General features: G+C 61.4%; 49 protein-coding genes, 1 tRNA gene and 2 pseudogenes (1 of these 52 running past the window's edge). 28 read left to right on the top strand and 24 right to left on the bottom strand.

Translation table 11 applies throughout. From position 1 onward, the window contains the following. On the top strand, positions 1 to 960 hold the 3' portion of the coding sequence (locus tag IE095_RS14040; RefSeq protein WP_189412305.1) for an L-serine ammonia-lyase. Its footprint begins 414 nt before the window's first position; only the last 960 of its 1,374 coding nucleotides appear in the window; its start codon lies off the left edge, out of view; it ends in the stop codon at positions 958 to 960. On the opposite strand, the gene IE095_RS14035 is transcribed toward IE095_RS14040, so the two are convergent. The 4 genes from IE095_RS14035 to IE095_RS18625 form a co-directional block, all read right to left on the bottom strand. Further along, the gene (locus IE095_RS14035; RefSeq protein WP_189412304.1) at positions 961 to 2,208 is read right to left on the bottom strand and encodes a calcium-binding protein; all 1,248 of its coding nucleotides are present in this window, start codon (positions 2,206 to 2,208) and stop codon (positions 961 to 963) included. It abuts the gene before it with no gap. Between the two features lie 273 nt (positions 2,209 to 2,481). Then, positions 2,482 to 3,606: a calcium-binding protein gene (locus IE095_RS14030; protein ID WP_189412303.1), complete on the bottom strand. Its 1,125-nt coding sequence runs from the start codon at positions 3,604 to 3,606 to the stop codon at positions 2,482 to 2,484. Positions 3,607 to 3,729: 123 nt separating this feature from the next. Continuing rightward, the gene (locus IE095_RS14025; RefSeq protein WP_189412302.1) at positions 3,730 to 4,848 is read right to left on the bottom strand and encodes a calcium-binding protein; all 1,119 of its coding nucleotides are present in this window, start codon (positions 4,846 to 4,848) and stop codon (positions 3,730 to 3,732) included. A gap of 132 nt (positions 4,849 to 4,980) precedes the next feature. Further along, entirely contained in the window at positions 4,981 to 6,267 is a 1,287-nt protein-coding gene (locus IE095_RS18625; protein ID WP_189412301.1) for a calcium-binding protein, read from the bottom strand. Positions 6,268 to 6,484: 217 nt separating this feature from the next. Here IE095_RS18625 and IE095_RS14015 point away from each other — a divergent pair, with 217 nt between their 5' ends. After that, positions 6,485 to 7,417 (top strand): DMT family transporter, encoded by a 933-nt coding sequence (locus IE095_RS14015; protein ID WP_229804801.1) that lies wholly within the window; start codon positions 6,485 to 6,487, stop codon positions 7,415 to 7,417. Here the strand turns inward: IE095_RS14015 and IE095_RS14010 are convergent. After that, positions 7,398 to 8,066: a thiamine diphosphokinase gene (locus IE095_RS14010; RefSeq protein ID WP_189412300.1), complete on the bottom strand. Its 669-nt coding sequence runs from the start codon at positions 8,064 to 8,066 to the stop codon at positions 7,398 to 7,400. The genes IE095_RS14015 and IE095_RS14010 overlap by 20 nt on opposite strands. A 136-nt stretch (positions 8,067 to 8,202) precedes the next feature. Here IE095_RS14010 and IE095_RS14005 point away from each other — a divergent pair, with 136 nt between their 5' ends. Continuing rightward, positions 8,203 to 10,059 carry a hypothetical protein gene (locus IE095_RS14005; protein WP_229804800.1) on the top strand — a complete coding sequence of 619 codons (1,857 nt, stop codon included), beginning with the start codon at positions 8,203 to 8,205 and terminating at the stop codon, positions 10,057 to 10,059. A 36-nt stretch (positions 10,060 to 10,095) separates the two neighbouring features. On the opposite strand, the gene IE095_RS14000 is transcribed toward IE095_RS14005, so the two are convergent. Then, on the bottom strand, positions 10,096 to 10,326 hold the full coding sequence (locus tag IE095_RS14000; protein WP_189412298.1) for a DUF2842 domain-containing protein: 231 nt from the start codon (positions 10,324 to 10,326) through the stop codon (positions 10,096 to 10,098). Positions 10,327 to 10,329: 3 nt separating this feature from the next. Next, positions 10,330 to 11,619: an adenylosuccinate synthase gene (locus tag IE095_RS13995; protein WP_189412297.1), complete on the bottom strand. Its 1,290-nt coding sequence runs from the start codon at positions 11,617 to 11,619 to the stop codon at positions 10,330 to 10,332. A gap of 118 nt (positions 11,620 to 11,737) precedes the next feature. On the opposite strand from IE095_RS13995, the pseudogene IE095_RS13990 reads away from it, so the two are divergent. From IE095_RS13990 to IE095_RS13970, 5 genes and pseudogenes are all read left to right on the top strand, one after another. Then, a pseudogene (locus IE095_RS13990) lies at positions 11,738 to 12,157 on the top strand (DUF6524 family protein). Between the two features lie 70 nt (positions 12,158 to 12,227). Continuing rightward, the gene (gene secG, locus IE095_RS13985; protein WP_189412296.1) at positions 12,228 to 12,623 is read left to right on the top strand and encodes a preprotein translocase subunit SecG; all 396 of its coding nucleotides are present in this window, start codon (positions 12,228 to 12,230) and stop codon (positions 12,621 to 12,623) included. 164 nt (positions 12,624 to 12,787) lie between these two features. Continuing rightward, the gene (gene pyrG / locus IE095_RS13980) at positions 12,788 to 14,431 is read left to right on the top strand and encodes a CTP synthase (protein WP_189412295.1); all 1,644 of its coding nucleotides are present in this window, start codon (positions 12,788 to 12,790) and stop codon (positions 14,429 to 14,431) included. A gap of 263 nt (positions 14,432 to 14,694) precedes the next feature. Further along, the gene (locus tag IE095_RS13975) at positions 14,695 to 15,165 is read left to right on the top strand and encodes an REP-associated tyrosine transposase (protein ID WP_189412294.1); all 471 of its coding nucleotides are present in this window, start codon (positions 14,695 to 14,697) and stop codon (positions 15,163 to 15,165) included. A 564-nt stretch (positions 15,166 to 15,729) separates the two neighbouring features. Continuing rightward, positions 15,730 to 16,005, top strand: coding sequence for a hypothetical protein (locus IE095_RS13970; protein WP_189412293.1), 276 nt, complete (start codon positions 15,730 to 15,732; stop codon positions 16,003 to 16,005). 87 nt (positions 16,006 to 16,092) lie between these two features. Here the strand turns inward: IE095_RS13970 and IE095_RS13965 are convergent, their stop codons facing one another. From IE095_RS13965 to IE095_RS13925, 9 genes are all read right to left on the bottom strand, one after another. After that, the gene (locus IE095_RS13965; RefSeq protein ID WP_189412292.1) at positions 16,093 to 17,364 is read right to left on the bottom strand and encodes an amidohydrolase family protein; all 1,272 of its coding nucleotides are present in this window, start codon (positions 17,362 to 17,364) and stop codon (positions 16,093 to 16,095) included. Then, a complete protein-coding gene (locus IE095_RS13960) occupies positions 17,364 to 18,287 on the bottom strand; it encodes an ABC transporter permease (protein ID WP_189412291.1) in 924 nt (307 codons plus the stop codon). Before IE095_RS13960 ends, IE095_RS13965 begins: the two co-directional genes overlap by 1 nt. After that, the gene (locus IE095_RS13955; protein ID WP_189412290.1) at positions 18,284 to 19,327 is read right to left on the bottom strand and encodes an ABC transporter permease; all 1,044 of its coding nucleotides are present in this window, start codon (positions 19,325 to 19,327) and stop codon (positions 18,284 to 18,286) included. Before IE095_RS13955 ends, IE095_RS13960 begins: the two co-directional genes overlap by 4 nt. Beyond that, positions 19,317 to 20,819, bottom strand: a complete 1,503-nt coding sequence (locus tag IE095_RS13950) for an ABC transporter ATP-binding protein (protein WP_189412404.1) — start codon at positions 20,817 to 20,819, stop codon at positions 19,317 to 19,319. Before IE095_RS13950 ends, IE095_RS13955 begins: the two co-directional genes overlap by 11 nt. A gap of 11 nt (positions 20,820 to 20,830) precedes the next feature. Further along, positions 20,831 to 21,844: a BMP family protein gene (locus tag IE095_RS13945; protein WP_189412289.1), complete on the bottom strand. Its 1,014-nt coding sequence runs from the start codon at positions 21,842 to 21,844 to the stop codon at positions 20,831 to 20,833. A 153-nt stretch (positions 21,845 to 21,997) separates the two neighbouring features. Further along, the gene (malG, locus tag IE095_RS13940) at positions 21,998 to 22,888 is read right to left on the bottom strand and encodes a maltose ABC transporter permease MalG (RefSeq protein ID WP_189412288.1); all 891 of its coding nucleotides are present in this window, start codon (positions 22,886 to 22,888) and stop codon (positions 21,998 to 22,000) included. Then, a complete protein-coding gene (gene malF, locus IE095_RS13935; protein ID WP_229804798.1) occupies positions 22,885 to 24,405 on the bottom strand; it encodes a maltose ABC transporter permease MalF in 1,521 nt (506 codons plus the stop codon). Before malF ends, malG begins: the two co-directional genes overlap by 4 nt. A gap of 51 nt (positions 24,406 to 24,456) precedes the next feature. Then, positions 24,457 to 25,629, bottom strand: coding sequence for a maltose/maltodextrin ABC transporter substrate-binding protein MalE (gene malE, locus IE095_RS13930; protein ID WP_189412286.1), 1,173 nt, complete (start codon positions 25,627 to 25,629; stop codon positions 24,457 to 24,459). Positions 25,630 to 25,683: 54 nt separating this feature from the next. Continuing rightward, positions 25,684 to 27,288: an alpha-glucosidase gene (locus IE095_RS13925; RefSeq protein WP_189412285.1), complete on the bottom strand. Its 1,605-nt coding sequence runs from the start codon at positions 27,286 to 27,288 to the stop codon at positions 25,684 to 25,686. Positions 27,289 to 27,458: 170 nt separating this feature from the next. Here IE095_RS13925 and IE095_RS13920 point away from each other — a divergent pair, with 170 nt between their 5' ends. Both IE095_RS13920 and IE095_RS13915 read left to right on the top strand, forming a co-directional pair. Beyond that, positions 27,459 to 28,526, top strand: coding sequence for a substrate-binding domain-containing protein (locus tag IE095_RS13920; RefSeq protein WP_189412284.1), 1,068 nt, complete (start codon positions 27,459 to 27,461; stop codon positions 28,524 to 28,526). Further along, positions 28,501 to 29,562 (top strand): ABC transporter ATP-binding protein, encoded by a 1,062-nt coding sequence (locus IE095_RS13915; RefSeq protein WP_189412283.1) that lies wholly within the window; start codon positions 28,501 to 28,503, stop codon positions 29,560 to 29,562. The genes IE095_RS13920 and IE095_RS13915 overlap by 26 nt, the downstream gene beginning before the upstream one ends. Before the next feature lie 53 nt (positions 29,563 to 29,615). Here the strand turns inward: IE095_RS13915 and IE095_RS13910 are convergent, their stop codons facing one another. Continuing rightward, positions 29,616 to 30,662, bottom strand: a complete 1,047-nt coding sequence (locus tag IE095_RS13910; RefSeq protein WP_189412282.1) for an ABC transporter substrate-binding protein — start codon at positions 30,660 to 30,662, stop codon at positions 29,616 to 29,618. Between the two features lie 253 nt (positions 30,663 to 30,915). On the opposite strand from IE095_RS13910, the gene IE095_RS13905 reads away from it, so the two are divergent. Genes IE095_RS13905 through IE095_RS13870 form a run of 8 tightly spaced genes read left to right on the top strand, consistent with a single transcriptional unit; the run spans position 30,916 to position 40,816 of the window. Beyond that, positions 30,916 to 32,151, top strand: coding sequence for an aminotransferase class V-fold PLP-dependent enzyme (locus IE095_RS13905; RefSeq protein WP_189412281.1), 1,236 nt, complete (start codon positions 30,916 to 30,918; stop codon positions 32,149 to 32,151). Between the two features lie 53 nt (positions 32,152 to 32,204). Next, complete coding sequence (locus IE095_RS13900; RefSeq protein WP_189412280.1) at positions 32,205 to 33,617, top strand: cryptochrome/photolyase family protein; 1,413 nt, start codon at positions 32,205 to 32,207, stop codon at positions 33,615 to 33,617. Between the two features lie 46 nt (positions 33,618 to 33,663). Then, a complete protein-coding gene (locus tag IE095_RS13895) occupies positions 33,664 to 34,890 on the top strand; it encodes an SAM-dependent methyltransferase (protein WP_189412403.1) in 1,227 nt (408 codons plus the stop codon). 29 nt (positions 34,891 to 34,919) lie between these two features. Next, a complete protein-coding gene (locus IE095_RS13890; RefSeq protein WP_189412279.1) occupies positions 34,920 to 35,363 on the top strand; it encodes a TrgA family protein in 444 nt (147 codons plus the stop codon). 4 nt (positions 35,364 to 35,367) lie between these two features. After that, entirely contained in the window at positions 35,368 to 36,468 is a 1,101-nt protein-coding gene (locus IE095_RS18700; RefSeq protein ID WP_189412278.1) for an NUDIX domain-containing protein, read from the top strand. Between the two features lie 54 nt (positions 36,469 to 36,522). Then, positions 36,523 to 37,557, top strand: a complete 1,035-nt coding sequence (locus IE095_RS13880) for a cysteine synthase A (protein ID WP_189412277.1) — start codon at positions 36,523 to 36,525, stop codon at positions 37,555 to 37,557. A 26-nt stretch (positions 37,558 to 37,583) separates the two neighbouring features. Continuing rightward, the gene (locus IE095_RS13875) at positions 37,584 to 40,097 is read left to right on the top strand and encodes a DUF3772 domain-containing protein (RefSeq protein ID WP_189412276.1); all 2,514 of its coding nucleotides are present in this window, start codon (positions 37,584 to 37,586) and stop codon (positions 40,095 to 40,097) included. Continuing rightward, the gene (locus IE095_RS13870; RefSeq protein ID WP_189412275.1) at positions 40,091 to 40,816 is read left to right on the top strand and encodes an alanyl-tRNA editing protein; all 726 of its coding nucleotides are present in this window, start codon (positions 40,091 to 40,093) and stop codon (positions 40,814 to 40,816) included. Before IE095_RS13875 ends, IE095_RS13870 begins: the two co-directional genes overlap by 7 nt. On the opposite strand, the gene IE095_RS13865 is transcribed toward IE095_RS13870, so the two are convergent. Beyond that, a complete protein-coding gene (locus IE095_RS13865) occupies positions 40,817 to 41,449 on the bottom strand; it encodes a hypothetical protein (RefSeq protein WP_189412274.1) in 633 nt (210 codons plus the stop codon). Between the two features lie 394 nt (positions 41,450 to 41,843). Here IE095_RS13865 and IE095_RS13860 point away from each other — a divergent pair, with 394 nt between their 5' ends. From IE095_RS13860 to IE095_RS13830, 7 genes are all read left to right on the top strand, one after another. After that, positions 41,844 to 42,179, top strand: a complete 336-nt coding sequence (locus IE095_RS13860; RefSeq protein ID WP_189412273.1) for a hypothetical protein — start codon at positions 41,844 to 41,846, stop codon at positions 42,177 to 42,179. Between the two features lie 67 nt (positions 42,180 to 42,246). Continuing rightward, a tRNA-Ser gene (locus tag IE095_RS13855) sits at positions 42,247 to 42,336 on the top strand. Between the two features lie 784 nt (positions 42,337 to 43,120). Beyond that, positions 43,121 to 44,284, top strand: a complete 1,164-nt coding sequence (locus IE095_RS13850) for a phosphoribosyltransferase-like protein (protein WP_189412272.1) — start codon at positions 43,121 to 43,123, stop codon at positions 44,282 to 44,284. A gap of 2 nt (positions 44,285 to 44,286) precedes the next feature. Continuing rightward, positions 44,287 to 46,200 carry a hypothetical protein gene (locus tag IE095_RS13845; protein ID WP_189412271.1) on the top strand — a complete coding sequence of 638 codons (1,914 nt, stop codon included), beginning with the start codon at positions 44,287 to 44,289 and terminating at the stop codon, positions 46,198 to 46,200. Beyond that, positions 46,193 to 47,293 carry a hypothetical protein gene (locus IE095_RS13840; protein ID WP_189412270.1) on the top strand — a complete coding sequence of 367 codons (1,101 nt, stop codon included), beginning with the start codon at positions 46,193 to 46,195 and terminating at the stop codon, positions 47,291 to 47,293. The genes IE095_RS13845 and IE095_RS13840 overlap by 8 nt, the downstream gene beginning before the upstream one ends. Beyond that, positions 47,290 to 49,230, top strand: coding sequence for an HAD hydrolase family protein (locus IE095_RS13835; RefSeq protein WP_189412269.1), 1,941 nt, complete (start codon positions 47,290 to 47,292; stop codon positions 49,228 to 49,230). Before IE095_RS13840 ends, IE095_RS13835 begins: the two co-directional genes overlap by 4 nt. Positions 49,231 to 49,251: 21 nt before the next feature. Beyond that, positions 49,252 to 50,214 carry a PfkB family carbohydrate kinase gene (locus IE095_RS13830; RefSeq protein WP_189412268.1) on the top strand — a complete coding sequence of 321 codons (963 nt, stop codon included), beginning with the start codon at positions 49,252 to 49,254 and terminating at the stop codon, positions 50,212 to 50,214. Here the strand turns inward: IE095_RS13830 and ybiA are convergent. Continuing rightward, the gene (gene ybiA, locus IE095_RS13825) at positions 50,198 to 50,689 is read right to left on the bottom strand and encodes a riboflavin biosynthesis intermediates N-glycosidase (protein ID WP_189412267.1); all 492 of its coding nucleotides are present in this window, start codon (positions 50,687 to 50,689) and stop codon (positions 50,198 to 50,200) included. The genes IE095_RS13830 and ybiA overlap by 17 nt on opposite strands. Positions 50,690 to 50,735: 46 nt before the next feature. Here ybiA and IE095_RS13820 point away from each other — a divergent pair, with 46 nt between their 5' ends. After that, the gene (locus IE095_RS13820) at positions 50,736 to 51,104 is read left to right on the top strand and encodes a helix-turn-helix domain-containing protein (RefSeq protein WP_189412266.1); all 369 of its coding nucleotides are present in this window, start codon (positions 50,736 to 50,738) and stop codon (positions 51,102 to 51,104) included. Between the two features lie 387 nt (positions 51,105 to 51,491). On the opposite strand, the gene IE095_RS13815 is transcribed toward IE095_RS13820, so the two are convergent. The 5 genes from IE095_RS13815 to IE095_RS13795 form a co-directional block, all read right to left on the bottom strand. Further along, the gene (locus IE095_RS13815) at positions 51,492 to 51,872 is read right to left on the bottom strand and encodes a hypothetical protein (protein ID WP_189412265.1); all 381 of its coding nucleotides are present in this window, start codon (positions 51,870 to 51,872) and stop codon (positions 51,492 to 51,494) included. Then, the gene (locus IE095_RS13810; RefSeq protein WP_189412264.1) at positions 51,869 to 53,179 is read right to left on the bottom strand and encodes a recombinase family protein; all 1,311 of its coding nucleotides are present in this window, start codon (positions 53,177 to 53,179) and stop codon (positions 51,869 to 51,871) included. Before IE095_RS13810 ends, IE095_RS13815 begins: the two co-directional genes overlap by 4 nt. Further along, complete coding sequence (locus tag IE095_RS13805) at positions 53,176 to 53,628, bottom strand: DUF2924 domain-containing protein (protein WP_189412263.1); 453 nt, start codon at positions 53,626 to 53,628, stop codon at positions 53,176 to 53,178. Before IE095_RS13805 ends, IE095_RS13810 begins: the two co-directional genes overlap by 4 nt. Before the next feature lie 196 nt (positions 53,629 to 53,824). Beyond that, positions 53,825 to 54,082, bottom strand: a complete 258-nt coding sequence (locus IE095_RS13800) for a helix-turn-helix transcriptional regulator (RefSeq protein ID WP_189412262.1) — start codon at positions 54,080 to 54,082, stop codon at positions 53,825 to 53,827. A gap of 144 nt (positions 54,083 to 54,226) precedes the next feature. Beyond that, a complete protein-coding gene (locus IE095_RS13795; protein ID WP_189412261.1) occupies positions 54,227 to 55,129 on the bottom strand; it encodes a hypothetical protein in 903 nt (300 codons plus the stop codon). A 990-nt stretch (positions 55,130 to 56,119) separates the two neighbouring features. Between IE095_RS13795 and IE095_RS13790 the strand changes: the two genes are divergently transcribed. Together IE095_RS13790 and IE095_RS13785 are read left to right on the top strand one after the other, a co-directional pair. Next, positions 56,120 to 57,421, top strand: coding sequence for a site-specific DNA-methyltransferase (locus tag IE095_RS13790; RefSeq protein ID WP_189412260.1), 1,302 nt, complete (start codon positions 56,120 to 56,122; stop codon positions 57,419 to 57,421). Continuing rightward, positions 57,421 to 57,671, top strand: a pseudogene (locus IE095_RS13785) (hypothetical protein); the annotation flags it as partial. The gene IE095_RS13790 and the pseudogene IE095_RS13785, both read left to right, overlap by 1 nt.

Below are 57,671 nucleotides of genomic sequence, written 5' to 3'. Positions count from 1 at the left end.
CTGCAAGAAACCTATTACTCTATCGGCGGCGGCTTTGTTGTCACCGCTGCCGAACAGGAAAACGGCGGTGCGACCAAATCCACCACCCCCGTCCCCTATCCGTTTGAGACTGCGGAACAGATGCTCGCCATGGCCAAAGCTTCGGGCCTGTCCATCGCGGCCATGAAACGCGCCAATGAACTGGTGTTCCGCAAACCGCATGAGCTGGACCAAGGCCTCACCCGTCTTTGGCAAGTCATGAAAGATTGCATGGATCGCGGCATGGCGGGCACCGGCATCCTGCCCGGCGGCCTCAAGGTTCGCCGCCGCGCGCAGGGCATCCATCAGGCGCTCATCGCCGAACGCGGCCTGAACATGACCGCCCCGCATGTCATCAATGACTGGATCAGCCTCTATGGCATGGCGGTGAACGAAGAAAACGCCGCAGGCGGTCAGGTCGTCACCGCCCCCACCAATGGCGCGGCAGGCGTCGTCCCCGCCGTCATCCGCTATTGGCTGGATCATGTGCCGGGGGCAAACCCTGCGCGTGTCGGGGAATTCCTGCTGACCGCCAGCGCTGTCGGCGGCCTATGCAAGCACAATGCCAGCATTTCCGGCGCCGAATGCGGCTGTCAGGCCGAGGTGGGCAGCGCCTCGGCCATGGCCGCCGCCGGGCTTTGCGCCGTTCTGGGTGGCACCCCCGAACAGGTGGAAAACGCCGCCGAGATTGCCTTGGAACATCACCTCGGCATGACCTGTGACCCGGTGAAGGGGCTTGTTCAAGTGCCCTGTATCGAAAGGAACGGCCTTGGGGCGATCAAAGCCGTCTCCGCCGCCAGCCTGTCCATGCGCGGCGATGGGCAGCATCTGGTTTCCTTGGATGCCTGCATCGAAACCATGCGCCAGACGGGCCGCGACATGCATGAGAAATACAAGGAAACCAGCCTCGGCGGGCTGGCCGTTAATGTGCCTAACTGCTGATCAGATCAGCAGAAACGCCCCTGCCGATAGGCTTGCCCCCGCTTGCAAATCCGCGATCAACACCGGGCCGGCCCCGCCCTGGCCATCCCTGTCGAACCAAAGCGTGGCGTCCGTCGTGCGAAAGATGAATCGGTCATTCGCATCCCCCGCTTGGTTGTTACCCCCGATCTTGAGCCGTCCCGTAGGCAGGACGCCCGCCGAAAGCCCGCCGCCAAAACCCGAAGCGTCAATGACGATCACGTCAAAGTTTCCGCCGACACTGGAAAAATCGGTGATCTTGTCGCCACCCTCGGACGGCTTCAGAAAGATAAAACTCTCATCCCCATCGCCCCCGGTCAGCGTGTCACGCCCCGCCCCGCCGATCAGGCTGTCATTGCCCAGCGCACCGATCAGCCGATCATTCCCGCCATTGCCCCGCAGTTCATTGCCCAGCCCATTGGCCCGCAACACGTCAGCGCCCCTGTCCGACCCCAGAACACGGTTCATGTCGATATAGGTATCGCCCTTGGCAAAACCCGTGTTGGCGAATGTATTGGTCAGATCGACCTTGATCCCCGGCCCGGCCCTGAAATCCAGCGTGTCGAGGCCTTGGTCGCCGTTCATAATCTCGCCCGAAACGCCCGGCCGAAAGGTATCATTCCCTGGCCCGCCAAAGATGGATGCCCCCACCACTTTCCCACCCCGGCCATCATAAATATCATGGCCGAAACTCAGGGCAATATTATTGCCCTTGATGATGCCCCGGTTGATCAGCACATCCTTTCCCACACCGCCCTGAAAGACCGTGCCTTCCGACTCGATCACACCAAAATTGCGGACCACGGCCCCGGCCCCATAGGCAAAGCCAAGGCCGCTCATCACGCCTTCAATCAGGCCATAATTTGTTACCCTTGCGATGCTGTTGGGCAATGCGCTCTCTGGTGCGGTCCTGATGGCGGTATCCTCGCCCGCAATCACACCGCGATTGACGATTGCCAAGTTTGAATTTGCCAAAGACAGCGCAACACCGCCCATCACGCTGGCGTTTTCATGGACGTTGATCTTGACGTTGTTGCCCGTCAGCTGGATGCCGGTCGCCTCGCCCAAAACTGTGCCCGACACGACCACGCTTTGCCCATTGCCGCTGCCGATGATCGCGGCCGTATCCAGCGACCAGACAAGAATATTCCGGCCCACCGAAAGGTCATTCGCCGTGCCCAATGTATATTGATAACCCGTTCCAATCGAATTCTTTGCCTTGATCAACATGATGTATCCTTTGCCCAATATATCCTGAAAATCGGATGCGGCGGATCAGATCAGCCGCAGTGCCCAGCTTACATTTGCGCGCCCAACCGCTCCACGGCATCACCGTGACTTTTGCCACGGAAGAATTCCTTTCTGAAAATGTGGGCTCACGGCCAAATTCCCGCTGACCCGATCCTCGCACGAAATGCGCTCGCCACCAAGCCAAGGCTTGCGGATCAAACGAAAACGGCGGCCGGGTTTCCCCGACCGCCGCCCAAGATCCGCAAATCCGGATCAGATAATCACGATATCCGCCGCCGTCAGTGCCACCATCGGCACATAGGCCAGCAGCACGGCCTTGGCGCTGCCGCTGCCATCCTTGTCGAACCAAAGCCCGCCATCGTTGAGGTTCAAGATGAACCGATCGTTGCCATCCTGCGCCACATTGTCCGTCCGCGCCTGGAACCGCGATGCCGCCAAAGTGCCCTTCGCCAGCCCCGCACCAAACCCGTCCTGTGAAATCAGGATACGGTCGTCATTGCCCACTTCGGCGCCAAACCCGCTGATCGTATCGCCGCGTTCCGACAATCTGTTGAAGACAAAGCTGTCATTGCCCCCGCCACCATACAGTTCGTCCCGGCCACCACCGCCCTGAATGCGGTCATTCCCCTCGTCGCCATACAGCGCTTCGGCCATGTTGCCACCCAGCAGGCGATCATTCCCGTCGCCACCATAGATGTCGCCGACGATCCGGCCCAGACGCCCGTCATACAGATCGTTGCCATTGTCCAAAGACACATTGCCAACCAGCTTGCCCTTGTTCACCACGCTGTCATTCGCGGTGCTGGCGCTGACGGAATTGTCATCCAACGACACGATGGTCCCCGAATTCACCAGTTTCAGACCAATCGTGCTGATGTCGACGGCATCTTCGTCATAGGCATAGATGCGGCCGGTGTTGTTGATGGTGACCAAACCTTCGTCATCACCCGAAACATAGATTGCCGACGAGTAGGTCGCTGTAATGCTGCCGCTGTTGTTGATCTTGACCGCCGAATTTTCGCTGTTCGAGCCATAGATCGGATAAAGCCCTGTGATTGTGCCCTTATTGATCACGGTGAAATTCTTGCTGGTGAACGACAAGGCGTCGTCATAGTCGCCGACCACAAAGCCGCTCTTTTCGATGATCACCACATGGTTTCTGTCGCTATCCTGATCACCGAACTTGATCGTGTCATCGCCGCTGGACCGCACCATCCCGCTGATGGTCAGCGTCTGATTGCTGCCCGTCATAGAGATGGCGTAGCTGTCATCCGAATCGATCAGGCCGTTGGGCCCGACCACAACATCTGTCGTCCCCCCCACCGTCAACTGGACCCCTGAGCCGACCAGACTACCCAGAACTTTCTTTGTCGCCATAATGTCCTCCTCACATTTTACAAATCACACCGAACAACGGGAATCCTGTCCCGCACGACGGCCCCACCACAGGCCGCGACAGATTAACCATTCAAAGCTGGCTTTTCCTTGGCGCGGCCCCAATCAAACGACAAAAATATCCCCTGCCACGACCTTCGCCCCGGCCTGCAAATCGGCAATCAACACGGCCGCGGCCCCGCCCTTCCCGTCCTTGTCAAACCACAGCGTCGCATCCGTCGTCCGAAACACAAACCGGTCATTCGCATCCTGCGCCTTGTTCGTCGCCCCCGCATGAAACCGCCCCGCGGCCAATGCCCCCAAAGCCAACCCGCCACCAAAGCCCGAAGCATCTACCTCAAACCGATCGATGCCCTGCCAATCGCTGATCTTGTCGCGGCCATGGCTCGCCCGCGCATAGACAAACACATCCGCCCCGCCACCGCCTGACAAGGCATCAAGGCCCGCGCCTCCTTCTACGCTTTCTGCCCGCGCCCCGCCCTGAAAACGGTCCGCCCCGCCGCCCAGACGCACGTCCCCTTCGATTTGCCCTTGTCGGTTGTCCACACGGTCCCGACTGTTCCCCAGCAGAATAGCCCCTTCGATCCTGCCACTGTTCGTCAGGCTGATGGTCTTCGCCGGGCTGTCGGTCGTGATGGCGTCCCCAGCGGCCGTGATCAGCCCGGCATTCACAATCGTCACATCACAACTGTTGCTGCAATCCACCAGCACACCGATGGCCCCGCCGTTGATCACGCCCCCCGCCATGTTTTCCAGCGTGTAATCCGCGCCGTTGAACAGATACAGTCGAATGGCCGCCGTATTCCCAACCACCTCCCCGCGATTGACCAGCCGCGAATGGCTTTCCGCCCCGCTTTCCTCGATTGTGATCGCCGAATAATCGCCGCCAATTGTCCCATTGTTCAGAATCGAACTGTTCCCCGACACGGAATAGACTCCCGCCGCGCCCTTCCCCCAAACCGAGCCTTCCGCGCCAACCACCAGCCGATGCCCCGCCAAGGGGCTGGCCGCATCACTCAACCGGATCGCCCCATCCAGCCCGTAAACTTGCCCCAGAACATGAATGAAATTGCCAACCCCCACCGCTTCCAACGCAGGCCCGCTGTTCCAGCCAAAACTGAAACCAGACAGAACCACCACGCCATCCGCGTTTTGAATTGAAAGACCGACACTCCCCGGAAGACCGGAACCGAGTATGTTGGAATTGATCCAGGTGATCGCCATCTGTGCCTCCGCAATGCATATGAAAACGCCCGCAACCTAGGCGTGAAGGTGCGATCTGCCAACAAATTTTACCCTGCGACAGCGAAAGGGGCGGGGAAAGCCCCGCCCCGTGCCACCGCGCCGCAAAGATCGTCAAACGATGAAAATATCCAAGGCCGAGATCACCACCCCATCCTTCAGATCGGCGATCAGAATCGCCGGTTGTCGCCCTGTGCCATCGGCGTCAAACCACAGCGTGCTGTCCGTGGTGCGAAAGATGAAACGGTCGCCGGTATCGCCCGCCCGGTTCGTCGCCCCGGCGATAAAAGCGCTTTCCTCGATCAGGCCACGATCCATCCCCGCGCCGAACACCGCCTTGCGAAACGCAAAGGAATCGTCCTGCCCGTCGTTCGAGAAATCCCGAACCCGGTCCCCCGCATCGGCACGGGCGTCAAAGCGAAAGACATCATCCCCCGCCCCGCCGATCAGCACATCGCGCCCTTGCCCGCCAATCAGCGTGTCATTCCCACCGCGCCCGTCCAAAGTATCGGCCCCGGCATGGCCCACCAGCCGATTTTCATAAAGATCCCCGACAAAGCGGTCACGCCCCGACCCGCCCAGCAAAATCTCGAAATCCGAATAGCTGCGCTGCGGCCCGGCGGCAGACGGCACCAGATCCACCTGATTCAGCAGGACAATATCCACCCCCTTGGCCGTGTGCCGAAAATCCAGCGTGTCATCGCCCGCACCGCCCCAGACCCGATCATTCAAACCATCCAGCACGAAATGATCATTCCCGCCGCCACCCGAGACATAGGAGTCGCCCCCCAGAACCTTGCCGCCCCGACCGTCAAAACGATCATCGCCCTCATTCAGCCAGACCCCGCCCCGGATCGTGCCCCGGTTCACCAGCACATCATCGCTCGAGGCCAGATTGATCGCGCTTTCAAACTCGCTGAATATCAACCCGTTGTTCACAATCACCGCCCGCGCCTTCGCACTGTCCACGGCATAATCCTGCACCCGGATCGTGCCGTGGTTCACCAGACGCAAAGTCGCCCCACCCTCGATATCGGGGGCCACGATCCCATCATCCGCCCCGATGTAACCCCGGTTGATGATCTCTGCCGAACGGGTCATGCGGACCGCATCCCCATCCGCCATCACCTTGCCCTCAGCCCCAATGCTGATCTGCGTGATGCCCGTCCCGGCCATCGCCGCATTCTCCGGCCCCGCCACATGATCCGTCAGATAGATCGCCAAAGCCGCCGACAGGGTGCCATTCACCGTGATCTGGTTGCCCGGCGCCGTATCCACCACGCCATAGTTACCGCCCACAGCAAAAACATCGACCCCTGCCCCAATCAGCAGGTCTTGTCCCGCCTTCAGAACAAAGGCGGTGTCGGTCGTGACCTTGTCACGTGCTTTGATCAAAGCCATCTTTTGTGATCCTTTGGATGAATATGTCGCACGGCCCAAACCGGGCCTCTCCCCGACCTAGCGGCAACCTGCGCCACAGGGCCAGCCGCGCAAAACCCAAAGCGGGCCGCTCTATACCCCCGGTTTAAGCGCCTTTTTCCGGGGTTTAGGCCAATCGCGACATCATCGCGGCGCAACGCGGCTGGACAGGCCCCGACCGCGCCGTTAGCCCTTCCTCATGACCCAACCTGACCGCACCCTGCCCGGCGTCATTCTGATGCTGATCTTCTGCCTGTTTGGCCCGCTCTTGGATTTCGCCTCCAAGCTGGCCACCGAAACCATTCCCGTCGGTCAAATCACCGCCGCCCGCTTTGTGGTCCAAGGCGCGCTGATGGTCCCCGTCGCCCTGATCATGGGCCTTTCCTGGCGCGTCGATGCGAAAATGGCGGGCTGGCTCACGCTCCGCGCGGCATTCCTCATCCTGTCCACCTTCTGCTTTGTCTCGGGCGTCTCGGTCATGCCGGTGGCCGATGCCTTGGCCATCGTCTTTGTCGAGCCCTTCATCGTCCTGTTCTTGGGCTTCTGGCTTTTTGGCGACAGCATAGGCCCCCGCCGCATCCTCGCCTCGCTGGTGGCCTTTGCCGGGGCCATGCTCGTCATCCAGCCCTCCCTCGCCGCCTTCGGCCTTGTCGCCCTCTTTCCCTTGGGCACCGCCTTCCTTTTCGGCGGCTACATGCTCATCACCCGCGCCATGGCCGCCAACATCCATCCCGTCACGATGCAGCTTCACACCTCCATCGCCGGAACCCTGTTGTGCCTCCCTGTCCTTTTCATCGCCAACGGCACAGGCTGGACCCAGCTTGATCCCGTCATGCCCCAAGGCGCTGCCTGGCTTTGGCTTTTCGGCGTCGGCTTCTGGGCCTGTGTTGCCCATATCTGCATCACCTACGCCCTCAAATTCGCCCCCGCCGCCACCGTCGCCCCCCTTCAGTATTTTGAAATCGTCGTCGCCGTCATCCTCGGCTATCTCATCTATGGCGACTGGCCCACGCCCCTTACATGGGTCGGCATCGTCATCATCATTGTCGCAGGCCTCTACCTCGTTCACCGCGAACAGGTCGCCGCCAAGGGCCGCCGCAGCGCCCAGCTTCTTATGGACGAAGCGCCCTAAGCACCGCATCCAGCCGCCGCCGCGGCAGGATCACGATCATCCCCTCTCCCTCGAACCGCAGCCGCACCGGCCCCTTCGTCACCCGGTTCGACGTCCCGATCTTGCGCGCCGGGTCGAACGCCAACCCCTTGATCGGCCATTCCAGCCCCTCGCTTTCCCCCATCACTGCCGCCAGCGGAAACAGCGACAACCGATCCCCCGCCCCCAGCGCCAGATCCAGCCACCGCCCCGGTGCCGCCGCAAAGACCACATCCGGCCCCCCCAGCAGCACCACATGATGGGCCGCCCGATGCACCAGCGTATGCAAAACCGCCAGCGCATGATCCACCCGCCCCCCCAGCGCCCCCAGACCGATGATGAACGGCGCCGACACCGCCCCCAGCGCCTTGTCGAAATCCGTGCTTTCCTGTTCCCCAATATGCAAAAGCCGCCCCGGCCCCAGCGCCTCCCGCGCCCCTGCACGGATGCTGTCGAAATCGCCAATCGCTGCTTCGGGCATCAAACCCAGGGCCAAAGCCCGGTTTGCCCCCCCATCCGCCGCCACCAAAACCGGGGCCCGCGCCAAGGCCAAAGACAGGTCACGTCTGGTCGCTGGCCCCCCCGCCAACAGCGTGATCCCCTCTGTCGTCTCAACAATCTTGGCTGACATATTGAAATTGTCCCGAATTATGGCGCAGGATAGGGCCAATAGCCATAATCCATCCTTTAAATTACCCCTATCTCTGAATGAGATACCAGTGAAAGCAGGCAATCGGCCTGCGCAGACGATTCTGGGTGACCGACCAATGACCGGAGCCAGCAAAATCCTGACCGTCTCTTACGGCACGTTTTCGTGCACGCTAGAGGGTTTCGAAGATCCGCTGACCACGATGAAGATCATCGCGGAATATTTCCGCGATCTTGCATCCAGCGACCGTTTCTTCGGCTCGGAACCGCCCACCCCCGATGCCGCCATGCTGCACCGCATCGCCGAACGCGAACTGCGCCGCCGTGTCGATGCCAAGGTGCGTGAGGATGGCTCCGTCTTCCTGACTGCCTCCGACCCGGCCGAGGGTGCCCCGCCCAGCCTCCCCCCGCTGCGGCAATCGCTCAACGTGCCGGTTCAGCGCACTGCGCCGGGTCAGGGCCCCATCGAAGGCGTCGCGGCCAAACTTATGCGCATCCGTCAGGCGGCCCAAGCCCAGGCGCAGGCCGCTGTCGATGTCACAACCGAGGCTTTGCCCGTCGAACAGGCCGCCGCCATGCTTGATCGTGTCGGCAACGCCTTGTCCGTTGAACAGGACGACGACAATGGCAACCCCTGGCAAGACACGGTTGAGGTCGCCGGCATGGCCGGTGCCTTGGTTCTGCACGACGATGTTCGGGACCAACTGACCGACGCCCGCCCCGTTGTCGAGGATGAGGTCGACGACGAAGAAGACGACATCCCCCTCCCCCGTCCTGTGGCCAAAGCCGGGGCCGATGATCTGACCGACGACGATGCTATGGAAGGCATTGATGATTGGCAGTTGCACGATCAGGCCGCCTTCCTTGGAATCGACGCCCCGCCCCCTGCGGCTCGTGCCGCCGGGCACGAGGATGAGGCCGACGTCGTCGAGGCCACTTTGGAAGAGGTCGATGCCGCACTTGAGGTGGCCGATAGCGATGATGCCGTTGATGATGAATTGCTGGACGCCCAACTGGCCGAAACCATCCGTGCCGCTATGGCCTTCAACATGGACACCGATTCGAAATCCCGCAGTCGTGCGCCCGACAATCTGACGGACGAAGGCCCGGCTGGCGCTTTGGACGGCGAAGGCTCGCCCCTTGATAAACTGCGCCGCGCCAAGGCCAAGATGATCCGCGTTAGCCAGGCCGAACTGGCCAGTGGCGCCGGGATGCGCCGCCTGCTGGACGATGGTCAGGACGATGCCGAAATCGGGCGTCTGATTGCCCAGACCAATTCGGAAATGGATGTCCCAGAACAGCGCGCGCGCTGGTCCGCCATTGCCCATCTCAAAGCCGCTGTCGCAACCACTCAGGCCGACCGCGAATTGGGCGAAGATCCGTTGGGGCTCGATCAAGACCCCGCCGACGCCTATCGGCAGGAATTCTCGCAAATCGTGGGCGAGGATCAGGAAGACGAGGCTGACCGCCCCCCGGTGCTGGTGCTGGTTTCGGAACAGCGGATCGACCGCCCTGCCCCCGCAGCAACGCCGGTGGACGAACCTCTGCGCCCGCGCCGGGTCGCCGTGGCGGGCGGCAACGCCGCCCCTGCGCCGGGGCCAGTGCTAGAGCCGGTTTTGCTGAACAGCATGGTCGAGGATGAAGACGAAGAGGAATTTGCCGATGGCGGCGAATTCTTTGACCCGGCTGATTTCACCGAATTCGCCCAGCGTCTGGGTGCGGAAGAGTTGGACGAGGTGATTCAGGCGGCCGGCGTCTACGCGGCGATGATCGAATGCCGCCCGCATTTCTCGCCCGCCAATCTCCTGCGCCAGATCGCATCGGCCCCCGGCCTGCCGGGCTTTGCGAAAGAAGACGGGATGCAGGCCTTTGCCGATCTGGTCAAAGCAGGCAAGATTGAAAGGGTGCGGCAGGGCCAATATGTCGTGACCGACGACTCAGAGCTGATGCGCCAAGCCCGCGATATCATGAGCTGATCCCGCCACCAGGCGGTAGGGAAAAGGGGCCGGGGGCTATTCGCCTTCGGCCTTTTCATTGGGGTCGGGCTGTCCGATGCCCCGGAACACCGCCTTGAACGGCACGGCCCAGACAATCCCCAGACCGATATAGATGCCCAGTTCGATCACCATATTGGGCCGTTCAAACAGGCTGACCAAAAACCAAGCCAGCCCGATATAGACAGGTAAGCCCACCAACAGGATCAAAAGCGACAGACGTTTCTTGGCCTTATAGGACAGGGCCATGGCTCAGTCCGCAAAGGGGTCGGTCACAAGGATCGTGTCGTCGCGCTCTGGGCTGGTCGACAGCAGCGCCACCGGGCATTGGATCAGTTCTTCAATCCGCCGCACATATTTGATCGCCGCCCCCGGCAGATCGGCCCAGGAACGCGCCCCCGCCGTGCTTTCGCTCCAGCCTTCCATTTCTTCATAGATCGGCGTCACACGGGCCTGAAGGTTCGCCGCGGTCGGCAGATAATCCAGCCGCTGCCCATCCAGATCATAGCCCACACAGATTTTCAGCGTCTTGAACCCGTCCAGCACATCCAGCTTGGTCAAGGCGATGCCCGACACGCCGCTGGTGGCACAGGTCTGCCGCACCAGAACCGCATCAAACCAGCCGCAACGCCGTTTGCGGCCCGTGACGGTGCCAAACTCATGCCCCCGCTCACCCAGCCGCACGCCGTCTTCGTCAAACAGTTCTGACGGGAACGGCCCCTCGCCCACGCGGGTCGTATAGGCCTTCACGATCCCCAGCACGAAATCAATCGCGGTCGGCCCAAGCCCCGTGCCCGTCGCCGCCATCCCCGCAAGGGTGTTCGACGAGGTGACAAAGGGATAGGTGCCAAAGTCGATGTCCAAAAGCGAACCCTGCGCGCCTTCAAACAAAATGCGTTTCCCCGCCCGGCGGGCGTCATGCATCACCTTCCAGACCGGTTTCGCATAGGGCAAGATTTTCGGAGCCACTTCCATCAGCGCCGCTTTCAGCGCTGCCCTGTCCACCGCTTCCAGCCCCAGCCCCGCCCGCAGCGCGTTGTGGTGCGTCAGCAAACGATCCAACCGCAGGTCCAGCGTCGGCTCATCCGCCAGATCCGCCACCCGGACAGTCCGCCGCCCCACTTTATCCTCATAGGCCGGCCCAATGCCCCGCCCCGTCGTGCCGATTTTCGCCACCGAATTCTGATTTTCCCGCGCCCGATCCAATTCGCCATGCACCGGCAGGATCAAGGGCGTGTTTTCCGCGATCATCAGCGTCTCAGGGCTCACATGCACTCCCTGCCCGCCCAACCGCTCAATTTCCGACAGCAACGCCCAAGGGTCCAGCACCACACCGTTCCCGATCACCGACATCTTGCCCCGCACCACCCCCGAAGGCAGCAGCGACAGCTTGTAAACCTTGCCATCAATGACCAGCGTATGCCCTGCATTGTGCCCGCCCTGAAACCGCGCGATCACATCCGCGCGTTCCGACAGCCAGTCCACGATCTTGCCCTTGCCCTCATCGCCCCACTGGGCGCCCACAACAACGACATTGGCCATGATCCGCTTCCCCGCTTGAACACAAACGCCCGTCCTATAGCCCTTGCCCGCGCCGGGGGAAACGGAAAAATGACCCCTCCCCCCATCACCCTTGCCTAACGCCCCCGCCCTTGGCAGGATGCCCCCAAAACAGGGGGTTCACATGGGATTTCTGTGGCGCTGGCTGGGGGCCTTTGGCCTGACCGCCGCTTTCTTCAACCCGACCCAGTGGAATTATGTCACCTGGGCCCAGGCGAATTTCTCCACCCAGATGCCCTTTGTCCTCCTTCTTGGCCTCCTCCTCGCCCTTGGCCTTGGCCTCTAACTTCTCGCCACTCTCCGCTCCATCGGCCTGCTTGGCATCGTCCTTATCGCCGCCGTCTTTGGCCTTCTCCTCTGGCTGTTCCACGATTGGGGCTGGCTAGGCCTGACCAATTCCGCCCTCAACGGCTGGCTCGCCCTTCTGGGCCTTTCCCTCATCATGGGCCTCGGCCTTTCCTGGTCTCTCCTCTGGCAACGCGCCACCGGTCAGGCTTCCGTCGATGAGGTCGACAACTAAAGCCGAAGGGCTTGCGGCGGGCACAAACACGGCCTAGATAGGCCCATCTTTCCTGAATGGCCTTGGGTTCATGCAAAACGTCGTCCTGACCATCCACCTCATCCTTTCCCTCCTTTTGGTGGGCATCGTCCTGCTGCAACGCTCTGAGGGGCGCGGCGGGCTGATGGGGGGCGATGCCGCCATGACCGGTGGCCGTCAGGCCGCCAACGCGCTGACCAAGCTCACCTGGATCCTCGCGGCAGGCTTCATCACCACCTCGATCACCCTCACCATTCTGGCCGCCGCAGATTCGGGCAGCCGTTCGGTCGTCGATCAGTTCGGTGGCAACCTGCCCGCGCCTGAGGCCCCGGCCACCACCCTGCCCGGCCTCACCGGCGACCTGACGCCCCCCACCGCCACCGATGCCCCCGCCACCCCGCCCCGCGCGGACGCCCCGGCAGAACCGGCGACCGAAGGCGGCAACTGATCGCCCCGCCCCCATCTGTGGGGCGGTTCGACAAATGTTCTTCATCATCTAGCGGTCGGCTTGCGGACCCTGCAAAACGGGATTAGGCTTCTATTCCCGTGATACTGCGAATCTGCTTCGGCGAATCGCGTGTCCACAATTGGAAATTCACGGGGGTTCACCACATGGCGCGCTATATTTTCATCACCGGGGGCGTCGTGTCATCCCTTGGCAAAGGCCTTGCCTCTGCCGCCCTTGGCGCCCTGTTGCAGGCCCGCGGCTATACCGTCCGCCTTCGCAAGCTTGACCCCTATCTCAACGTCGATCCCGGCACGATGTCGCCCTTTGAACATGGTGAGGTGTTCGTCACCGATGACGGCGCTGAAACCGATCTGGACCTTGGCCATTACGAACGCTTCACCGGTGTCTCGGCGCGCAAAACCGACAGCATCTCCTCGGGCCGGATCTATTCCAACGTGTTGGAAAAGGAACGTCGCGGCGATTATCTGGGCAAGACCATTCAGGTCGTCCCCCATGTCACCAATGAAATCAAAGATTTCCTCCGCATTGGTGAGGATGAGGTGGATTTCATGCTTTGCGAAATCGGCGGCACCGTGGGCGATATCGAAGGCCTGCCCTTCTTTGAGGCGATCCGCCAATTCATCCACGAACGCCCGCGCGGCGAATGCATCCTGATGCACCTGACCCTGCTGCCCTATCTGGCGGCCAGTGGCGAGTTGAAAACCAAACCCACCCAGCACAGCGTCAAAGAACTGCAAAGCATCGGCCTTGCCCCCGATGTGCTGGTCTGCCGTTCGGAACATCCGATCCCGGAACGCGAACGCGAGAAAATCGCCCTGTTCTGCAATGTCCGCAAAGATTCGGTCATTCCCGCCTATGATCTGAAGACGATCTATGAGGCCCCGCTCGCCTATCACCGTGCGGGCCTGGATCAGGCCGTGCTGAACGCCTTTGGCATCGAACCGGCCCCCCAGCCGAACCTGACCCGCTGGGAAGACGTGATGGACCGCCTGACCCATGCGGAAGGTGAGGTTCGGGTCGCCATCGTCGGCAAATACACCCAGCTTGAGGATGCCTATAAGTCGATTGCCGAGGCGCTGACCCATGGCGGCATGGCCAACCGCACAAGGGTCAAGGCGGAATGGATCGACGCGGAAATCTTTGAACGCGAAGACCCCGGCCCCTATCTGGAACGCTTTCAGGCCATCCTCGTGCCGGGCGGCTTTGGCGAACGCGGGACCGAGGGCAAAATCAAGGCCGCACAATACGCCCGCGAAAAGCGCGTGCCCTATCTGGGCATCTGTCTCGGCATGCAGATGGCGGTGATCGAGGCGGCCCGCAATCTGGCCGGCGTCTCCGATGCAGGTTCCGAGGAATTTGACCATGAGGCCGGCGCAAAACGCTTTACCCCCGTCGTCTATCACCTGAAAGAATGGGTGCAGGGCAACCATATCGTCGCGCGCAAGGTCGGCGACGACAAGGGCGGCACCATGCGTCTGGGGGCCTATACCGCGCGTCTGGCGGCAGGATCGAAAGTCTCCGAGGTTTACGGCGCAACCGAGATCGAAGAACGCCACCGCCACCGGTACGAGGTGGACATCGCCTATCGCAAACAGCTGGAATCTTGCGGGCTGGAGTTTTCCGGCATGTCCCCCGATGGCCGCCTGCCGGAAATCGTCGAGGTGAAAGATCACCCCTGGTTCATCGGCGTGCAGTTCCACCCGGAACTGAAATCCAAACCCTTCGCGCCCCATCCGCTGTTCGCCGATTTTGTGCGGGCGGCGGTGGACGGGGTCAGATTGGTGTAGGGTGGGTGAAACCCACCACTCAGAATGACGTAAAGGGGGTTAACACCCGCCCTGCCGGGACACGAACTTAGGGTGGGTGCAAACCCACACCCGCACGCCAAAACCACCTCCACTCGCCCAACGGTGGGTTGCCACCCACCCTACCGGGACAAAAAATGCAGGGTGGGTGCAAACCCACCAAACCACCAACGCCTATCCCAAAAACCACCTGCGTCCCTGCGCTCGTTGACGCTATCTTAACCAACATCGCGCAACGCTTCGCGATGCCCCACTACATCCGCCCCCGCATCCCCGGTGCTTGCATCTTTTTCACCGTCAACCTCGCCACGCGGGGTGACAATACCCTCGTCCGTGAAATCGCAACCCTGCGCCGCGCTGTCGCCGAGGTTCGCGCGGACCGCCCCTTCCGAATAGACGCTTGGGTGATCCTGCCCGATCACATGCACGCCGTCTGGACGCTGCCCGAAGGCGACGCCGACTATTCGACTCGCTGGAAAGACATCAAGGCGCGCTTCACCAAATATGTCGGAGGAACCTATCCACGATCCGCCAGCCAACAAGCAAAGGGCGAAAAAGGCCTTTGGCAAAGGCGCTTCTGGGATCATCACCTCCGCAACGAAACGGCGCGGGAACAAGCGATCCATTATTGTTGGTTCAATCCGGTCAAACACGGATTGGTTCACAAGATCGAAGATTGGCCCTTCTCTACTTGGCATCGCGCCCGCACCCTGTAGGGTGGGTGAAACCCACCACCCCACCACAAAAGGTGGGGTGCACTCAGCCTACAAACCTCCCTCGAAAAGGCGATCCACTGTTGCTGGTGCAGTCCGGTCAAACGCGGATTGGTCGCGAAAACGACGACCGGCTCTTCTCCACTTGGCATCGTGACCACACCCCGTCGGGTGGGTGAAACCCACCATCCCACCGCAAACGGTGGGTTGCACCCACCCTACAAATCTCCCTGAAACGGCGCGAAAAAGGATAATCAGCCGTTGCCGATTCAATTCGTTCAAACATGAACCGATCAACAAAATCGAAGACTGGCCTTTCTCCACCTAGCATCGCGACGCCCCGTAGGGTGGGTGAAACCCACCACCCCAACGCCGAAGGTGGATTGCACCCACCCTACAAACCTCCATCGAGACGGTGATCCGCAATTCTCGCCTCAATCCGGTCAAACATGAACTGCCCAACAAGATCGATGCTTGCCCCTTCTCCACTTGGCATCGCGCCCGCACCCTGTAGGGTGGGTGAAACCCACCGCCACCCGACTTTGGTGATTTTCACCCACCCAAGAAATGCTCAAATTCCTTCTCAATCACCGCAACAACCGGGCCACCAAAGCCTTGCAAAACTGGTGCCAGCTACAAGGCGTTACACCCCTGTTCATCAGCCCCCAAACGGTCAGCGGGACAATCCATGTCACCGTCGCCGTCCCGACCGATACCGATGTGGCCCAATTGGGCGATCCGGCCCCCGCCCTTGCCGGGTTGCGGCGCGTCACCGCCACCGTAGTCTCGCAAGAAACCATCGACCGCGACTACGACGGCAACTGGTATTACTGGCACAAGTAGGCCGGGCTCGCCCCGGCTCAAAAAAACATTCCAATAATAAAATATAACAGAAATATCAAGAACCTACCCCACATTTCACGCGTGAAATCACCCCTTCACCCGCCGCCGCACCATGCCCCCGCGCCCCGGCAAATCCAGCCGGGCATCCCCCCGCGCGGCCTCCGCCACGACCCGGCCTTTTGAAACCACAAACAACCGCGCCGCCCGCAGCCGCAGCGCCTCCACGGGATCGCCCGCGTCCAGGATGACCAGCGAGGCCTGATCCCCGACCTTCAACCCATGCCCTGCCAAACCCATGATCCGGGCATTGTCTTCCGTGACCATCCGGAAACAGCGGGCCATCTCCTCCGGATGGGTCATCTGGGCGACATGAAGGCCCATGAAAGCCACGTCCAGCATATCGGCCGTGCCCAGCGAATACCAAGGATCCAGCACGCAATCCTGCCCCCAACCGACGGTGATGCCCAGCGCCTGCATCTCCTTGACCCGCGTCAAACCCCGCCGCTTGGGAAAGCTGTCATGCCGCCCTTGCAGGGTGATGTTGATCAGCGGGTTCGGAATGGCACACATCCCTGATTCCGCGATCAGGGGCAGCAGCTTCGAGACATAGTAATTGTCCATCGAATGCATCGAGGTCAGATGCGACCCCGCCGCCCGCGCCCCCAGCCCATGCCGCGTCACCTCGGCGGCGAGGGTCTCGACATGCCGGGAATGTGGATCATCGGTTTCATCGCAATGCAGGTCCAGCATCAGCCCCCGCTCCGCCGCCAGCCGGGCCATGTCGCGGACCGACGCCGCCCCCTCCTCCATCGTGCGTTCAAAGTGTGGGATGCCCCCCACCACATCAACGCCCATATCCAGCGCTCGCAGAACATTCGCCCGCCCGGTAGGGCTTCGATAAAGCCCGTCCTGCGGAAAGGCCACCAGTTGCAGGTCCAGATAGGGCGCCACCTGCCGCTTCACCTCCAGCATCGCCGTGACGCCGCGCAGATGATCGGGGGTGGTATCGACATGCGTCCGGATCGCAAGCAACCCCATGCTGACCGCCCAATCGCAGTATCTCAGCGCCCGCGCGACCATATCCTCCACCGTCGCGATGTCCCGCAGCTCGCCCCACAGACTGATCCCCTCCAACAGCGTACCGCTGGCATTCACTCTTGGCAGGCCATAGGACAGGGTCGCGTCCATATGGAAATGCGGGTCGACAAACGGCGGGCTGACCAGATCGCCCGTCGCATCAATCACCCGCCGCGCCTCGGCCTCCAGCTTGCCCACGGCGGCAATCTTGTCGCCCTGAAGCCCGATGTCGGCCACTTGGCCATCCGGCAGGGTGCCACCTTTGACAATCAGATCGAACATCAGCGTTCCCCTTTGCGGAATGGGATCATCAGCGCCCCCGGCACCTGCGCGCGGCGCGACATCAGGATCAGGGCGAGAATGGACAGGATATAGGGCAAGGCCAGGAACAGTTGATAGGGCAGGATCTCGCCAATCCCGGTCTGTTGCAGCCGCACTTGCAGGGCGTCAAACCCCGCGAAGAGCATAGCCCCCAGCAACGCCTTGCCCGGTCCCCAGCCCCCAAAGACGACAAGGGCGATGCAGATCCAGCCGCGGCCATTCACCATCTCGAAAAAGAAAGACGAAAAGGCCGAAAGCGTCAGGAAGGCCCCACCCACCGCCATCAGGCCAGACCCCACCATCACCGCCCCCAACCGCAGACCTGTCACCGAAAGCCCCTGCGCCGCCACCGCCGCCGGGTTGTCGCCGCAGGCGCGCAGGGCCAAACCCAAAGGCGTGCGGTAAAGCACATAGGCCACCACCGCGACCACGCCAAAGGCGGCATAGGTCAGCGCCGTCTGCGCCCCCAAGATTGGCCCGAACAGGCCCAGCGGCTGAAAGGGTTCGATCTTTGGCGGGCTTGTCACCTCGGGCAGGATCAGGCGATAGGCGAAACTCGCCGTGGCCGTCGCCAAAAGCGTGATCCCCAGCCCCACCACATGCTGCGACAGGCCGAACGGCACCACCAACACGCCATGCAGCAGGCCAAAGGCCATCCCGGCCAGCAACGCCGCCCCCACGCCCCACCACAGCGGCAGGCCCGCATAAACCGCGATCCAGCCGGTAAAGGCCCCGATCACCATGATGCCCTCGATGCCCAGGTTCAGCACCCCAGCGCGTTCGCAGATCAACTCGCCCATCGTTGCAAAGATCAGGGGCGAGGCGATGCGCAGGACGGCGGCCCAAAAGCTGGCTTGCAGCAAAATGTCAAAAATTTCCATCATCCGCGCACCAAGCGGTAACGGGTCAGGCCCAGCGCCAGCACCATGTAAAGCAGCGCCAAGGCCAGCACGATGTCGGCGATATAGGTCGGCACGCCCGCGGCCCGGCTCATCGCATCGGAACCCACGAAGACACCCGCCACGAACAGGGCCGAGACTACAACGCCCAAGGGATGCAACAGCGCCAGCATCGCGACAATGATCCCGGTATAGCCAAAGCCGGGCGACAGATCGAGGCTGAGATGCCCCTTCAGCCCCGCCACCTCGGACCAACCCGCCAAGGCGGCCAGCCCGCCCGACAGCAGCGCGGTTTTCACCAGAACGCAATTCACAGGGATGCCCGCAAAGCGAGCGGCGTGGATGTTCAGGCCCACGGCGCGGATTTCATAGCCCAGTTTCGTGCGGGTCTGGATGATCCAGATTGCCGCCGCCGCCAGCAGCGCCAAGGCAAAGCCCCAGTGCAGGCGCAGGCCTTCGACGATGCGGGGCAGCCGTGCCTCGGTCACCAAAGGCGTCGATTTCGGCCAGCCCATGCCCATCGGGTCTTTCATCGGGCCTTCCAGCAGATAGCTGACCAACAGCAGCAGGATGAAATTGATCAGCAGGGTCGTCACCACCTCATCCACCCCCGCCTTGGTCTTCATCAGCACCGGCCCCAGCAGCAGCAAGCCCCCGGCCAAGGCCGCGACCAGCGCCGTCACCGGCAGGACCAAAAGCCCTGGCAAGGCCCCCGTGCCCAGCAGAACGGTGACGATAGCGCCCAGATAGAGCTGCGCCTCGGCCCCGATGTTCCAAAGCCTTGCGCGAAAGGCCACGGCGGCAGCAAGGCCGGTAAAGATCAGCGGCGTCGCCCGGTTCAGCGTTTCCAGCAGCGCAAATTTGCTGCCCACTGCCCCCACGGCAATCTGGCCCAGCACGGCCAAGGGATTGGCCCCGGCCAAGGCCGCCAGCGCCATGGCCGACAGCAAAGTCGCCAGCAGCGCCAGCGCGGGCAGTCCGGCACGGCGGGCGAGGCTGGGATGGGCGATGGGTTCAAGCCGCATGATCAAACCCCTCACCCGCCATCCACAGACCCAGTTCGGCCACCGTCTTTTCCCCGCGCGCAAAACCCGGCGACAGGCGGCCTTTGGAGATCACATGCACCACATCGGACAGATCGAGAACCTCGTTCAGATCTTCGGAAATCAGCAGAACCGCCGCCCCCTGATCCCGCGCGGCAATCAGCTGCGATTGCACATAGGCAATCGCGCCCACATCCAGCCCCCGCACCGGCTGGTTTGCCAGTATGATCTTTGGCCCCGCCTCTAGCACCCGGCCCAGAATGACCTTTTGCATGTTCCCACCCGACAGACCGCGCGCCGCAGTTTCTGGCCCGCCGCCGCGCACATCGTATTTCCCGATCAACCCGGCCGCAAAATCACGGATGGCCCCACGCCGCAGGAAAGGCCCGCGCGCAAAACCCGCCTCGCCATAGCGTTCCAGCACGGCGTTTTCGGCCAAGGTAAAGTCGCCCACCACACCCTGCCGATGCCGGTCTTCCGGGATACGCCCTACTCCCGCCTGCACCGCCCGACGCGGCGACCAATCGGCGGGCACGGCCTGGCCACCCAGTGTCATCTGCCCCGCCAAAGGTCGCGCCAGACCGCTGATCAGATCGGCCAAAGCCGCCTGCCCATTGCCCGAAACACCCGCCAAGCCGGTGATCGTTCCGGCGCGCAGGTCCAGATCCACACCCGTCCCGCCCACATTCCGCAGGGACAAAAGCACCACGCCGGGGCGACCGGGCGGCACGGCCTGCCCCGGCAGATCGCCCCCGACCATCATCGCGGCCAGGGCGGCCGGGTTGGTTTCCGCCACCCGCACAGCGCCCGCGACGCGCCCATGCCGCAGCACCACGCAACGGTCGGCCAAGGCCATCACCTCGCCCAGCTTGTGGCTGATGAACAGCACGGACAGCCCCTGCGCCACCAACCGCCGCAGGGTGACGAACAGGGCCTCCGCCTCTTGCGGGGTCAGCACGGCGGTCGGTTCGTCCAAGATCAGAACGCGCGCCTCGCCATAAAGCGCCTTCAGAATTTCCACCCGCTGGCGTTCCCCGACTGACAGGTCGCCCACCCGTGCATCCGGGTCCACCGTCAGCCCGAAATCCGCCATCAACTGCGCCAACCGCGCCCGGGCCTTGGCCCGCCCCAGACGGGTCTGCCACAGGCTTTCGCGGCCCAGCATGATGTTTTCCAGCACCGTCAGCGCCCCGCATTGGGTGAAATGCTGATGCACCATGCCGATGCCCGCCATCAGCGCCGCACGCGGCTGGCCCGGCGGCAGCGCCGCACCAAAGGCCTGAGTATCCCCCGCATCGGCCCGATACTGACCGAACAGGATGTTCATCAGCGTTGTCTTGCCCGCGCCGTTTTCGCCCAGCAGGGCCACAACCTCGCCCCTGTGCAGGGCAAGGTCGATGCCGTCATTCGCCAGAACCGGGCCAAAGCGTTTGGTGATGCCGGTCAGGCGCAAGACCACCTCTTGCGCCTGCATGTCGTTCGACCTCACGATGCCGAAGGCTCGGCGTCGTTCACTTCCACCGCAAAGCTGCCCGCCTTGATCGCCGCCTCTTTCTCGGTCACCAAGGCCAGCGCCGCCTCGGGCACCTTGCCTGCAAAGGTGCCAAGCGGGGCCAACGAACAGCCGCCTTTCGCCATATAGGAATAGAGCCCGTAATCTTCGGCCTTGAAGGCCCCCGCCTGCACCGCCGCCAAGGCCGCCTCAAACGTCGGTTCAAAATGCCACAGGGCCGAGGCGACGACCGTATCGGGATAATCCGCCTGCGTGTCGATCACATTGCCAATCGCCAGCACACCCTTTTCCTTGGCGGCATCCGACACGCCAAAGCGCTCGGCGTAAAGCACATCCGCCCCGCCCTCGATCATTGCCATTGCGGTTTCCTTGGCCTTCGGTGGGTCGAACCAGGATCCGATAAAGCTGATCTGGAAGGTCGCATCGGGCCGCGTTTCCTTGACCCCTGCCATAAAGGCGTTCATCAGCCGGTTCACCTCGGGGATGGGAAAGCCGCCCACCATGCCGATATTGCCCGTTTTGGTCATCGCCCCGGCGACGATCCCGGTCAGATAGGACGCGTCCTGAATATAATTGTCGAACACCGCCAGATTGGGCAGCGCCGCATCGGGCGGGAAGGACGAGCCCATCAGGAAGGCCACGTCGGGATATTCCGCCGCCACTTCGCGCGCTTCGGCCTCGGCCCCGAAAATCTCACCCACGATCAGCTTGACGCCGCTTTCGCAATATTCCCGCATCACGCGCGGATAGTCGGTGTTCGCCACGTTTTCGGTATAGGTGTAATCCACCCGCCCTGCGGCCTTTGCGGCCTCGGCCGCGATATGGATCCGGCTGACCCATTGCTGTTCGACGGGCACGGTGTAGATCCCCGCAACCTTGACCAGATCCTGCGCCATCAGGCGCATCGGGACGAGCCCCGCCCCCAAGGCCAAAGCCCCACCGCCCAGCAAAAGCCCACGCCGCGTCGGCGCTGCAAACCCGTTCATCGCGTTATCCTTCCCCGTTGGTGATTGTTCTTTGACCAGACGGTAAAGCATTCGTCCGATTCGCCACAAGAACAGGCTTTCCGCGGCTGAAAACGCCGCCATTCGCACAATGATTGGGCGATTTCGGCAGCGCCTGCCTGCTGGCGGGGCAAATCAACCCTTGACCGCCCCCTCAGACAGGCCCGAGACCAGATATCTCTGCGCGATCAGAAAGACACAGGTGATGGGCAAGCCCGAAAGGATCGCCGCCGCCGCAAAATCGCCCCACAGATACTTGAACTCGTTCAGATACAGCCGCGAACCGGTCGCCAGTGTCAGCATGTCTTCGGACCGGATCAGGACCGAGGCGACCGGATATTCGTTCACGCAGCCAATAAAAACCAAGACAAAGATGACCGCCATCATCGGCATGGCCAAAGGCAGAAAGACGTGGCGAAAAGTCTGCCAAGGCGTCGCCCCATCCATTGCGGCGGCCTTGTCCAGCGCGCTGTCAATGCCGTCGAAATAGCCCTTCAATGTCCAGACATGCAGGATGATCCCTGACATATAGACCAGAACCACCGACAGGTGACTGTTGATCCCCACAACGGGCGCCACATCCCCCAGACTGTCAAAGATCGCATAAAGCGCCACCAGCGTCAGGGTCGTTGGAAACATCTGGATCAGAAACAGCCCATCCAGCAACGCCCCCCGCCCCGCAAAGCGCAGCCGCGAAAAGGCATAGGCTGAAACCGTCGCCAAAGCCAAAACACCCAAGGCGGCCATCAGGCCGATCTTGACGGAATTCCACATCCAAAGCAGCACCGGATAAGGCGGTGAAACCACCGTCCCATCGCTGCGGGTATAGTCGAATCCCAAAGCCAGCGCCCAATGCTCCAGTGTCGGCTGGCTGGGCCACAATTCGCCGATGGTGAAATTTCCTTCGCGAAAGGAAATCGAAACGATCATCGCAAAGGGAAACAGGATCACCGCCAGAAAGCCCAAAAGAAAACCATGCGCAGCAATCTTTTTCAGCCGCAGGCTGCGGGGGTGTTCGACAATCATATCCGCGCTCCTTTCCGCAGGGCGGCCCGACGCATGGCCAACAGATTGGCATAGGCCATCGCGCCCACAATCAGGAAAATCAGAAAGGTGATGGCCCCGGCCAGCCCGAATTGCGTGCCCGTATCCATAAAGGCCACGCGATAGGTGAAACTGCCCAGAATATCGGTCTCCCCCGCCGGAATAGCCGTGCCCGGAATATCCGGCCCCCCACGCGTCATCAGCAAAACCAGCACAATGTTGTTGAAATTGAAGGCAAAAGTCGAAATCAACAAAGGCACAAAGGGAGGCAGGATCTGTGGCAGGGTGATGGTAAAGAAAACCCGCAGAGCCGAGGCACCCTCTAGCGCCGCAGCCTTTTTGTGATCTTCGGGCACCGCTTGCAAAAAGCCCATCGCCAGCAACATCATATACGGATATCCCAGCCAAAGATTGACCGCCAGGATCATGATCCGCGCCAAAGTTCCGTCGGTGAACCAGTCTGGCCGCAGACCGAACATCGCTTCAAGGATCAGGTTGATCTCGCCAAAATTTTGGTTGAACAGCCCACGAAACACCAGGATCGAAATGAACGAGGGCACCGCATAGGGCAGGATCAGCAGAATACGGTAAGCCGCTTTGCCGCGCAGATGTGGCCATTGCAGGATCACCGCCAACAAAAGGCCCAAGGCAAACGTTCCTGCCATCGAAAGAAAGGCAAAGATGCAGGTCCAGACAAAGATCGACAGCATCGGCCCGCGAATGCCTTCCAGCGTAAAGATGCGCTTGAAATTGTCCCAGCCTATGCCGACCCGCCAACCGGGCGCGATGGTTGTTCCATCCTCCAGTGTGAAAAAGCCGGTCTTGTGGTTGGCCGTCAGCATCTGCCCATCGGCATGGCGGCGAAACGCGTCTGGCCCCAGGCGCTCGTATTCCGGGGCCACGGCGGCAAAGGCCCGCAGGCCTGTGTTGCGCAATTCTGTGTCGTCCGGTGCGGTCAGCACAATCGCAGCCAAGCCCTTGCGCAGCTTGACCGCCTCTTTCTGCGCCAGCAGTGCCGCAGGCTCGTCCGCCGGTGACAGGTTCGCCGACGCGGCCTGCCCGTCCAGGGCCAAGGGCTCGGACAACAGCCCATCTTCGGGCAGCCAGACCTGATAAGCCCCCGGCCCCCCAGCAATCGCAAATTTGCGTTCGGTCTTGGGGTCGATCGACTTGTTCGCCATCAAGACTTCGATGGCGCGGTCATAGGTGAGCAGGTTGAACGAGGAATAATTCGTAAAGCCCAGCCAGATCGTATAAACCACGGGAAAGGCCACAAAGATCAACACGGCCGCGATCCCCGGCAGCACAAAGCGCCAGGTTGCACTGCGCGGATGCAGAAAGACCACGCCGACCGCCACCGCCAAAACCAGAAACATCGCGCCGAACAGGGGCTCGGCCTGCGCATAAAGCAGAAATCCCGCATAAAGGCTGGCCAGAACCGCCGCCCCCGTCAACGCCCAACGCATCAAAGGCCAGCGGGAAAGGATCGAAGTGGTCATGTTGTTCCCCATGAACATGGCCCGCGCGTCCGGCGCACGGGCCAGACTGGATCAGCCACCGCCCAGAATGCGCTTGGCCGCATCGGTCAGCGCCACTTCCGGCGTCTGCGCGCCGGTCGTGATATTGGTCAGCGCCGGTTGCATCGCCGACCAGAACGCCCCCATTTCCGGGTTTGACGGCATCGGCACCCCTACCGCCGCATTGGCCAGCGTTGCCTGCACCTTTGGATCGGTTTGGGCTGCCGCCGCGCTGATGTCGGCCAAGGCCCCCAGCACGTTCTTGGCGTTCCAGGCTGCCAGACCCTCATCCGTCAGCATGTAGTTCTCGATAAATTCCACCGCCAGATCAGCATTGGGCGAAGCCGCGTTCACGGCTGCCGAATAAACGCCCAGAAAGGGCGGCGCTGTCTTGCCATTCACGGTTGGAATGGGGGCCACACCGATCTTGATCCCCGCCGCCTCATACCCGGCCCAAGACCAAGGGCCGTTAATCACCATCGCCACTTCGCCCTTGGCCATAGCGCCATCCATCACGCCATAATCCACCCCGGCGGGCATTGTTCCACCGTCGATCAAGCCTTTCAGCACCGTCGCCCCGGCAATCGCGCCCGCATTGCCGACGCCCGTATCCTTGCCGTCATAGACCCCATCCTTTTTGACAAAGGCGTAACCGCCGTTCGCCATCAACAAGGGCATCGTGAAATAGGTGTTGTTATAGTCCCACATGATCCGCGTCACGCCATCGGGCACGGTCAACGCCGCAATATCGGCAAAATCAGCCGGCGGTGTCGGCACCAACGCGGTGTTATAGACCAGCCCCACCGCCTCGACCGCCACCGGATAGCCCCAGGTCTTGCCACCAAAGGTCACGGCATCCCAAGCCGTCGGAAGAATCCCGGCCTGCACTTCGGCCGAGGGCGTCACCGGCGCGATCAACCCACCTGCCGCCCATTCCCCCATCCGGTCATGCGCCCACAGCATGATATCCGGCCCATCCCCCGTCGCCGCTGCCTGCTGGAATTTTTCGACCGCCGGGTCGACCTCTTCCACGACAACTTCGATGCCCAATTCCTCACTGAACTTTTTCGCCACCGCCCGCAGACTGTCGCTGTCCTTATCGGGCCCCATCCAAATCAACAACTTGCCCTCTTCGACCGCATGGGCGGGCAAAGCACTGCCCAGCATCAACGCCGCCATCAGGGCGGTCTTTTTCAGATTGGTCATGTCCTATCCTCCATTTTCAGACATGTCCCCGCCTTCCGGGCGGGCGCGGATTACTCAGGTGATCGTCACCTCACCCGTCGTCGTGGCCCAGGCATAGCCGTTCGGCCCCAATTGCAGTTTTCGGCCGTCAAACGCTGCCTTTGACGGGCCGATCCCTTCGCCCAAGCCATCAATCACCAGATCCACAGGCTTGGCCGACAGGTTAAAGACACAAAACACCGGCACATCGCCTTCGCGCACAAAGGCCAACACCGGTCCCGGCGCGTCGATGAACTGCGTCCGCCCCAGACGCAAAGCCTCCGTCGCCTGGCGAAAGGCCACAATCGCGCGATAGGTTTCCAGCACTGAATCCGGTTGCCCCACCTGCCCTGCCGCGTTGTGTTCCAGTTGCGGCAGTTTCACCGGCAACCAGGGCGTGCCTTGGGTGAACCCACCGTGCGGCCCGTTGTCCCAGACCATCGGCGTGCGGCAACCGTCGCGCCCCTTGTAATCCGGCCAGAACCGCAATCCCGGCGGATCGGTCAATTCGTGAAACTCGATCTCCGTCTCCAACTGGCCCAATTCTTCGCCCTGATACAGATAGATCGACCCTTCAAACGACAGCAGCACCGCTGCCGCCAGTTTCGCTATATCCGCTGCCTTGCCATGATCCGCCCAGCGCGACACATGCCGCACCACATCGTGGTTGGAAAAGGCCCAGGCCGGGCAACCCTCGGGCGCACCGCGAAAGAAGCCGCTGATCTTGCTGCGGAAATGGTCAGGCGTGAATTCCGGCCCCAGCATGTCAAAAGAATAGGCCATGTGCAGACGGCCCGCCCTTGTGTACTCGGCCATGATCTCCACGGCGCGGTGCGGCGCATCGCCCACCTCGCCCACCATCGTCCGCCCGTCATATTCATCCAGCAGTGCTCGCATCCGCTCCAGCCAAGCCGGGTTTTCGGGGCGCGACTTGGAAAACTCGTGATCCTGCAATTCGTAGGGGTTCGCGGGGGGGCGGTTTTCCTTTTGCGCCAAGGGCCCGTTCGATCGCAGTGCCTGATCGTGGAAATAGTAATTCACCGTATCCAGCCGGAAGCCGTCCACACCCCGCTCCAGCCAGAAACGCAGCACCGACAAAGCCCAATCCTGCACCGCCGGATTGTGGAAGTTGAGGTCGGGCTGGCTGGGCAGGAAATTGTGCAGGTAATACTGGCGGCGGCGGCTGTCCCATTCCCAGGCGGAACCCCCAAAGACGGAAAGCCAATTGTTCGGCGGGCTGCCATCGGGGTTGGCATCGGCCCAGACATAGAAATCGGCATAGGCCCCATCCCGACTGGCCCGACTTTCCTTAAAGAAAGGATGCTGATCCGACGAATGCGACAGAACCTGATCAATGATCACCTTCAGCCCCAGTTCATGCGCCCGTTCCACCAAGGCGTCGAAATCGGCCAGCGTGCCGAACAGCGGATCGATGTCGCAATAGTCGCTGACATCATAGCCCATGTCGGCTTGGGGCGAGGTAAAGATCGGCGACAGCCAGATCGCATCGACCCCAAGACTGGCGATATGCGGCAGGCGCAGGATGACGCCCCGCAGATCCCCCACGCCATTGCCCGTCGTGTCCTCAAACGACCGGGGATAGACCTGATAGGTCACTGACCCCCGCCACCAATCCCGCATAACCACCCCCCTTGATTCGGCAAAAGGATACAATGCAGGCGGGAATTTTCAAAACGTTTTAGAAAATTCTCGGCCGAAACCGATGTTACGATGAAGGGCCGTTTTGCGCAAAATTTCGGTTGATCCCTGCGCCGCTTGGCGTATCGTTCAAAACGATTGCAGGATGGACCATGACCAAACTGAAAGACATCGCCGCCCGATTGGGCCTGTCGCCCGCCACCGTCAGCCGGGCGCTGAACGGCTTTCCCGAGGTGAATGAACAAACCCGCCAGCGGGTGCAGGCTGTGGCGCGGGCCATGAATTATCGGCCCAATCAGATTGCGCAAAAGCTGGTCTCGGGGCGGTCGGGCATGATTGGCATGATCCTGCGGTCCCCCGTTGATGTGGCCACCGACCCCAGTTTTTTCGAAGTGATGGCGGGGCTGTCCAGCCGCTTGGCCGACTATGACATGGATTTGGTCTTTCATGCCTCCAACGCCGAGGACGAGGTCGCCCCTTATCGTCGGCTGGTGGCCAAGGCGACGCTGGACGGCTTCATCCTGAATGCCCCCACGGTCGAGGATCAGCGCATCCAGTTTCTGACCGCAGCGGGTGTGCCTTTTGTCGTGCATGGCCGGGCGGGTCTTGGCGTGCCGGACTATCCGTTCTTTGATATCGACAATGCCGCCCTCGCCCGGCAGTCGGTGGCATTGCTGCACGATCTGGGCCATCGTCGCATCGCCTTTTTGAACGGACCCGCCAATTATGCCTATGCCGCCCAGCGCCTGTCGGGGTTTCAGTCGGCCTTGGCCGCGCGCGGCTTGGTGACCCCCACAAGATTCATCCGCCACGACCGCCTTGCCGAAGATTACGGCCAGCGCGCGGCCGCAACCATGCTGACCGACACCGCAGCCCCAACCGCCTTTCTTTGTGCCTCGACACTGATCGCGGCCGGGGTTTTGCGGGCCGCGCGCAAGGCCGGGCTATCGGTGCCGGGCGATTTGTCCGTGATCGCCCATGACGATGCGATCCCCCAGTTCCGCGCAGTCAATTTTGAACCGGCGCTTACCGTAACCCGCGCTCCGATCCGCGATGCCTGCGGACCGTTGACGGACAAAATGGTACGATTGCTGGACGGGGCACAAAGCAGCGATTTGCAGACGATGGTGACCGCCGATCTGATCGTGCGGCAATCGACCGGGCCCGTTCCGGTTGGGCAACAGGGGGGATGGAATGAAACAAGCGTCGTTGCAGATTGATCATCTGGCCAAGTCCTATGGCGCAGTGCAGGTTCTGCGGGATATTTCCGTATCGGTCGATCCGGGCGGTTTTCTGGTTTTGGTGGGGCCTTCAGGCTGCGGCAAATCGACCTTGCTGAACTGCATTGCCGGGCTGGATGATGCCACCGCCGGTCGGGTGCAGATTGCAGGCAAAGACGTCACCCGACTGCCTCCGCGCGAAAGGGATATCGCGATGGTGTTCCAATCCTACGCGCTCTATCCCACAATGACGGTCGGGGAAAACATCGGCTTTGGCATGAAAATTCGCCGCCTGCCCGCCGATCAAATCACCGCGAAAGTGGCCGAGGTGGCACGGCTGTTGCAGATCGACCATCTGTTGGACCGACGGCCCGCGATGCTGTCCGGGGGGCAGCGGCAAAGGGTGGCGATGGGGCGGGCGCTTGTGCGCGACCCGGCGCTGTTTCTGTTTGACGAGCCGCTGTCCAACCTCGATGCCAAGCTGCGCGTCGAAATGCGGGCCGAAATCAAACGCCTGCATCAGGCAACGGGCACGACCATGGTCTATGTGACCCATGATCAGGTTGAAGCGATGACCTTGGCCACCACGATTGCCGTGCTGAAAGACGGCATCCTGCAACAGGCCGGCAGTCCCGAAGACATTTATCTGCGCCCGGCCAACACCTTTGTCGCCGATTTCATGGGGGCGCCGCCGATGAATCTGATCCCGGCGCACTTGGACGGCGGTCAGTTGCAGTTCGGCGATGGGCAAGCGTTGACAACGGTGTTGCCCCCTGTGCTGCGCGGGCGGGACAAGGTCATCGTCGGCATCCGACCCGAGGCGTTTCAGGCGGGCGAGACCGGTCTTCAGGTGACGCCGCAGATGGTCGAAAACACCGGTTCCGATGCTTTCGTGAATTTTACCCTTTCCGGAGCCAAGGTGATTGCCCGCCTGCCCGCCCGGACGCCCCTGCCCACAGGTGGCTTGCGGCTGTCGGTCGATCCAACAGGCCTATGCTTCTTTGACACGGAAACAGGGCGCAATCTTGCCGCCTAGTGAAAATGGCCCGCCGGTTTCCCGGCGGGCCATGTCTCCGGACCAACGCTGGATCAGAACCCGGCTTTGATCGCCTCGAACTCTTCCAGCATCTTTTCACGCATCCCCGCCGGCAGCGGCGTCTGCGCCAGCAACTTGCCCTCGATCGGGTCCACATCGCCGGCCTTCAGATCTTCCATCGGCAGGCTGGCCATCCCGGCATCATTGGCACTGGCATAGCCAAAGTCCCGCAGCAGCACGGCGGCCGATTTCTGCGACAAGAAGGCGTTGGCATAGTCATAGGCCTTTTCCTCGTTCCCCGGCGCGTCCTTCATATTGACGATGCCGCAGATAAAGCTTGATGCCCCTTCGGTGGCTGTCCGCTGAAAGCCCACGGGGAAACCTTCCGACTTCATGATCGCCACGGCGTCGTTCCACGACCAAGCCAGCAGAATCTCGCCCGAGGCCATCGATTGCGCCAGTTCGGCCGGGTCCGACCAATAGGTCCGCACATTCGGATGCACTTCGCGCAGCCAAGCCGCCCCCGCCGCAAATTGTTCGTCCGTCACGGTCGTCCAATCGCTGACGCCTGTCGCCAGCAGGGCCAGCGCCCAGATGTCGTCGGTGTTGTCGGGCAGCGAGATGCGGCCTGCGAATTTGGGATCCTTGAACACGTTCAGGCTGGCCACTTCCTCGGCCTTCACCTCATTCGTGTTATAGGCGAGCGCGGTATAGGCATAGTCGGTCGGGATGAACCAAACGCCTTCGGCATCCTTGAAAGACTCGCTTTCCATGAAGGCCGGTTTCACATTGGCGAATTCCGGGATCTTCGACACATCCCAAGGCTCGATCAACCCAGCCTCACGGTATTTCGGCACCATCTGCGAACAGGGGTGAACGACATCCACCTTGAAGCCTGACGAAACCTTCTGGAAAGCCTCATCATCATCGGCAAAGAAGGAATAGGTCGGCATATCGCCGTTTTTGGCCGAATATTCGGCCATCAGGTCGGGGTTTTCCCAACCCGACCAGTCGAAAATCGTGAACTCGGGATCAGCGGCATAGGCCGGCAGCGCGCAGGCGGCAATGGCAGTGGCCAGAAGCGTGTGACGTAGGGACATGGATCCTCGCTGTTTTTATGGGTGCCTTCGTCGCGGCACGGGTGATGGCAGGCTATGCAAAGCAGATTGGTGGCTCAAGGCTTTTCGTAAAGATCAGTCACGTCAACTTGCCCGACTTTCGGGCAATAGCCGCCGATTTTGCGGCAAGCGCAGGCAAGCACTGCCCAATTCTTGGGCAATCCGCCCGCCACCTTTCCGCTTGCAGCCCCGCAGGCCACGACGCAGGATCACCCAAAATCACCCCGAGGATCCCATGCCGCAGCTTGATGTCGATTTCGTCCGTTCGCAATTTCCCGCCTTTCAGGTGCCCGGTCTGTCCGATCAGGCCTTTTTTGAAAATGCGGGGGGTTCCTATACCTGCGGGCCTGTGATCGACCGGCTGACGCGGTTCTACCGCGAACGCAAAGTGCAGCCCTATGCGCCCTATGCCGCGGCGCAGGCCGGTGGGGCGGAAATGGACGAGGCGCGGACCCGGCTGGCGGGGCTGATGGGCGTGAAACGCGAAGAAGTGTCGTTCGGGCCCTCCACCAGCGCCAACACCTTCGTTCTTGCCCAAGCAGTGCGCAAATGGCTGGGTGGCACGGATGGGGCGATTGTCGTCACCAATCAGGACCATGAGGCGAATTCCGGCGTCTGGCGGCGGCTGGGCGATGAGGGGATCACCATCCGCGAATGGCAGGTGGACCCGGAAACGGGGCATCTGTCGCTGGACGGCCTGAGGGCGCTGTTGGCCGATGGCAAGGCGAAACTGGTCTGTTTCCCGCATTGTTCCAATGTGGTGGCGGAACTGAATCCGGTGGCCGAGATTTGCTCCATGGCGCGAGCGGCGGGGGCCTATACGGTTGTCGATGGCGTAAGCTATGCGCCGCATGGTCTGCCCGATGTGGGCAAGCTGGGGGCGGATGTCTATCTGTTTTCGGCCTACAAAGTTTACGGCCCCCATCAAGGGATCATGGCGATCCGGGAAGCCATCGGTGCAGCACTGCCCAATCAGGCGCATTATTTCAACGGCGGCACGCTCTATAAGCGTTTCACCCCCGCTGGCCCCGACCATGCCCAAATCGCCGCCTGCGCCGGGATGGTGGATTATTTCGACACGCTTTACGCCCATCATTTCGGTGCGGCCCCGGCCACACCCGCCGAAAAGGGTGCGGCCGTGCATGACCTGATGCGCGATCACGAAATCGCCCTGCTGCAACCGCTGCTCGACTATGTCGCGGGCCGCAATGACGTCCGCCTGATCGGCCCACGCGAGGCCGCGAACCGTGCGCCGACCGTGGCCGTGGCCTTGGACCGCGCCGCAGAGCCTGTGTCCGAAGAACTGGGCAAGATGGGCATCAACTGCTGGGCGGGCGACTTCTACGCCGTGCGCCCCCTGACCGCGATGGGCGTCGATCTGGAGAAAGGGGTGCTGCGCCTGTCTTTCGTGCATTACACCAGCAAAGCCGAGGTGACGCGTCTGATCACGGCCCTGGATCAAGTGCTTTGAAATTGTGATCCAAAGGGGTTCATGCGCCGTAAACACCTGAAACAAGGTGCTGAATGCCGAATGAACCCCTGATCCTGTGGTTTCGCCGCGACCTGCGGCTGGACGACAACCCGATGTTGCAGGCCGCCTTGGAAACCGGGCGGCCTTTGCTTCCGGTCTTTATCCTCGATCCTGAAACCGAGGCTTTGGGGGCTGCTCCCCTATGGCGCATGGGTCTGGCGGTGGGGGCTTTTGCCGAACGACTAGCAGGGGTCGGCAGCGGTTTGATCCTGCGGCGGGGGCCTGCCCTGCCAGTTCTTGAGCGTTTGATAGCCGAGACCGGCGCGGCGGGGGTGATCTGGGGTCGTCAATATGACGGGCCATCACAGGCCCGCGATACGGCGGTCAAGGCGGCGCTGAAAGAACGCGGCCTGATCGCTCAAAGCCATGCGGGGCATCTGCTGCATGAACCTTGGGCAATCAAAACCTTGCAAGGCCAGCCCTTCAAGGTCTTTACCCCCTTCTGGAAAGCCCTGCGCAACCTGCCCCTGCCCCCGGCCCTTGCCGCCCCGAAAACCCTTCCCGCACCCACCACTTGGCCCGTCAGCGACGATCTGGCCTCTTGGAATTTGGGTGCCCCGATGCGACGCGGCGCGGCAGTGGTTCTGCCCCACCAAACGGTGGGCGAAATCAAGGCCCTTCAAAGGCTGGCCGACTTTCTGGACGACAAAGTCAGCGCCTATCCCGCCCAGCGCGACCTTCTGGCCCAAAACGGCACCTCGCGCCTGTCCGAGAACCTGACCTATGGCGAAATCGGCCCGCGCCGCATCTGGCACGCCGCCGCCCTGCGCCGCGATCAGGGCGATGCGGGGGCTGAATCTTTCCTGCGCCAACTCGCATGGCGCGATTTTGCTTGGCACCTGTTCTATCATTCCCCCCAGATGGATCGGCAAAACTGGCGCGGCGAATGGGATGCCTTTCCTTGGGCCGGGGACAGCGCCTTGGCCGAAAGTTGGCGGCAGGGCCGCACCGGCATTCCGCTTGTCGATGCCGGCTTGCGAGAGATGTTCGTGACCGGCACGATGCACAACCGCGCGCGGATGGTGGTGGCCTCCTATCTGACGAAACATCTGCTGACGCATTGGAAGGTGGGCCTCGATTGGTTCGCCGATTGCCTGACCGACTGGGATGCCGCGAACAACGCGATGGGCTGGCAATGGGTCGCGGGTTCCGGCCCCGATGCCGCCCCCTATTTCCGCATTTTCAACCCCGAGGGGCAGGCCGACCGTTTTGACCCAGACCGCGCCTATATCCACCGTTGGGTGGCCGAACTTTCGCGGGAACCGGGGGCCGAGGCCCGCGCTTATTTCGACGCGGTGCCGAAATCATGGAATCTATCGCCTGATCAACCCTATCCGAAACCGGTCGTCGGGCTGGCCGAAGGACGTGAAAAGGCTTTGGCCGCTTATGGAGCAAGGAATGCTTGAGTTTTCGACGATCAGCGATAACGTTCTGGAAAAGATGGAGCCAACGATGACCAAGGCCCCGCATGAAACGCTGACCGAGACGGCAGGCCAGCCGGATCTGCCCCGCTATTTCACGACCGCCTTCAACGTCGCCAAAGGGCTGCGCCGGGGCCGTCTGGATTTCGTCCTGCCCGATGGCCGCCGCTTTCGCGCCGAAGGGCGCGAGCCGGGGCCAATGGCGGAACTGGTGATCCACAACCCCGATACCTTTGCCCGACTGATCCGCGAAGGCGATCTGGGTTTTTCCGAGGCCTATCTCGAAGGCTGGTGGTCCAGCCCCGACCTGCAAGCCTTCATGGATCTGGTGCAGGACGGCAATGATGCCGTTTATGATGGTTATCCCGGCCTTGGGCTGGTGCGGGCCTATGAAAAATTCCGTTTCTGGATGCAATCCAACAGCAAGCGGCAGGCCAAGAAGAACATCGAATACCACTACGATCTGGGCAATGATTTCTATCGCCTTTGGCTGGATGACACGATGACCTACTCCTCGGCCCTGTTCCAATCCGGGCAGGAAAGTCTGGAACGGGCGCAGCAACAAAAATACGCCAGCATGGTTGATCAGATGGGGGCCAAACCCGGCGATCATGTGCTGGAAATCGGCTGCGGCTGGGGCGGCTTTGCCGAATATGCCGCCCGCGAAAGGGGCCTGCGCGTCACCGGCCTGACCATCAGCCCCGCCCAGCACGCCTTTGCCGTCGAACGCATGGCCCGCGCAGGGCTGTCGGATCGCGTGCAGATCAAATTGCAAGACTACCGCGACGAAACCGGCCGCTACGACGGGATAGCGAGTATCGAGATGTTCGAGGCGGTCGGCGAAAGATACTGGCCCACCTATTTCAACGCGGTGCGCGATCGGCTTAATCCCGGCCGCTCGGCCACCCTTCAGATCATCACCGTCGCCGACAAACGCTGGGAGGTTTACCGCCGCAGCGTCGATTTCATTCAGAAGTTCATCTTTCCGGGCGGGATGCTGCCCTCACCAATGGCCCTGAAATCCGAAATCGACAGGGCCGGTCTGCGGCTGAAAGGCCACATCGAATTTGGCAAAAGCTATAGCCAGACCCTGCGCCGCTGGCATGAAACCTTCAATGATCGTTGGGAAGATGTCGCCCGCATGGGCTTTGACGATCGATTCCGTCGCATGTGGAATTTCTATCTGACCTCTTGCGCGGGCGCGTTTCAGGGGGGAAACTGCGACGTGACACAGATCACGGTAACGCGGCCGCAATAACGGGCCGCCGGGGACAGGGTGAAACGCAGATGCCGACAGCCGCACGTCTGGTGGGTGCAGTCTTTTATGCCATCCTTGGCTATATGCTGGCCGAATCCTACCGCTTGCTCCTGCCCCCCGGCACAAGCATCGGCATGGTCAGCCAAGGCAGCGCCGCGATCGGCCTTTTGTGTGGTTGGTTTATCGCCGGTGGCTTGGCTGGGCGCGGCTACGCTCGGTCGCCCGGCATGGGCATCCGCACCGCCCTGACCATTGTCTTTTGGGCCCTGCTGCTGTTTTCCACCTATCAGATGATCATCAATTCCACCCGAGGACGCTATGATGGCAGTCCGATGGAGGCGATCACCGGTGCCTTGGCGCTGTTCATGGAAAACGGTGCCCTTATGCTTAGCCAACAATTCGCCATTCTGCTTCTTGGCGGGGGCGCGCTGGGGGGCGTTCTGACCGAAATCGCCAAGCGGAACCTGCGCTGATCCGATGACCGACAGCCTGCATCTGCTGGCCGGGGGCCTGATCGACCCGGCCTTGCTGCGCCTTGTTCTGGGGGCCGATGTCGCCGGACAAAGCCTGCTGCTGGATGGTTTTGTCGCCCGAATGCGTCCCGACGCGCCGACAACCACCCTTTGTCCGCAAACAGATAGCCGGGCTGAGGTGCTGGCCCTGCGCCTGCCCCCCGACTTGGCGGCGCGGCTGGTCTTTTATGCCGAAAGCCTTGGCTTGACCGGGGCCATGCTTGACCTGCCCCTTGGCCCCGCGCAAATCCATCAGCTTGGCGCAGCGGATCTGCCCTTTGACGCGACCCATTGGGCTGAACGCTGGCAGGCCATCGCCTTGGCCTTGGCCGGCGACATCATGGCCGCCTACGGCACGACACAGGCCATCACCCTCGCCCGCCGTCAGGGCCCCATGCTGGTGCGCGCGGCCGGGCGCGTCAGGGCGGCACAGCCTTCGGCCCTCACTCGGCGACACAGGGCCGCGCCCGACGATGTGCAAGTCACCCACCGCCAAACCCCCTATTCCGCCTTCTTCGCCGTCGAAGAATACGATCTGGCTTGGCGGCAGTTCGATGGCCGCTTCGGCCAACCGGCGAACCGCGCGGTGTTTCTGTCGGGCGATGCCGTCACCGTTCTGCCCTATGATCCCATCCGCGACCGCGTGCTGCTGATCGACCAGTTCCGCGCCGGTCCCTTTGCGCGCGGCGATGCCCAGCCTTGGCTGCTTGAGGCGATTGCCGGGCGCATCGACCCCGGCGAAACGCCGGAACAGGCCGCGCGTCGCGAAGCGGTGGAAGAGGCGGGGCTGGAGCTGACCGCGCTTCTGCCCGTGGCGGGCTATTACCCCACGCCGGGGGCCAATTCGGAATTTCTGTATTCCTACGTCGCGCTCACCGATCTGCCCGACGACAAAAGCGGCATTTTCGGGCTGGAAGCCGAGGCCGAGGATATCCGCACCCATATTCTGCCCTTTGCCGAATTGATGGAGATGGTCGCCAGCGGCGAGGCTTCGAATGCCCCGCTGATCCTGACCGCCCTTTGGCTGCAACGCGAAAGGCCGCACTTGCGGCCCGGCAAGTCTTGAGTTTCCCTGTCCTGACGCCTAGACCTTAGGCAAAAGGCAAAAGGAACCTGGGCCATGCAGATACATCGCGATCTGGCTGAATCAATCGGCAACACCCCCCTGATCAAGCTGCGCAAAGCCAGCGAGATGACGGGCTGCACGATTTTGGGCAAGGCCGAATTCCTGAACCCCGGCCAATCCGTCAAGGACCGCGCCGCGCTTTACATCATCCGCGACGCCGTGGCCAAGGGCCTGCTGAAACCCGGCGGGACCATTGTCGAAGGCACGGCAGGGAACACCGGCATCGGGCTGGCGCTGGTCGGGGCCTCGATGGGCTTCCGCACGGTGATCGTCATTCCCGAAACCCAAAGCCAGGAAAAGAAAGATATGCTGCGGCTGGCGGGTGCGGAACTCGTCCAAGTGCCTGCGGTGCCCTATAAGAATCCGAACAATTACGTGCGCTATTCCGGCCGTCTGGCCGAGGCGCTTGCAAAAACCGAACCCAATGGCGCGATCTGGGCCAACCAATTCGACAATGTCGCCAACCGTCAGGCCCATGTCGAAACCACCGGCCCGGAAATCTGGAACCAGACCGATGGCAAGGTCGATGGTTTTATCTGCGCGGTCGGTTCCGGGGGAACTTTGGCAGGCGTCGCCATGGCCTTGCAGCCGAAAGGCGTGAAGATCGGTTTGGCCGACCCGGAAGGCGCGGCGCTGCATTCCTTCTACACCGATGGCACGTTCGAGGCGCCGGGCAATTCCATCACCGAAGGCATCGGTCAGGGCCGCATTACCGCGAATCTGGAAGGCTTTAAGCCCGATTTCAGCTATCGCATCCCCGATGCCGAGGCGCTGCCCATCGTTTTTGACCTGCTGCAAGAAGAGGGCCTTTGCATGGGCGGCTCGACCGGCGTCAACATTGCCGGGGCCATCCGCATGGCCCGCGATCTGGGGCCGGGCAAGACCATCGTCACCATTCTCTGTGATCAGGGCCAGCGTTATCAGTCGAAACTGTATAACCCCGCCTTCCTGCGCTCCAAGGATCTGCCGGTGCCCGAATGGCTGGACGCGCAATCGCGCCGCATCGTCGAAGTGTATCAGGACGCATGAGCGGCGACGGCGGTCGATCTTTGGGCATGAAACGGGCCATCGCCGCTTTGGCGCTGGCCCTTTGGTCTGCCCTACCTTTACAGGCGCAAACCACCGACCCAGCCCAAACCCCTGACCCCGGCCCGACAGAAACGCCGGTCCAAACGGAAACCCCTGCCGGTGGTTTGAAAAAGACGGAACCCGCGGCCGCCTCGACCGGGGCCAAGCCCACCAAATCGATCTCGATCACCACTGCCCAGCCCAACGCCCCGGATTATGCCGCATGGGAACGGCTGGCCAGCCGGGCCGAAACCGCCGTCGCCAGCCGCAGCACCTCGAACCAGGGGCTGGAACTGCTCCGCAGCCAGTTGGTTGATTGGCGCGCCGCCTTTCAGACGGCACAGAACGCGAATGCCACCCGCATCGCCACGATCCGCACTCAGATTGAAACCCTTGGCCCCGTCCCCGCTGAAGGGGCGTCCGAAGCCGAGGAAATCGCCCTGCGCCGCAAGGCGCTGACCGATCAACTGGTGCGCCTTCAGGCCCCCGGCATCGCGGCGGAAGAGGCCTATACCCGCGCCGATGGGCTGATCAAGGAAATTGACCGCACCCTGCGCGAACGCCAGACCAGCGAATTGCTGAAACTCTGGCCCTCGCCGCTGCATCCTGGCAACTGGGGTCTGGCGTTGAAAGGCATCACCACCAGTGCGCTGGAACTTTACAACGAAACCGCGGACATTCTGACCGGCCCCCGCGCCGGACGCGACCTGCGCGACAACCTGCCCCTGATTCTGCTTTTGACCACCCTGGCCCTGCTGCTGCTGTGGCGCGGGCGGCGCTGGATCAATCAGCAGGTCTTGCGGCTGGCCAGACTGGCGCCTGAACGCGGTCGCCCCTTGTGGGAATTGCTCGCCTCGCTGGGCCAGATCATCGTGCCCTTCGCTGGGCTGCTGGCCCTGTCCCGCGCTTTGCTTCTGGCGGGGCTTCTGGGCGCCGAAGGCCGCGACATCGCCCGCGCCTTGCCTGCCCTTGGGCTGATCGTCTTTGTTTCCATCTGGTTGTCTTGGCGCGTCTTCCCCACCGGTGAAAACAGTGCTTGGGGTCTTTTGCGCCTTCCCCCCGAACGCCGCGCCGAAGGCCGCTTCCACGGCTATGTTCTGGGCCTGATGCTGACCCTGAACGCCGTCCGAAACATGGTCTTTCCCCCGGTCGAGGTGGGCGAGGCGGCGACCTCTGTCCTGTCGCTGCCCATCCTCGTGATCGCCGGGTTCGGCCTTGTGCGCTTAGGCTCGCTCATGCGCCGCCATGTCCGCGACGACACGCCCGAGGGCGAGGTGTTGAATTTCCGCAACCGCATGATCAAACTCGTCGCCCAAGGCGCGGGCCTGATCGGCGTCATAGGCCCCCTTTTGGCCGCCATCGGCTATGTCTCGGCCGCCGCCGCCATGGTCCTGCCGGCCGGGCTGACCTTGGCCATGCTCGCCACGATTCTCATCCTTCAGCAGGCCATCAACGACATCCACGCCCTGATCATCCGTGACCCCGCCAAAGGGGACTGGGGGCTTGTGCCCGTGCTGGCCGGTTCCGCCTTGGCTCTCGCGGCTTTGCCGATGCTCGCCCTAATCTGGGGCGCGCGCTACGAAGACCTGTCAGAGATCTGGACCAAGTTCCTCGAAGGTTTCCGTCTGGGCGAATCCCGCATTTCGCCCACCGATTTTCTCTACTTCGCCCTGCTCTTCGGCATCGGCTATACGGTCACCCGCCTGTTCCAGGGCGCTCTCAAATCCACTATCCTGCCCAAGACCCGCCTTGATGCCGGTGGGCAGAATGCCATCGTCTCGGGCACCGGCTACCTCGGCATCTTTCTCGCAGCCATTATCGCCATCAATGCCGTCGGCATTGACCTTTCCGGGCTGGCCATCGTCGCCGGGGCCCTGTCCGTCGGGATCGGTTTTGGCTTGCAGAACATCGTTTCCAACTTTGTCTCGGGCATCATCCTGCTGATCGAACGCCCCGTGTCGGAAGGCGACTGGATCGAGGTCGGCACGGTTTCCGGCACTGTCCGCACGATTTCCGTCCGTTCCACCCGCATCCAGACCTTCGACCGCTCGGATGTGATTGTCCCCAATGCCGATCTTGTCACCCAGCGCGTCACCAACTGGACGCGCTATAACCTCAACGGTCGCCTCATCATCCCGGTCAATGTCGTGCACGGCAGCGACGTTGTTCAGGTGGAAAGCGTCTTGCGCGGCATTGCCGAGGCCCAGCCCCTGGTCGTCCTGAACCCGGCCCCGACCATCGCGCTGATGGGCTTCACCATGGATGCGATGCAATTCGAAATGCGTATGATCCTGCGTGACGTGAATTTTTCGCTCAAGGTCCGCTCAGACATCAACCACCAGATCCTCCGCCGCTTTGGCGAAGAACGGATCGTTATGGCCCATACGCCCCCTAACCCGGCCGCCCTGCCCCCGCCGCTGCCCCAGGCCGAAACAAAGACAAACCCGCCCGCGCCCGGCAAACCCGATCCCGACGCCGCGGCAGGAGAGCCGACATGGTAACGACCGAACCGCTTTTCCGCCAAGACGCCTATCTGCGCGAAGCGACCGCCCGCGTGCTGGCCCATACCGCCGAGGGCGGCCTCGTGCTGGATCAAAGCCTGTTCTACCCGACCGGCGGCGGTCAGCCTGGCGACAGTGGCACAATCCTTTGGGACGGTGGCCGCCTGCCCATCGCCACCACCATCAAGTTTGAACAGACCGCCGTTGCCCTAGTTCCGGCAGAGCCCCTTCCCCTCCCCCCCATCGGCGCCGAGGTCACGCAGCAACTCGACTGGGACCGCCGCTACCGCCACATGCGCATGCACACCGCCCTGCATCTTTTGTCGGTCGTCATTCCCCTTCCCGTGACCGGCGGCCAGATCGGGGCCGACAAGGGCCGTCTTGATTTCGACATGCCCGACGCCCCCGCCGATGTCGCCGCCCTGAACGCCGCCTTGGCCGCGCTGATCGACCGTGACCTGCCCGTTCTGGACAGCTGGATCAGCGACGACGAACTCCTCGCCCAACCTTGGCTGATAAAAACCATGCGCGTTTCCCCACCGATGGGCCAGGGCCGCGTCCGCCTTGTCCGCATCGGCGATGGGGCGGCCCAGGTTGATCTGCAACCCTGCGGCGGCACCCATGTCGCCCGCACCGGCGAAATCGGTCAGGTCGAGATTGGCAAGATCGAAAAGAAAGGCCGCGAAAACCGCCGTGTCAGCCTCCATCTGATCGACTGATCAGATCCGGTCCGGCAGCCGCTGCAAAGCATCCAGCACCTCGGGCGGCACAGCGCTGGCAGGCCCGATCCCCGCCTTTCGCGCCACATCCCGCCACAGCGCCGGATCATCCGGCAGCCGCTCCATCACCGTCACGCTCAGCCGGTTGCTGTCCATCGTCCGCCGCCGGGTCAGAAAGGACAGCCCGGTATAGTATTTCGTCTGCCCCCCCAGCCCATATTCAAAGAAGGTCAGATTGAACGTGCTTTCAATCGACGTCGCACAGATCAGCGACACCCCATCGAAATGCTGGATCAAAACCCCCCGGAAACGGTTCGTCCGCGCATAGCGCTTTGTTCCCGGCCGATAGGGCTGCTGGAACACATCCAATGCCTTCCACAGTTTCGTCTGCCCCCGCGTATAGACCTGCGCCATGCTGCAATAAACCGAACCCGGCCGCTGGAACGACATCCGCCAATAGCGGTACATCGCGTCGGGCATCAGATAGTGGTCAAACGGCCTGCGGTTCAGCGACATCACCTCGCGGTAGATCTCATCCGTCGTCTGCTCCATCGGGTCTTGTTCCCGCGGCTGCAACGGCTCCAGCAGAATGTTCGCATCAACCCCGAACCTTGCGCAGATCCGGTACAGCACGTCTGGGCGAGGAAACGCCTCACCCGACAAGTAACGGTTGAATTGCGTCCTGTTTACGCCTATATCGACACACAGTTTCGTGACCGAGGGCACGTCCCGGCACAGAATCTTTAGATTGTCCCCCAAAACCTGCCGCAGGGCAGCCGGGGATGGGGGGGCGGAACCACTTCTTCCGTTCAAGATACAATCTTTCCCGCATTTGGATATTCAGGTTGGGCTGCGGACAGCCAGCAAAACCTGACGCTACTTAGCGTCAACACTGACACAAAACGCCGATGAATGCACGGGGTTTGTATCAGGCCAGCGCCTGCACCTTCACCAGCGACCCATATATTCTGTGGATAGACTCAGTTGGTACCGGCTGCGGGATGGCAGCCCCTGTATGGAGGTGACGATGCGCGGAGTCATCATTTGGCATTGCAAGACAACGGAACGCGCCGTGGTCTGGTGTGACGACAGCGGTGAACTGGCCTATGCCGGGGGCGAACAGTCCTGGGCCAATCCAGGCACCCGCGTCGCGATCGGCGACTATGTCGCGTTCGAGCTGCAACCGTTCAGCGCAGCCCGCAGCTGCAAGAACATGCGCCTGATCGAACATGGCATGGCCCCCGAACTGGCCGGCATCCTCAAGAACATGAAAACCGGCCCGGTCGCCGCCACGGCGCGCAACGATGCGCCGGTCCACGCCCCGCGCCCCGCCGCACGTCAGCTTTACGCCGTCCCCGCCTGATTTCAACGCGCGAACCTTTCGTGCCCCCCTTGCATAGGGGGGCCGAACAAGGCTAGGAAGCGCGAACGGATCGGTGGCCGAGTGGTCGAAGGCGCACGCCTGGAAAGTGTGTAGGCGGGGAACCGTCTCTAGGGTTCGAATCCCTATCGATCCGCCACTTGCCCCCACGAAAGTCTTCTCTCGATAACGCCGAGTCCGGATTTTTCCGTTGTTTTCGCGGGTTATGCGGGACGGGCTGAACACCTCCTCCGCGCCGAACTGCCCTAAACGCGTTCTCTCACGCCGATATTCTCCAAAGCTGATGACTGCGCGGATTTAGTGTTCAGCTTGTAACTCATTGCAACAGCGCGCGTTTTCGTGCCCGGGAACGTGAGTTAGATTTGGGTGGCTCTGGCCCCCTGTTGAGACTGCGGTCGAACCCATTTCAGTGACCCGTGGCGAGCGGTCCCCGTCCTCCCAGTTTCTTGGAGGCTAGATGCCGAGATGGGCGGGACAGCGGACGGATGGCGCTGCGGCATGGCGATTGCAGCATGCCTTGGAAAGCGGACAACCGCGGAAGCCGCAGCCATCACCCAACATGGGTCCCGTGACAGGCGGGAATGCCTGACGTCGGTCGCTTGCACCTCCTTTTACCATCGTCAGCGACAACGCACCGAGTTCACCTTGATGGCGATCCTCTCATTATGAGTCGAGGTTCGATATGGCACCCTTGGGAGCCGCCTATCTGTATCGAACATGCCGTACCAGTCTCGTCGCATCCAAAAGTCCGACGGCAACAAACCGCATCAACATGTGGCTATGTAAAAAAGATCGTGCGTCGGTCCGAATGTGTTGGCATGTCCCAGCAGACCACCGTATACTTTAGACAATTTCAACCGTCCCGCGTTGCGGCCCCCAATTTTGAGTCGCCCAGCCACGTTTCCAGGGAATCCGTGCCAACGATGATCAACACACTCGCTCTGAACTTGGTAGCGGATGTCATGGATTGGGACAATGAAGTGGCAACAAGAGAATATGGGTGGCTGCGGCTCATCTCCTCCATGAAATATGATGGCTATTCTGATTTTCGCGCCGGTGTCCGCTTCTTGGAAAGTCTAGTTTCTTGGCTCCGGCAGTTCGACAAGGCCGACCGACCTGCCGCATACGGCTTTGTCAAAGAGCGACTGATTTACATCTCAACGCTCGAGATGCAACGGGTGATAGAGACCTTCATCCCCGAAACTGTCACGCCCTACCTTCGACAGTCAGTCGCCGCTGAGCTAAATATAAAGCCGTATCAGGTTTGGCAGTCGGCCGACGGTACTGCGGCCTTCAAGCGACGTCTGCGACGCTGCCTCTTCGTCGGCCTGAGCGATGGCAGCCGCATCGATGTGCTCCGCCGCGCGAATGCGGGCCGCCTGTCGCAGGAGCAAGTCATTCCAATGATGAACGTCGACGACGAGAAGTGGAAAAGCCTCGCCGTCGACTTGAAGAAAGATCTGGGTCCCGACGCCCGCTTCGATGACGTCTACCTGATCGACGACTTCACAGCGTCCGGCACTACGTTCATTCGGTTTCCCGACGGCGAGCCGAAGGGCAAGCTCTATAAGTTCGAGAAGATCGTGCAAGACGCTAAAGCGCGGCTCGCGAAACAGAAAGAGGACTTCCCCCTATCCGATGGATACGCGCTCCATATCCATCACTACATCTCGACCAGGCAGGCGCACGACGCCCTCGAGGAGCGCGTCACAGAGGCCAATGAGAAACTCCAAAACAAGAGCTTCGGAAAGACGATCATCACCGAGGGCATGCTTCTCCCCGATAACATTAGGGTCGCGACGATTGACAAGGCGACCAGGAACGCAAAGATGACGCAACAGAGCGACGGGCTGATCGTCGATCTATGTCACCGCTATTACGACGATGACCTGTTTAGGCGGCTAGAGAAGCACTGCAAAGAGGCGGGCCAAACCGACATGAAATATGGCTACGCAGACTGCGCACTACCGGTCGTTCTTGAGCACAACACCCCGAACAATGCCATACCGCTCCTGTGGGCGGAGACTAAAGGCAAGCTGGGAAGTGCAATGCAGCCGCTCTTCTTCCGTCGCGACAGGCACGGCTGAGCATGACCAACCCCTTCCTTCGCCGCGCCACTGAATACGTCCGGCAGGACGAATCCTTCCTATCAATTGTTAGTCCGGCCCCTCTGACCACCTTCCTGGCTACCACCCGAAACAAAGACGACATGTTCGAGGTGCCCGTGCGCATTATCGGCGCACCCGGCAGCGGCAAAACGATGCTTGCCACGCTCGCCGAGTTCCGCATGGTGGAGATGATCCTCAAGGATGTGTCGAACCCAACCAACCGCACGCTCGCGGACGCGCTGGCGCAGGCGGGATTCCTCAAGGACGGAAAGCCGAAGGTCGCCGCCGTCCGAGTGCCTATGGAATCTGAATACCGCGAGTTCTGGGAACTACCCTACGACCCGATTGTTAAGACGAAGCTAGCCTTCTGGCTGGTGCAGGCCCGCGCTATGCTCGGTCTGATCCGCAATCTGACGGCGAACCGCATGCGCGGAATGGACGAGATCGTATTTATACCTCGCGCTAACCATGAGGCCCATCTCGAGCAGATTGGCGGCCTTTCTGCGGTAGGAATCCGGGAGCGCGCGCTCGCCGTCCAGCGGGCAATCTACAAAGTCGGCGCCGGGCTGAGGGCTCCGAAGCTCGAGAGTTTGCCAATCGACGCCACGGCGCCCTACGCTCCCTTCGACGCCATCAGCAGCATCCGCATTGACTGGAACGACGAAACGATCGAGATGAGCCCGCTCGTCATGCTCGACGACGTCCACGCGCTTCATCACGAGCAGCTGGAAGCCATGTTCGGCATGCTTTCCCATCGGGAGATGAAGTTCGGTCGCTGGATGATGATGCGGCTGGACGCCCTTAGCCCGGGTGCGGTGATGCGTTCCCCTGCAAATCAGCCGACCCACAACCGCGCGCAAGGCCGCGATTTCGTGGACATCCGCATGCAGGGCGACGAGAAGAAGGACCAGTCGAAAAAGCAGTTCCGGACCATGGCGCGGGACATTGCAAAACGCTACCTACCAATGGTCGAAGGTCTTCGGAACCGCAATGCCACCGATATCGACCGACTTGTCCCCAGCGAACCTCCTAAGCTGAGCAGTGGGCAGTTGAAGGATCTCGAAAGCAGAGTCGATAAGGACCAGGAAAGGCTCAGGATCGGCCCCTCACGCCGTAAAGAGATCGACGACCTGGTCGACGACTTCATCAGGCGCACGAAGTCCTACGATGGCGGGCCAGAGGTCGCGCTTGCAATGAAGCGCATCCTGCTGCATCGCTACGACGTCCGCGTCGCCCGCTCGACGCCCTCGCTCTTCGAAGAGATCGATCCCGATCCCAAATCACCGCTGAAGGCCGATGCCGACGTCGCGCATGGCGCGCGCATCCACCTGCACCACGAATATAATCGCCCACTCCACTACGGAGTCGACGAAATCTGCGACGCAAGCAATGAGAACGCGGAAGTGTTCCTGCAGTTCGCGGGGGAACTCGTCGCCAATATCGAAACTAGGGCGATCCGGAACAATCCCTTGGCACTGCCCGCCAAGGATCAGCAATCGATTCTGATAGAAAAAGCCAAGGCGATCATGAACGCATGGGCTTTTCCACACGCCCAGCGGGTCCGCCAGATGGTCGACGCCATCGGAGTCGACTGCAGGGCCGAATCACTGCTACCCAATGCCCCTCTTGGTGCGGGCGCGAACGCGATTGGCATCCTCGAGGAGGAAATGGAGGCGATGTCGTTCGACGACGAGCTCGGCTCAGTCCTGAAATACGCCATAGCGCACGGCGCAATCACGATCGAACGGAACTATGGGCAAGGCGGCAAGCTGTGGGCGCTGATTGAGCTCACTGGGACGGTCGGTCTAGTGTATGGCCTCACATTCAATCGGGGAGGTTTTCTTCCCCAGAAAATCGAATATCTACGCAAAGCTGCGGGGCTAATCGATGCGTAAGCATTGGGAGAACTGCATCACCAATTTCGACAACGCTGTCGACGACTTCATCTCCGACTACTTTGGCGACCCTTCGCGTCACGTCTTGCTCGTGGCCGCGGCGGGGTTCGACCCGCGATCGCGCCGTATATCAAAGATGCTGGCCGAAACGCTCGGACCCCGTCTTTCAGCAATCTACGTTCGCGAAGAGCGTCCGGGCGCGTCCCAGGCGCTCATCGAACAGGCGAACGAGAACGAGGCCACGCTTAAGGAGATCGTTCCCGACTCCATCGTCATCAGAATCGACATTTTTGCCGACGATGGTGCGCCTGTGAGCGGCTCCCGCATCGTCTCGCGTCTCAGCGAGCTCCCCGTCGCCGACAAGGTTACCGACGTGATCCTCGATCTGAGCGCGCTTTCCGTAGGTGTCGGCTTCCCAACCGCAAGGATGCTGCTCGAGGATTGCGAAAGCGTCCCAAATCGTGCCTTCCATCTGATGATCGTCTCGAATCCCGAAATGGACGACAGGATATTGAGCATTCCATCGAGCCGGGAGGGATCGGTTAAGGGCTTCTCACCACCCATTGAAGAAGGCGCTCAAGGACTCGCGCAAGTCTGGATCCCACAGCTGGCCAGCGGAAGGGCGCAGGCGCTGACCCAGATTGGCGCAGCAATCCCATCGCGATACAAGATCTGTCCTCTCCTCCCCTTTCCAGCCCGAAACCCGCGACGCGCCGACGATCTCCTCGCCGAATACCGCACGGAGCTTGTGGATGAGTGGCAAGTCGATCCACGCGACGTCGTGTACGCGTCGGAACGGAACCCACTCGACTGCTACCGGACCCTTTCAACCCTGAAGACCCGCTTAGACCGGACGATGAAGGGGACCTACGAACCACGAATGGTGCTGTCTCCGGTGGGAAGCAAAGTGCTCGCCGCCGGCGCGCTAATGGCCGCGATCGAGCACGACATGGCGGTGCAATATCTTGAAACCGAGAGCTACCTATTCGACAATACGGTCATCGGACCCCACGAAGCGCCGGACATGACCGTGCACCTTATCCTATCCGGCCCGCTCTACGCGAGCTACGACGAAGCGTCACCAGCTCAATGACGACGCCCGTCTTTACCGCGAAGCTCGACGCCCTCCCCACCACGCTCGACCTGTTCCAAACTTTCGACTCAGGGCCGCTCGCTGTGGCGCTCACGGACGGTGTCCGCCGCCATGCCCTCTCAATCGGGTCCGGCGGCTCGGCGATTACGGCCGAATATCTCGCCCGCTGCCGCGACACCCTGGGTTTCGGCCCGACGACCGTTCAGACACCAATGGAACTGGTGGCCGACCACCATGACCTCTCCGAGACTGATATCTGGCTGTTCAGCGCCAGCGGCGACAATCCGGACGCCATGGCTGCCTCGCAGGCCGCCTTCGACCGCGGGGGAAGGAAGGTTCATCTCGTCACCCGCAACACCGACGGATCGGCGGCACGCCATGTTGCCGGCGGAGGTGGTACGGTCCATGTCGTGCCGGTCGCCGACCCGAAAGACGGCTACTTGGCAACCCATTCGCTAGTTTCCTCTGTCGTCGCGCTGCTCCTAGCCTGCGACGGGGCATCGCGTGACCCGAGAGGTGCCGCCCACATCCTCGATACGATCGCTTTCCGGCTCGCAGAGATGCGGGATCCCGCTCATCGAGCATCGATGGCTACCCGCCTCTCGTCACTGCGGCGAAGCGACACCTTGGTAGTTGCCGGCGATCCGCACTTGAAGCCGCTGTCCGTCCTTCTCGACACGTCAATTTGGGAGGCTTCGCTGTGCCATGTCCAGACAACAGACTTCCGCAACCTGGCGCATGGTCGCCATGGCTGGCTCCACCACCGGCAGGACGAAACGCTTGTCCTCGCGCTCACGGGCACGGACACACGAGCGACCTGGGCGGCGATTAGCGATCTCCTTCCACCTTCGCTTCGCCGGGATGTCGTCGACCAGCGGTCATGCGGTCGTCTCGACAACGCGCTCGCGATGATTGATGGGCTCAGCATCATAGAGGCGATGGGGACTGTGGTCGGTATCGACCCCGGGAAGCCGGGCATTGGCGAATTTGGGCGCGCGATTTATGATGACCGCTCGCTAACCGATTTAGCCCGAGCCCTGCCTCCGCATGTTCGGCACAAACGCGCGGCCATCTCGAAATCTGATTCCCACGATCCCGATGACGATCCTCTTGACCTGATTGGTCGGGAGCGCTTGCGGACGCTGGCTGATGCGGACATCGGCGGTGCGGTATTCGACTACGACGGAACGATCGTGACGACCGCCGGGCGCTACTCCGAGCCGGACAGGGAGATTATTGACCAACTGATCAGACTGTATAGGTCCGGGCTCAGGATCGGGTTCGCGACGGGTCGCGGCGGTTCGGCGGGGGAAGAATTGAGGAAGGTCTTGCCCGCCGATATGCTTTCGTCGATCCCGATTGGCTACTACAACGGGGGGCATATCCGCATGGCGGATGTCGACGTAGACGAGGATCGCGCACCGGCGAATACGGCGATCACCGAGACCGCGGCCTTTCTCAATGACCGAAGCGAGCTATTTTTCTGCCACAAATTCAAGCACCAAGAGGTGCAGATCACTGTCGAAATGAACAAGCTGCGCCATCCCTACCGCTTCCCAGTTGACTTAGAAGGCTGCGCGCCGTTCGCGGCCGGCCTTGTCCGCGTCATGGGATCTGGCCACAGCTACGACATTGTCCCGGCGGCCTCGAGCAAGCTTTCCGTCGTCAACGCGATCAAGGCCGATCTGCCTGTTGGAGTCGAGGTCCTCTGCTTCGGGGACAGCGGATCCCGACCGGGGAACGATCACGCCCTGCTCTCCCATCCCTACGGCATAAGCGTCGGAGACGTGTGCGGCGCTGCAAACGGCAGCTGGTCTCTATTCGGATCAGGCCCGGCGGGTCCGAAGGCACTTCTCAACATATTGTGCGCTCTGGTACCATCGAACATCGGAAGGGTTCGCCTCGATGTCGCATCGCTTGGCCTCGACAGGAGATAGGGATCGACTACATAAGTGAATATGCACGACTCACCTCTACACCCCGAATATCGCGTCGACGTCGCCGGCACCGGGTTTACGGTGCTCGACCGCATCTACGCCGATGGCAATCTCTTCGACGAGGCATTGGGCGGCTCGTGCGGGAACGTGCTCGTGTCTCTGGCGATGCTCCATCGCCATGTGGCGCCCGTTCTAGCGCTCGGAGATGATGATGCGGGCTACAGACTGATTGACGAGTTCGAGCAGGCTGGCGCGACCACACGGTTCATTTCCCGACGCGCCGACCTTCGGTCGCCCGTGCTGGCGCAGGAGCTCAACACCGAATTGGGACAGCATGAATTCAGCTTCTTGTGCCCGGAGACGCTCGAGGAGCTGCCGCGATACCAGCCAATCGGCCACGCCGAGGTCGCCCCCGCGCTGAATATGCTTTCGCGATGCTCGATCTTCTATGCCGACCGGCTATCGGACGGCATCCTTGAGGCGATGAAGACCGCGAGTGCGGCGGGTGCGATCATATTCTTCGAGCCGTCCGACTTCAAGGAAGGCGATCACTTCGATGAGGCCGTGCAGCTCGCGACAATCCTGAAATATTCCGATGACAGGCTTGGCGCTCGCTTGGCTGACCGTCTCCACAAGTGTGTTCGCATCGTTACTTACGGAGCTTCGGGCCTCGAGGTGCGCGATGGGCTAGGAACTACTTGGTGTGACGCGATTAGCGCGCCTACGGTCTTGGACACATGCGGTTCGGGAGACATGGTCAGCGTCGGCGTAATCGACTGGATCCTCGCCAACGACTTCTGCACTTCCAGCCTCAAGGCGGCGGACTTGCTCGAAGGGATCGTCGCGGGTCAGCGTCTCGCGGCTGAGAACTGCGCGTACGCCGGCGCCCGCGGCTTGTTCAAGAAGCGGGGCGCAGGCTTCGTCCGCGAGATCTTAAACATCCGCCCGCGATCTGCTAACCTAGGCTTCACTCAGCCGCCGTAAGACATGTGTCGGTGTCCGCGCCCTGATCGCGCAACTCTGCGCGAAGCTCCATTAGCAGTTCACCGAGCTTGTTCTGACCGACCCCATTGACCTCGCCCCATAGACGATTGACTTGGCTGTCTGCGGTCGCCGCCTCGACGAGCCTCGCGTCGCCAGTTCCGAGAAGTAGCTTGCGAAGATCGGGATGCTGCGTGAACTTCGCCCGCAGCACAGCCCGCATGCGATCGAATTTTGAGGTCGACCAGCCCGGGGCCACGTCCCAGTAGTACAGACCGTGGGCCGCCATCGCCAGAAGCGCCGGAGATGGAGCCTCCATTAGCCACTTCCTTACAGCTGGCTTGCGCGGCTTGCCCGCCTGGTAGGCGTGCTCGCTGGTAGCGAACGTCTCGCCCTCGAACTCGATCTCGCGACGATAGAGGTTGCTGAACACGCCGAAGGGCTTCTCGCTGGCTCGGTAGAAGCGGATCTCGCTCATCGATAACTCCTTGCAAATCTGCTTGCTCTCATACATGCTAATTTGCATGAAGCCAACAAGCAATCAATTAAGTGAGCTACACAAGCGGATTTCGACCAAATACGCGGAAAGCAAGCTTAGCAAAGCCGATCTAGGAAGATTAGCGAACGTCCATCCAAGTCAGGTTGGCCGTATATGCGCGGGACATTTCAAGACGATTAGCAATAATGTTGTGCAAATCTGCAAGGCCCTCAACGTTAAGGTGCCGAAGGTAGACGAAGACATTACAATGGATACTGAGTGGGCAAAAGCGAATGCGAGCCTGCGTAGGATCTGGGACCATACTCCTGAGGGGGCCGCGATCATCAGACGTGTCCTAGATGCTATTGCAGATTTGCGCTTGCCCGAAGCCGACGAGACGGACCGCCCTATCTGACCCGACCTTCATCGACACGGGTGCCTGACGGCAGGACTACATGCCAGTCTGCTTGCTCGGTAACCTGCTTGTCGGGATGGCCGGCAGGCAGGCTTGCTATTTGCCCTCCCCAGGAAATCAATGCAGGTGACTCTCTATTTCGCTGGAGAGGACGAGGGGAAAGTACCGGCTTGGCGGCCAAGGCGAAAATTATTGTTGCTGAGCATCTAGAAAGGGTGGCGGCCTTCCGTCGCCGGTTTGTACCTCGGTAGGGCATCAACCCTTTGTCCGCATCGCTGACGCTCCGCAGGCCGAAATGCAGCGCCGCTTGTCCAGTGGCCGGTTCGGGGAATGCCGCCGCGCAGCATCGACGATGCTCGAACGTCCGCTAAGGGCCGAGTGCGTCGTTCAAGCCTTGCTCGCCTGCTTTCCCACCCACTCCGCCGCAGCCCCCTCCAACACACCAGCCAACGTCACCTCCGCCCCCTGCCGCCCATCTAAAATCGCCTCCACCATCTCCGGCGGCAGCAACGTCAGACGCATGATCCGCGTCATATAGGACGGCGCGATGCCCTCCCGCGCGGCGAGATCGCCGATCGTGGCGAATTCCCCAGATTCCAGCATCCGCTGCCATCGAAACGCGCGGGCCAGTGCCTTGATCAGGCTGCTGTCGATGCGCGGTCGCTGGTTCGGTGCCCCTACGGGCAGGACAATTTCCTTCCGCCCGCCGCGCTTGTGGATGCTGAACGGCACATGCACGGTGAGGATGTCGGCCTGCACGCGAGTCATTCTGCGGCTTCCAGCGCTGGGGTGAACATCTCGCGGGCAAGGTTGGCCAGCCCATCGACGCGCAGCCGGAGATTCAGCCCCTCGGTGCCGGTGTCGATCCGCTCGACAAGCACTGCCACGATGCGGGCCTGTTCGGCAGGGAAGAGTTCGTCCCAGAGCGGGTCCAGCTGCGTCAACGCCTCGCGGGCCTCGGCCTCGCTGATGGCGCTGTCATAGCTGCGGGCCGCCTTCCATGTGCCCGCCACGATCTCTGGCTGGCGAAACACGGCCCGCAGTTGATCGATGGCAGCCGCTTCGATCTCCCCCGCTGGCACGCGTCCAATGGGGCATGATCCGGCTCCATGTTTCAGCACGGTTTGGCTGACGTAGTAGCGATAAAGCCGCCCGGCCTTGCGGGTGTGGGTCGGTGAAAAAGCAGCGCCATCGGGACCGTAGAGCAACCCCTTCAACAGCGCGGGCGTGTCGGCGAGGGTGTTGCTGGCGCGCTTCCTCGGGCTTTCGGTCAGGATGGCATGGACCTTGTCCCATGTGTCGCGGTCGATGATGGCTTTGTGCTCGCCGGGATAGCTGGTCCCCTTGTGAACCGCTTCGCCGATGTAGACCCGGTTGTTCAGCATGCGGTAGATGAACTTCTTGTCGATGCGGTGGCCTCGGGCGGTGGTGACGCCCCGTTCCGCCAGTTCCTGCGCCAGCACCGTGCCGGACCCTATCTCGATGAACCGGGCAAAGACCCAGCGGACGTGGTCAGCATCGCCCTCATTGATCACCAGCTTGCGGTCCTGCACGACATAGCCCAGCGGCGGGCAGCCCCCCATCCACATCCCCTTCATCCGACTGGCCCGAACCTTGTCCCGGATGCGTTCGGCGGTCACCTCGCGTTCAAACTGCGCGAAGGACAACAGGATGTTCAGCGTCAGCCGCCCCATGGAGGTGGTGGTGTTGAACGACTGCGTCACAGACACGAAGGTCACGCCGTTGCGGTCGAAGACCTCGACCAGCTTGGAAAAATCCATCAGCGAGCGGGACAGGCGGTCGATCTTGTAGACCACCACCACGTCGACCAGCCCATCCTCGATATCGGCCAGCAACCGCTTCAGGCCGGGGCGTTCCAGCGTGCCACCGGAGATGCCACCATCGTCATACTGATCGCGCACCAGTACCCAGCCTTCCGAGCGCTGGCTGGCGATGTAGGCTTCACAGGCCTCGCGCTGCGCATGCAAGGAATTGAACTCCTGCTCCAGCCCCTCTTCCGAGGATTTGCGGGTGTAAACCGCGCAGCGCAGTTTGCGGACGACAGCATTGTTCATGCCGCCCTCCGATGGTTCTTCAGGCCGAAGAACACCCAGCCGTTCCAGCGCGTGCCGGTGATGGCGCGGGCGATGGCCGAGAGCGATTGGTAGGGCCGCCCCTGCCATTCAAACCCACCTTGGGTCACGGTGACAACCTGCTCCACCCCCTGCCATTCGCGGATCAGCCTCGTGCCGATGATGGGGCGATCCCGGTCGAGCCGCATGGCGCGCTTCTTTCTGTCGCCGCCATCCAATTCCTCGCCCAGCTGTTCCAGCCGTTTGATGGTTTCCGGCTTCAACCCGCCATAGGCCAGTTCCTGAATGCGGTAGGCCAAGCGGCTTTCCAGATAGCGGCGATTGAAGGGCGGCGGTTCGCTGTCAAACAGCTCACGCCATTGCGCCTTCAGATCGGGCGTCGTCGCGGTTTTCAGCGCCGCCAGGCGTGCGGGGATGGGATCAGGGGTCATGCGGGTCTCCAGTCATTTGCACCCCGACTACCGCTCTGTTCGCACGTGAAGTGTAGCGGAAATTCTCCAGTTCTGTCAGTATCTTCACCCCTGTCCCGCATCCGCAGCCGCACCAGACCCAGCGCCAGGAGGTGACACAATTCCGCGCGGCGTTCGGCGGGGGACATCAGGTCAGGACGCAGGGGATTGGGGCGTTTCATGGGGTGTCACCCCGCAAGTGTTGGCTGATCAGTTCCTGAGAGCCCCTACATTCTTTCTGCTGCTTTTCGTAATCCTCGACGTCGGCCAGCGTATACCGGATCGCCCCGCCAATGCGTATAAAGCTCGGACCCCAGCCCTGTGCCCGCCAGCGCTGCAGCGTTCGCGCAGACATCTTCCAACGAGCCGCCAGTTCGCGTTCGAGGAGGATGTTGGTATCTCTGCGGTCGTATTTTTCATTTTCATTCGAGTTCATAATCCCACCTGTCGGTAATGTCGCCAAATGACAGTGCAGGACGTCAAAGCAATATGGGCCGATTGAGCGAAGGGGTCTGCCGATCGAACCCAAGCCACTGAAAATGATCGTTCTTTCTTGATCCCGATCGTTAACCGACTAAATTTAATCCTTTTGCCACCCCTCAGGAAGGAATGAGGCACCGATTCTCAGATATTTACGCACGGAATCGTCGGTGCCCGCCAAACCAAGCTTGGCCGCCATATCGGCAATTTCCTTTGGAATCGGGCTGCGGGGATGGGTAGGAACATAGCCCAACTGGTCGATTGCCAAGGCGGTGAACAGCTGGGCGATCATGTCGATTTCACGTTTGTGCGGCTCGGATTTTGGCGGCGTTGAGGTGTTTGCTACGCCACTCTGCGGAAGATATTGTCGCAGCAGCCGTGTGAATTCGGGGTGAACTTCCAACTCGACGCGATCTGCCCACGGAAGAAAGTCATCCGGTTCGATAGCGGCATCAGAAAAATAGGGGTCGAAACGACGTCTGATCAGATCGATCTGCCGAAGCAAAAATGCAATAGGCGCTGAGCGCGATCCACTCATTCTAGAGTAATCGTCTAGTTTCTGTTTTGTGAAGGTATCAGGCTCGATGCCAACCGATAGGCAAGAAATTTCGTGAACGGAAAATCGCGGCATCTTCGCCCAGTACACAAAGTCAGCCACATGATCGGGATGGCCAAATCCACCCGCATACCAAATAGGTATCCTACGTTGCAGATGATAAATTGGGGTTTCCTGGAAATTACCCCACTCTCGACAAATCAATTCTTCGCTGGCTTTGCGAGTCAGAAGGATTTCGATCTCTGAATCTGTCAGTTCAGACAATTGTGCACGGCAAACATCCTCGATCGCTCGGCAATCCTGTTTGAATTTTTCAAAAACTGCTGGATCAAATGGACCTACGGATTTGACAACTGCAGGAGCTTGCCAAGCAAAAAGTTCACCTAACTTGTTCTTAAGCAATTTCTGTCGGGCAATTTCGAGTTCAATTGAAACTGAATTGTCCATGTTTCCCCACACGGTCTGGTCGTTGATTTACCCTTGTAAATGAGGTGCTGCGACGATTTGGCCCCACCCTTTTCTCACGGGTTGGAGCATTTTGCACGGGCGCGCGGTCAGCGGCAACAGCAAAGCACTCAGCTTCGTTGAACTGTTGGGCCACCGGAGCACGGTTTCGATGGCGTCGCCTTGGCTGATCGTTGACCTATCGCCATATGCCCAAACGGAACCTTCGTCGCGTTCCGCCGATTTTTGCGAAGTTCTGGCTCCTTTCACCAATCTGAGTTGTGCGCCTCTAGGAATCAAGAATCTGCAAAGGTGTGTCGCCATTTGTCGTTGAATGGCGTGAAATGGAATTAATTGTCATAATTACAATGCTTTGCGCGAAGTGGTATCTTGGTTGCGCGACCAGACCAAACGAACCGGGGTCTGGCATCGTCCTTACCAGCGGAGGGTTTTATGACCGCGGCGCTGGTTTTGGGGTGGGCATACCGCGGGGCGAGGACACATGCCAAGCGCAGTCCGAAAGGCCGAAGCGCGTCCTCCGGCACAAGAGCCAGTGTCGAAAGTAGCGGCCAACTCTGAGGCGAGGATCCTTGCGACCTCGGAGGCCTAAGCGCCGGGGCGGCTCCAGCCGACACGGACAGCTGACGGCAGCGGGGACCAACCTCGGCAATCGGCCGGGGCTGGTCGTCCTATGCCGTCACACCAGGGCTCACCAACCGACACTGACCAATAATAAGAGAGCACGAGCGCGAAGCGGAAACGGAATGGCCGATAAAATCACCGCTGGCCCGATGCGAAGATTTGCCAGCAGCGCAGCTGGCTGACATCTGTTTCACACCTGAAATGACGAAATCTCCACCACTGTCGCCTCCCGCGCATATCTGCGCGATCCTGCGTAATAATGTCATTCTTATCAATGTATTGACCCCATGCTATACTCCCCCAAACCCCGCAGAGAGCGCCGCAGATCGTCGGACCGGGGGGGAGGTTGTAATGGCAGGCAGACAGCAGCAGAAACGGGAACTGGCGGTGGACTACCGCTTGGTGGAGGCGCTGATCCCTTATGCGCGGAATGCGCGGACGCATAGCCCGGCCCAGGTGGCGATGATCGCGGGGTCGATTCGGGAGTTTGGCTTTACCAATCCGGTGCTGGTCGATGGTGAGAATGGCATCATCGCGGGCCATGGCCGGGTGATGGCGGCGCGGCAGCTGGGGATGGACTTGGTACCGGTGATCGAACTGGCGCATCTGACAGAGGCCCAGAAGCGGGCCTATGTGCTGGCCGACAACAAGCTGGCGGAACAGGCGGGGTGGGACAATGACTTGCTGGCGCTGGAACTGGGTGAGCTCGTTGATCTCGGGATCGACCTTGGCGATCTGGGTTTTACCGGACGCGAGATTGATCAGCTGCTGAACGCCCATCTGGCGGACCCCCGCGAAGAGGATGTGCCCCCGGTGCCCGATCAGCCGGTCTCGCGTCCGGGCGATCTCTGGCGGCTGGGGCACCACCGCGTGATCTGCGGCGATGCGACGGATGCGGCAACAGTGTCCCGGGTGCTGGGCGGGGTCAGTCCGCATCTGATGGTGACCGACCCGCCCTATGGGGTGGAGTATGATCCCGGCTGGCGCAATGCCGTGGGGGCCGCGCAGACCAAACGCACTGGCAAGGTGCTGAACGACCATCGCGCCGATTGGCGGGAGGCCTGGGCGCTGTTTCCGGGCGAGGTTGCCTATGTCTGGCACGGGGCGTTGCATGCATCAACGGTGGCCGACAGCCTGATCGCCAGCGGCTTTGCGGTGCGCAGCCAGATCATCTGGGCCAAGGAACGCCTCGTCTTGTCGCGTGGCGACTATCACTGGCAGCATGAACCCTGCTGGTATGCGGTGCGCACCTCCGGCAAGGGGCACTGGTCCGGGGATCGCAAGCAAACCACGCTCTGGACCATTCCGAGTGGCCAGCAGGATGCGACGACCGTGCATGGCACGCAGAAGCCGGTCGATTGCATGCGCCGCCCGATGCTGAACAATTCCTCGCCCGGTCAGGCCATCTATGAGCCCTTCCTCGGATCGGGGAGCGGATTGATCGCCGCCGAGACCGCGGGGCGCATCTGTCATGCGGTGGAACTGAACCCGGCCTACGTCGATGTCGCCGTGCTGCGCTGGCAGTCGCTGACCGGGCAAGTGGCGGTGCTGGAAGATGGACGCAGCTTTGCCGAGGTGGCCTTGGAACGGGGCGCAGAAGGCCTGGCTGATGAGGTTGGGCCCGTCACCCATGCAACGGCGGAGGTCGCCTGATGGGACGCACACCCACAACCCTGACTGACGCGCAGATGGCCGAGGTGGAGACCCTCGCCGCTGTCCTGACCGCCGAACAGGTGGCGGATTACTTCGGCATCGCCCGGCGGACCTTCTATGCGCTGATGGAACGCGATGAGGAGATTGCAGCACGATATAAACGCGGCAAGGCCCGCGCCATCGGGACCATCGCGCAGGGGCTGATCAACAAGGCCCGCGCGGGGGACACCGCCTCGATGATCTTCTTTCT

Origin of the sequence: Neogemmobacter tilapiae (assembly GCF_014652215.1) — a bacterium.
Lineage (GTDB): Bacteria > Pseudomonadota > Alphaproteobacteria > Rhodobacterales > Rhodobacteraceae > Neogemmobacter > Neogemmobacter tilapiae.
This window is presented reverse-complemented; position numbering and strand designations above follow the sequence as displayed.

Bases quoted from the DNA above. Each gene is read 5' to 3' on its own strand.
- IE095_RS14035 (WP_189412304.1), bottom strand. From the start codon at position 2,208: ATGTTGATCAAGGCAAAGAATTCGATTGGAACGGGTTATCAATATACA.
- IE095_RS14030 (WP_189412303.1), bottom strand. From the start codon at position 3,606: ATGGCGACAAAGAAAGTTCTGGGTAGTCTGGTCGGCTCAGGGGTCCAG.
- IE095_RS14025 (WP_189412302.1), bottom strand. From the start codon at position 4,848: ATGGCGATCACCTGGATCAATTCCAACATACTCGGTTCCGGTCTTCCG.
- IE095_RS18625 (WP_189412301.1), bottom strand. From the start codon at position 6,267: ATGGCTTTGATCAAAGCACGTGACAAGGTCACGACCGACACCGCCTTT.
- IE095_RS14015 (WP_229804801.1), top strand. From the start codon at position 6,485: ATGACCCAACCTGACCGCACCCTGCCCGGCGTCATTCTGATGCTGATC.
- IE095_RS14010 (WP_189412300.1), bottom strand. From the start codon at position 8,066: ATGTCAGCCAAGATTGTTGAGACGACAGAGGGGATCACGCTGTTGGCG.
- IE095_RS14005 (WP_229804800.1), top strand. From the start codon at position 8,203: ATGACCGGAGCCAGCAAAATCCTGACCGTCTCTTACGGCACGTTTTCG.
- IE095_RS14000 (WP_189412298.1), bottom strand. From the start codon at position 10,326: ATGGCCCTGTCCTATAAGGCCAAGAAACGTCTGTCGCTTTTGATCCTG.
- IE095_RS13995 (WP_189412297.1), bottom strand. From the start codon at position 11,619: ATGGCCAATGTCGTTGTTGTGGGCGCCCAGTGGGGCGATGAGGGCAAG.
- secG (WP_189412296.1), top strand. From the start codon at position 12,228: ATGCAAAACGTCGTCCTGACCATCCACCTCATCCTTTCCCTCCTTTTG.
- pyrG (WP_189412295.1), top strand. From the start codon at position 12,788: ATGGCGCGCTATATTTTCATCACCGGGGGCGTCGTGTCATCCCTTGGC.
- IE095_RS13975 (WP_189412294.1), top strand. From the start codon at position 14,695: ATGCCCCACTACATCCGCCCCCGCATCCCCGGTGCTTGCATCTTTTTC.
- IE095_RS13970 (WP_189412293.1), top strand. From the start codon at position 15,730: ATGCTCAAATTCCTTCTCAATCACCGCAACAACCGGGCCACCAAAGCC.
- IE095_RS13965 (WP_189412292.1), bottom strand. From the start codon at position 17,364: ATGTTCGATCTGATTGTCAAAGGTGGCACCCTGCCGGATGGCCAAGTG.
- IE095_RS13960 (WP_189412291.1), bottom strand. From the start codon at position 18,287: ATGATGGAAATTTTTGACATTTTGCTGCAAGCCAGCTTTTGGGCCGCC.
- IE095_RS13955 (WP_189412290.1), bottom strand. From the start codon at position 19,327: ATGCGGCTTGAACCCATCGCCCATCCCAGCCTCGCCCGCCGTGCCGGA.
- IE095_RS13950 (WP_189412404.1), bottom strand. From the start codon at position 20,819: ATGCAGGCGCAAGAGGTGGTCTTGCGCCTGACCGGCATCACCAAACGC.
- IE095_RS13945 (WP_189412289.1), bottom strand. From the start codon at position 21,844: ATGAACGGGTTTGCAGCGCCGACGCGGCGTGGGCTTTTGCTGGGCGGT.
- malG (WP_189412288.1), bottom strand. From the start codon at position 22,888: ATGATTGTCGAACACCCCCGCAGCCTGCGGCTGAAAAAGATTGCTGCG.
- malF (WP_229804798.1), bottom strand. From the start codon at position 24,405: ATGACCACTTCGATCCTTTCCCGCTGGCCTTTGATGCGTTGGGCGTTG.
- malE (WP_189412286.1), bottom strand. From the start codon at position 25,629: ATGACCAATCTGAAAAAGACCGCCCTGATGGCGGCGTTGATGCTGGGC.
- IE095_RS13925 (WP_189412285.1), bottom strand. From the start codon at position 27,288: ATGCGGGATTGGTGGCGGGGGTCAGTGACCTATCAGGTCTATCCCCGG.
- IE095_RS13920 (WP_189412284.1), top strand. From the start codon at position 27,459: ATGACCAAACTGAAAGACATCGCCGCCCGATTGGGCCTGTCGCCCGCC.
- IE095_RS13915 (WP_189412283.1), top strand. From the start codon at position 28,501: ATGAAACAAGCGTCGTTGCAGATTGATCATCTGGCCAAGTCCTATGGC.
- IE095_RS13910 (WP_189412282.1), bottom strand. From the start codon at position 30,662: ATGTCCCTACGTCACACGCTTCTGGCCACTGCCATTGCCGCCTGCGCG.
- IE095_RS13905 (WP_189412281.1), top strand. From the start codon at position 30,916: ATGCCGCAGCTTGATGTCGATTTCGTCCGTTCGCAATTTCCCGCCTTT.
- IE095_RS13900 (WP_189412280.1), top strand. From the start codon at position 32,205: ATGCCGAATGAACCCCTGATCCTGTGGTTTCGCCGCGACCTGCGGCTG.
- IE095_RS13895 (WP_189412403.1), top strand. From the start codon at position 33,664: ATGACCAAGGCCCCGCATGAAACGCTGACCGAGACGGCAGGCCAGCCG.
- IE095_RS13890 (WP_189412279.1), top strand. From the start codon at position 34,920: ATGCCGACAGCCGCACGTCTGGTGGGTGCAGTCTTTTATGCCATCCTT.
- IE095_RS18700 (WP_189412278.1), top strand. From the start codon at position 35,368: ATGACCGACAGCCTGCATCTGCTGGCCGGGGGCCTGATCGACCCGGCC.
- IE095_RS13880 (WP_189412277.1), top strand. From the start codon at position 36,523: ATGCAGATACATCGCGATCTGGCTGAATCAATCGGCAACACCCCCCTG.
- IE095_RS13875 (WP_189412276.1), top strand. From the start codon at position 37,584: ATGAAACGGGCCATCGCCGCTTTGGCGCTGGCCCTTTGGTCTGCCCTA.
- IE095_RS13870 (WP_189412275.1), top strand. From the start codon at position 40,091: ATGGTAACGACCGAACCGCTTTTCCGCCAAGACGCCTATCTGCGCGAA.
- IE095_RS13860 (WP_189412273.1), top strand. From the start codon at position 41,844: ATGCGCGGAGTCATCATTTGGCATTGCAAGACAACGGAACGCGCCGTG.
- IE095_RS13850 (WP_189412272.1), top strand. From the start codon at position 43,121: ATGATCAACACACTCGCTCTGAACTTGGTAGCGGATGTCATGGATTGG.
- IE095_RS13845 (WP_189412271.1), top strand. From the start codon at position 44,287: ATGACCAACCCCTTCCTTCGCCGCGCCACTGAATACGTCCGGCAGGAC.
- IE095_RS13840 (WP_189412270.1), top strand. From the start codon at position 46,193: ATGCGTAAGCATTGGGAGAACTGCATCACCAATTTCGACAACGCTGTC.
- IE095_RS13835 (WP_189412269.1), top strand. From the start codon at position 47,290: ATGACGACGCCCGTCTTTACCGCGAAGCTCGACGCCCTCCCCACCACG.
- IE095_RS13830 (WP_189412268.1), top strand. From the start codon at position 49,252: ATGCACGACTCACCTCTACACCCCGAATATCGCGTCGACGTCGCCGGC.
- ybiA (WP_189412267.1), bottom strand. From the start codon at position 50,689: ATGAGCGAGATCCGCTTCTACCGAGCCAGCGAGAAGCCCTTCGGCGTG.
- IE095_RS13820 (WP_189412266.1), top strand. From the start codon at position 50,736: ATGAAGCCAACAAGCAATCAATTAAGTGAGCTACACAAGCGGATTTCG.
- IE095_RS13815 (WP_189412265.1), bottom strand. From the start codon at position 51,872: ATGACTCGCGTGCAGGCCGACATCCTCACCGTGCATGTGCCGTTCAGC.
- IE095_RS13810 (WP_189412264.1), bottom strand. From the start codon at position 53,179: ATGAACAATGCTGTCGTCCGCAAACTGCGCTGCGCGGTTTACACCCGC.
- IE095_RS13805 (WP_189412263.1), bottom strand. From the start codon at position 53,628: ATGACCCCTGATCCCATCCCCGCACGCCTGGCGGCGCTGAAAACCGCG.
- IE095_RS13800 (WP_189412262.1), bottom strand. From the start codon at position 54,082: ATGAACTCGAATGAAAATGAAAAATACGACCGCAGAGATACCAACATC.
- IE095_RS13795 (WP_189412261.1), bottom strand. From the start codon at position 55,129: ATGGACAATTCAGTTTCAATTGAACTCGAAATTGCCCGACAGAAATTG.
- IE095_RS13790 (WP_189412260.1), top strand. From the start codon at position 56,120: ATGGCAGGCAGACAGCAGCAGAAACGGGAACTGGCGGTGGACTACCGC.